The 57,671-nt window shown below is 36.2% G+C and carries 49 protein-coding genes and 1 riboswitch (2 of these 50 running past the window's edge); of the genes, 32 read left to right on the top strand and 17 right to left on the bottom strand.

Annotated elements, in window-relative coordinates:
• From IGJ27_RS06775 to IGJ27_RS06735, 9 genes are all read left to right on the top strand, one after another.
• Positions 1-242, top strand: the final stretch of a protein-coding gene (locus IGJ27_RS06775; protein ID WP_178305926.1) for a glycosyltransferase family 8 protein. It extends 661 nt beyond the left edge of the window; only the last 242 of its 903 coding nucleotides appear in the window; its start codon lies off the left edge, out of view; it ends in the stop codon at positions 240-242.
• Positions 243-287: 45 nt separating this feature from the next.
• Positions 288-638 (top strand): iron-sulfur cluster biosynthesis family protein, encoded by a 351-nt coding sequence (locus IGJ27_RS06770; protein WP_010719080.1) that lies wholly within the window; start codon positions 288-290, stop codon positions 636-638.
• Between the two features lie 27 nt (positions 639-665).
• Complete coding sequence (locus tag IGJ27_RS06765; protein WP_178305927.1) at positions 666-1,604, top strand: magnesium transporter CorA family protein; 939 nt, start codon at positions 666-668, stop codon at positions 1,602-1,604.
• A gap of 29 nt (positions 1,605-1,633) precedes the next feature.
• The gene (locus IGJ27_RS06760; RefSeq protein WP_010719082.1) at positions 1,634-2,527 is read left to right on the top strand and encodes an SDR family oxidoreductase; all 894 of its coding nucleotides are present in this window, start codon (positions 1,634-1,636) and stop codon (positions 2,525-2,527) included.
• Positions 2,528-2,545: 18 nt separating this feature from the next.
• Positions 2,546-3,115 (top strand): alkaline shock response membrane anchor protein AmaP, encoded by a 570-nt coding sequence (amaP, locus tag IGJ27_RS06755; protein ID WP_034698115.1) that lies wholly within the window; start codon positions 2,546-2,548, stop codon positions 3,113-3,115.
• Positions 3,116-3,127: 12 nt separating this feature from the next.
• Entirely contained in the window at positions 3,128-3,310 is a 183-nt protein-coding gene (locus tag IGJ27_RS06750) for a DUF2273 domain-containing protein (RefSeq protein WP_010719084.1), read from the top strand.
• A gap of 14 nt (positions 3,311-3,324) precedes the next feature.
• Positions 3,325-4,125 carry an Asp23/Gls24 family envelope stress response protein gene (locus IGJ27_RS06745; RefSeq protein ID WP_178305928.1) on the top strand — a complete coding sequence of 267 codons (801 nt, stop codon included), beginning with the start codon at positions 3,325-3,327 and terminating at the stop codon, positions 4,123-4,125.
• Positions 4,126-4,612: 487 nt separating this feature from the next.
• A complete protein-coding gene (locus IGJ27_RS06740) occupies positions 4,613-9,814 on the top strand; it encodes an LPXTG cell wall anchor domain-containing protein (RefSeq protein ID WP_178305929.1) in 5,202 nt (1,733 codons plus the stop codon).
• 623 nt (positions 9,815-10,437) lie between these two features.
• Positions 10,438-15,606: an LPXTG cell wall anchor domain-containing protein gene (locus IGJ27_RS06735; protein WP_373191454.1), complete on the top strand. Its 5,169-nt coding sequence runs from the start codon at positions 10,438-10,440 to the stop codon at positions 15,604-15,606.
• A 123-nt stretch (positions 15,607-15,729) separates the two neighbouring features.
• On the opposite strand, the gene IGJ27_RS06730 is transcribed toward IGJ27_RS06735, so the two are convergent.
• Positions 15,730-15,951 (bottom strand): helix-turn-helix domain-containing protein, encoded by a 222-nt coding sequence (locus tag IGJ27_RS06730; RefSeq protein WP_010719089.1) that lies wholly within the window; start codon positions 15,949-15,951, stop codon positions 15,730-15,732.
• Positions 15,952-15,959: 8 nt separating this feature from the next.
• Positions 15,960-16,433, bottom strand: coding sequence for a DUF2975 domain-containing protein (locus IGJ27_RS06725; RefSeq protein WP_178305930.1), 474 nt, complete (start codon positions 16,431-16,433; stop codon positions 15,960-15,962).
• 640 nt (positions 16,434-17,073) lie between these two features.
• Between IGJ27_RS06725 and IGJ27_RS06720 the strand changes: the two genes are divergently transcribed.
• The 10 genes from IGJ27_RS06720 to IGJ27_RS06675 all read left to right on the top strand — a co-directional run bounded on the left by IGJ27_RS06720 (position 17,074) and on the right by IGJ27_RS06675 (position 24,980).
• Positions 17,074-18,360 (top strand): sensor histidine kinase, encoded by a 1,287-nt coding sequence (locus IGJ27_RS06720; protein WP_178305931.1) that lies wholly within the window; start codon positions 17,074-17,076, stop codon positions 18,358-18,360.
• A 2-nt stretch (positions 18,361-18,362) separates the two neighbouring features.
• Positions 18,363-19,109, top strand: coding sequence for a LytR/AlgR family response regulator transcription factor (locus IGJ27_RS06715; RefSeq protein ID WP_010719092.1), 747 nt, complete (start codon positions 18,363-18,365; stop codon positions 19,107-19,109).
• A gap of 108 nt (positions 19,110-19,217) precedes the next feature.
• On the top strand, positions 19,218-19,814 hold the full coding sequence (locus IGJ27_RS06710; RefSeq protein WP_053766837.1) for an accessory gene regulator B family protein: 597 nt from the start codon (positions 19,218-19,220) through the stop codon (positions 19,812-19,814).
• Positions 19,798-19,956: a cyclic lactone autoinducer peptide gene (locus IGJ27_RS06705; RefSeq protein WP_010737642.1), complete on the top strand. Its 159-nt coding sequence runs from the start codon at positions 19,798-19,800 to the stop codon at positions 19,954-19,956. Before IGJ27_RS06710 ends, IGJ27_RS06705 begins: the two co-directional genes overlap by 17 nt.
• A gap of 690 nt (positions 19,957-20,646) precedes the next feature.
• Positions 20,647-21,210 carry an alkaline shock response membrane anchor protein AmaP gene (gene amaP / locus IGJ27_RS06700; protein ID WP_178305932.1) on the top strand — a complete coding sequence of 188 codons (564 nt, stop codon included), beginning with the start codon at positions 20,647-20,649 and terminating at the stop codon, positions 21,208-21,210.
• Between the two features lie 12 nt (positions 21,211-21,222).
• Positions 21,223-21,411 carry a DUF2273 domain-containing protein gene (locus IGJ27_RS06695; RefSeq protein ID WP_010719095.1) on the top strand — a complete coding sequence of 63 codons (189 nt, stop codon included), beginning with the start codon at positions 21,223-21,225 and terminating at the stop codon, positions 21,409-21,411.
• A gap of 12 nt (positions 21,412-21,423) precedes the next feature.
• Positions 21,424-21,969 (top strand): Asp23/Gls24 family envelope stress response protein, encoded by a 546-nt coding sequence (locus IGJ27_RS06690; RefSeq protein ID WP_010719096.1) that lies wholly within the window; start codon positions 21,424-21,426, stop codon positions 21,967-21,969.
• A gap of 36 nt (positions 21,970-22,005) precedes the next feature.
• Positions 22,006-22,248, top strand: a complete 243-nt coding sequence (locus tag IGJ27_RS06685; protein WP_010719097.1) for a GlsB/YeaQ/YmgE family stress response membrane protein — start codon at positions 22,006-22,008, stop codon at positions 22,246-22,248.
• A gap of 295 nt (positions 22,249-22,543) precedes the next feature.
• On the top strand, positions 22,544-24,304 hold the full coding sequence (locus IGJ27_RS06680; protein ID WP_178305933.1) for a 1-deoxy-D-xylulose-5-phosphate synthase: 1,761 nt from the start codon (positions 22,544-22,546) through the stop codon (positions 24,302-24,304).
• A gap of 202 nt (positions 24,305-24,506) precedes the next feature.
• Positions 24,507-24,980, top strand: coding sequence for a YbaK/EbsC family protein (locus IGJ27_RS06675; RefSeq protein ID WP_178305934.1), 474 nt, complete (start codon positions 24,507-24,509; stop codon positions 24,978-24,980).
• 283 nt (positions 24,981-25,263) lie between these two features.
• Here IGJ27_RS06675 and IGJ27_RS06670 read toward each other — a convergent pair whose 3' ends face one another.
• Positions 25,264-26,034 (bottom strand): ankyrin repeat domain-containing protein, encoded by a 771-nt coding sequence (locus IGJ27_RS06670; RefSeq protein WP_178305935.1) that lies wholly within the window; start codon positions 26,032-26,034, stop codon positions 25,264-25,266.
• 227 nt (positions 26,035-26,261) lie between these two features.
• On the opposite strand from IGJ27_RS06670, the gene IGJ27_RS06665 reads away from it, so the two are divergent.
• From IGJ27_RS06665 to pbp4, 4 genes are all read left to right on the top strand, one after another.
• A complete protein-coding gene (locus tag IGJ27_RS06665) occupies positions 26,262-26,876 on the top strand; it encodes a flavin reductase family protein (protein ID WP_178305936.1) in 615 nt (204 codons plus the stop codon).
• Positions 26,877-27,333: 457 nt separating this feature from the next.
• Positions 27,334-27,499, top strand: a riboswitch (M-box (ykoK) riboswitch).
• Between the two features lie 113 nt (positions 27,500-27,612).
• Complete coding sequence (locus IGJ27_RS06660; RefSeq protein WP_034698076.1) at positions 27,613-28,806, top strand: FtsW/RodA/SpoVE family cell cycle protein; 1,194 nt, start codon at positions 27,613-27,615, stop codon at positions 28,804-28,806.
• A gap of 79 nt (positions 28,807-28,885) precedes the next feature.
• Positions 28,886-29,767: an LCP family protein gene (locus IGJ27_RS06655; RefSeq protein WP_010737634.1), complete on the top strand. Its 882-nt coding sequence runs from the start codon at positions 28,886-28,888 to the stop codon at positions 29,765-29,767.
• Between the two features lie 121 nt (positions 29,768-29,888).
• Positions 29,889-31,925 (top strand): penicillin-binding protein PBP4(5), encoded by a 2,037-nt coding sequence (gene pbp4, locus IGJ27_RS06650; RefSeq protein WP_178305937.1) that lies wholly within the window; start codon positions 29,889-29,891, stop codon positions 31,923-31,925.
• Between the two features lie 113 nt (positions 31,926-32,038).
• Here pbp4 and IGJ27_RS06645 read toward each other — a convergent pair whose 3' ends face one another.
• From IGJ27_RS06645 to IGJ27_RS06610, 8 genes are all read right to left on the bottom strand, one after another.
• On the bottom strand, positions 32,039-33,241 hold the full coding sequence (locus tag IGJ27_RS06645) for an MFS transporter (RefSeq protein ID WP_161651692.1): 1,203 nt from the start codon (positions 33,239-33,241) through the stop codon (positions 32,039-32,041).
• A gap of 173 nt (positions 33,242-33,414) precedes the next feature.
• Positions 33,415-33,867 (bottom strand): MarR family transcriptional regulator, encoded by a 453-nt coding sequence (locus IGJ27_RS06640; RefSeq protein WP_063627145.1) that lies wholly within the window; start codon positions 33,865-33,867, stop codon positions 33,415-33,417.
• Between the two features lie 71 nt (positions 33,868-33,938).
• Entirely contained in the window at positions 33,939-35,090 is a 1,152-nt protein-coding gene (locus tag IGJ27_RS06635) for a cation:proton antiporter (protein WP_010719107.1), read from the bottom strand.
• 246 nt (positions 35,091-35,336) lie between these two features.
• On the bottom strand, positions 35,337-35,861 hold the full coding sequence (locus IGJ27_RS06630) for a DUF308 domain-containing protein (RefSeq protein WP_053766849.1): 525 nt from the start codon (positions 35,859-35,861) through the stop codon (positions 35,337-35,339).
• A gap of 70 nt (positions 35,862-35,931) precedes the next feature.
• Positions 35,932-36,279 carry a DUF2200 domain-containing protein gene (locus IGJ27_RS06625; RefSeq protein WP_218619966.1) on the bottom strand — a complete coding sequence of 116 codons (348 nt, stop codon included), beginning with the start codon at positions 36,277-36,279 and terminating at the stop codon, positions 35,932-35,934.
• 166 nt (positions 36,280-36,445) lie between these two features.
• Complete coding sequence (gene ahpF, locus IGJ27_RS06620) at positions 36,446-37,981, bottom strand: alkyl hydroperoxide reductase subunit F (RefSeq protein WP_178305938.1); 1,536 nt, start codon at positions 37,979-37,981, stop codon at positions 36,446-36,448.
• A gap of 11 nt (positions 37,982-37,992) precedes the next feature.
• On the bottom strand, positions 37,993-38,556 hold the full coding sequence (ahpC, locus tag IGJ27_RS06615) for an alkyl hydroperoxide reductase subunit C (protein ID WP_010737626.1): 564 nt from the start codon (positions 38,554-38,556) through the stop codon (positions 37,993-37,995).
• A gap of 212 nt (positions 38,557-38,768) precedes the next feature.
• The gene (locus IGJ27_RS06610; RefSeq protein WP_034698053.1) at positions 38,769-40,316 is read right to left on the bottom strand and encodes a helix-turn-helix domain-containing protein; all 1,548 of its coding nucleotides are present in this window, start codon (positions 40,314-40,316) and stop codon (positions 38,769-38,771) included.
• Between the two features lie 143 nt (positions 40,317-40,459).
• Here IGJ27_RS06610 and IGJ27_RS06605 point away from each other — a divergent pair, with 143 nt between their 5' ends.
• Positions 40,460-41,659 (top strand): LPXTG cell wall anchor domain-containing protein, encoded by a 1,200-nt coding sequence (locus IGJ27_RS06605; RefSeq protein WP_178305939.1) that lies wholly within the window; start codon positions 40,460-40,462, stop codon positions 41,657-41,659.
• Between the two features lie 124 nt (positions 41,660-41,783).
• Here the strand turns inward: IGJ27_RS06605 and bsh are convergent, their stop codons facing one another.
• The 6 genes from bsh to IGJ27_RS06575 form a co-directional block, all read right to left on the bottom strand.
• Entirely contained in the window at positions 41,784-42,761 is a 978-nt protein-coding gene (gene bsh / locus IGJ27_RS06600; protein ID WP_034866541.1) for a choloylglycine hydrolase, read from the bottom strand.
• 303 nt (positions 42,762-43,064) lie between these two features.
• A complete protein-coding gene (locus IGJ27_RS06595) occupies positions 43,065-44,090 on the bottom strand; it encodes an AI-2E family transporter (RefSeq protein ID WP_010737621.1) in 1,026 nt (341 codons plus the stop codon).
• Between the two features lie 131 nt (positions 44,091-44,221).
• Positions 44,222-44,653: a MarR family winged helix-turn-helix transcriptional regulator gene (locus tag IGJ27_RS06590; protein ID WP_088745335.1), complete on the bottom strand. Its 432-nt coding sequence runs from the start codon at positions 44,651-44,653 to the stop codon at positions 44,222-44,224.
• Between the two features lie 58 nt (positions 44,654-44,711).
• A complete protein-coding gene (locus tag IGJ27_RS06585; protein WP_010719118.1) occupies positions 44,712-45,122 on the bottom strand; it encodes an organic hydroperoxide resistance protein in 411 nt (136 codons plus the stop codon).
• Between the two features lie 208 nt (positions 45,123-45,330).
• Complete coding sequence (locus tag IGJ27_RS06580) at positions 45,331-46,179, bottom strand: YitT family protein (protein WP_010719119.1); 849 nt, start codon at positions 46,177-46,179, stop codon at positions 45,331-45,333.
• A 289-nt stretch (positions 46,180-46,468) separates the two neighbouring features.
• The gene (locus IGJ27_RS06575) at positions 46,469-46,858 is read right to left on the bottom strand and encodes a PaaI family thioesterase (RefSeq protein ID WP_178305940.1); all 390 of its coding nucleotides are present in this window, start codon (positions 46,856-46,858) and stop codon (positions 46,469-46,471) included.
• 127 nt (positions 46,859-46,985) lie between these two features.
• Between IGJ27_RS06575 and menB the strand changes: the two genes are divergently transcribed.
• From menB to IGJ27_RS06535, 8 genes are all read left to right on the top strand, one after another.
• Positions 46,986-47,801, top strand: coding sequence for a 1,4-dihydroxy-2-naphthoyl-CoA synthase (gene menB / locus IGJ27_RS06570; RefSeq protein WP_010719121.1), 816 nt, complete (start codon positions 46,986-46,988; stop codon positions 47,799-47,801).
• Positions 47,746-49,272 (top strand): o-succinylbenzoate--CoA ligase, encoded by a 1,527-nt coding sequence (gene menE / locus IGJ27_RS06565; protein WP_178305941.1) that lies wholly within the window; start codon positions 47,746-47,748, stop codon positions 49,270-49,272. The genes menB and menE overlap by 56 nt, the downstream gene beginning before the upstream one ends.
• Positions 49,253-50,614: an isochorismate synthase gene (locus IGJ27_RS06560; RefSeq protein ID WP_178305942.1), complete on the top strand. Its 1,362-nt coding sequence runs from the start codon at positions 49,253-49,255 to the stop codon at positions 50,612-50,614. The genes menE and IGJ27_RS06560 overlap by 20 nt, the downstream gene beginning before the upstream one ends.
• Complete coding sequence (menD, locus tag IGJ27_RS06555) at positions 50,611-52,359, top strand: 2-succinyl-5-enolpyruvyl-6-hydroxy-3-cyclohexene-1-carboxylic-acid synthase (protein WP_178305943.1); 1,749 nt, start codon at positions 50,611-50,613, stop codon at positions 52,357-52,359. The genes IGJ27_RS06560 and menD overlap by 4 nt, the downstream gene beginning before the upstream one ends.
• Positions 52,352-53,188, top strand: coding sequence for a 2-succinyl-6-hydroxy-2,4-cyclohexadiene-1-carboxylate synthase (menH, locus tag IGJ27_RS06550; RefSeq protein WP_178305944.1), 837 nt, complete (start codon positions 52,352-52,354; stop codon positions 53,186-53,188). Before menD ends, menH begins: the two co-directional genes overlap by 8 nt.
• Positions 53,178-54,287 (top strand): o-succinylbenzoate synthase, encoded by a 1,110-nt coding sequence (menC, locus tag IGJ27_RS06545; protein ID WP_256733995.1) that lies wholly within the window; start codon positions 53,178-53,180, stop codon positions 54,285-54,287. The genes menH and menC overlap by 11 nt, the downstream gene beginning before the upstream one ends.
• A gap of 331 nt (positions 54,288-54,618) precedes the next feature.
• Positions 54,619-56,388, top strand: a complete 1,770-nt coding sequence (locus IGJ27_RS06540) for a glycoside hydrolase family 13 protein (RefSeq protein WP_178305946.1) — start codon at positions 54,619-54,621, stop codon at positions 56,386-56,388.
• Between the two features lie 98 nt (positions 56,389-56,486).
• A protein-coding gene (locus IGJ27_RS06535; RefSeq protein ID WP_010737611.1) for an extracellular solute-binding protein crosses the window boundary here: on the top strand, positions 56,487-57,671 show its 5' portion. Its footprint extends 75 nt past the window's final position; 1,185 of the gene's 1,260 nt are visible here — the first part of the coding sequence; it begins with the start codon at positions 56,487-56,489; its stop codon lies off the right edge, out of view.

Genomic DNA, 57,671 nt, shown 5'->3' with positions numbered 1-57,671 from the left:
TCATGGCAAAAGCGAAAAAACATCCAACACCACAAGGAGAAAAGGAATACGAAGAAACACGTAAAGATCCATCGATCATCCACTTCTCTGGTCATGTTAAACCATGGAGTAAAGATTTTGAAGGGCCAACTAAAAAATACTACGATAAATATGCAAACATGACAGCTTTCCGTTGTGTCTCAAAATTTCCTAAATATCCACTTTATGCCAGAATCAATCGTAACACAGAAGTGAGCCGCTGAGGAAAAATGTCGTAACTTATATATAATCTGAAGGAGATGATGATGATGGAAATCACGATGACAAAACATGCAATGGAGGCATTGACAAAAAAAGTAGGAAAAGATTCAAAAATTGCTTTGGCATTGATTGATTCTTCAGATCCGTTTTTAAGAGATAAAGGGGCTTGTGCAAAAGGCAGTTTTTTCCAGATTATTCCTTTCTTTGTAGAATTTGGGAAATACGTCAATAAAATCGAACATCCCACTCTGGAAATCTACACATCTAAATTAGAGCAATCTTATTTAGGTAGACATTTGAATCTTGCATATGACCACCAATTAAACAGTTTCTCTTTAGAAAATGAGATTGTTGTCTTGGATCGTAACATTAAATTAAGCAACTGTTTCTTTAGCTAACATCCTTTGTAGAAAGGGAGATTGATCATGCTGGACTATTACTTTATTGGAAAAGAGAAAGTAATAACGACAGACAAAAACAACTATAATTGGCTCGTGATCGACAGTAGTGACACTGAGGAAATCGAACAGGTGATTGAAAAGTATCGTTTACCAAAAGATATCTTTGTCGGAACTTCTCTACCAGAAGAAGTTTCAAGAATTGAAGAGCTTGTGGGGACGAATTTGAACCATCCGATTTCCTTAGTGCTACTGAATTTGTCCAACCAGGAGCAGAAAATCGAGAATCGATTAATGCCTATTTCGTTTATTTATTCGGATGAGTTATTGATTAGTTGTATCGATAAAAAAACGAACTTTTTTGATCGAGTATTAGCAAAACATGGGAATAAGATCAATTCTTTTGAAACACTTATTGCATATTCTGTCTTGAACATCTATACCCATTACGTGAAAGAACTAACAGAAATGAAAAAGAGGATTGATTCCCTCGATCAAGAAGCGCGTAAAACGACGGAAAACGAAGAACTATATAAGCAAGCGGATTTAGAACGGGACATTGTTTATATTGACCATACGTTGAGAGATCAAAAAGGGACTTTAGATACCTTATGGCAATCAGAAGATTTTGTTGAGAAATTAGCTGATGCTCGTCTACTTTATGACATCCAATTGAGACAAAGACAAACAGAAAAAATGATTTTGATCTATCGTGACTTGTTAGAAAGTATTGGGGATCTTTTTAATGGAATGATGGACAATCATTTGAATCATTTAATGAAATATCTTGATTCGGCGGCATTAGTGATCTCTGTTCCAGCATTGATTGCAGGGATTTGGGGGATGAATACTGGCGGATTACCTGGTAAAAGCTCTGGCTTAGCCTTTTTATTAGTTATCTTTGGCTCGATCGTTGTTGCAGGAGCTGTAGGCTACCATCTTTACCGAAAAGATTATACAAAATAAAAAATTACCAAACTATGAGGAGGATACACATGACAGAACCAAAATTAATTGATCCACGTAAACTTTACCATACTGAGGAATTTCCTAAACAAGACCAGGATACACCAGCATTACAAAAAGAAATGCAACCAGTTCCTGACTGTGGAGAAGAATCTTATGAAGGATCAAATCAACTAGAAAATCGCCGTGTTCTGATTACTGGCGGAGACTCAGGGATCGGGCGCGCGGCAGCTATTGCTTTTGCAAGAGAAGGGGCAGATATCGGCTTGCACTTTTTCCCAGGAGAAGAAGAAGATGCCAAACAAGTAGCTTCCTATATTGAAAAAGCAGGACGAAAAGTTGTCTTACTACCATATGATCTTAGAGACGAAACAGCGCCTAAAGAAATCGTTGAAAAAGTTGTCAGTGAATTAGGTGGCTTAGATACATTAGTATTAAATGCGGGACAACAAATCTCTTGCCCGGCTATTGAAGAAATTCCATTAGAACAAGTGAAAGATACCTTCATGGTGAATATCTTAGCGATGTTTGCGATTGTTAAAGAGGCGGTTCCGCATATTCCAGCAGGAGGGGCAATTATCAACACTACTTCTGTTCAAGCGTTCAATCCAAGTGAACATCTTTTAGATTACGCTTCCACGAAAGCAGCTATTGCAAACTTTACAATTGGCTTAGCAAAACAATTAGCACCAAAAGGCATTCGTGTTAATGGAGTAGCTCCTGGTCCTATTTGGACACCACTACAGTTAGACGAAGGACAACCGGAAGATTCTATTCCTGAATTTGGCCAACAAAGCTTGCTTGAACGTGCCGGCCAACCAGTAGAATTAGCTCCAGTTTACGTTTTCTTAGCTTCAAATAAAGCGAGCTACGTTACTGCACAAATTTATGGTGTAACTGGTGGGGAAGCTATCAACTTATAAAAAATGGGAGGTGCCAGGATGAATAAAGGGACTAAAACAATTGGTGTCATTTTTTCTCTGCTACTTTTGTCTATTCTACTATTTGTCGTCTTGATCAGTGCGGTCTATCCCTTACCATTGATGCTTGAACGATTCCGTTTCTTTACAATAACGAATTACTATATGCAGCAATATATTTTTTGGGTAGCAGTCGGCTTAGCGATTCTACTAATTATTGCATTATTGATCGTCATTTTTTATCCGAAAACGATTGGAACCTTCTTATTGAAAAAAGGGGACGGCGAATTAACATTAGATAAAAAAGCGATTGAAGGTATGGTTCGTTCACATTTACATGAAGATGAATTCATTCACTCGCCTAAGGTTAATATCAAAGCCACAAAAAATAAGATCGCAGTTACAGTTAAAGGTGAATTAAAACGGACTTCTTCATTAATCGGGAAAACAAGAATATTAATGGATGAAATCGAAAAAGAAGTGAAACAATTACTCGGCACAGATGAACAAGTAAAAGTGTCGGTGAAGTATACAGGTTACCAAGCACCTACCAATAAATATCAAACAAACGAACACGCACGTGTGGAATAAGGAGGGGCACAAATGAATGAACTTTTTGCTGCTTATAAGCTTCCGATCATTTGCGGGGCAATTGGGTTGATTCTCGCCGTACTATTGATTACAGTGGGATTCTTTAAAACTTTGTTGCTGATCCTTATGGCGATCATTGGCGTGGCGGTCGGAATGTATTTAAAACAAACGAAAATTTTTGATCATAAATCTTAGGAGGAAATTCTATTATGGATAACAACAAAACAAACAACCAAAACAAACCAGTATCTGCACATCCAGATCCAACGACACCGAACAATGCAAATGGTGTTCATGATGCTAAAGATAAAACAGCACCCGTTTCAGCACATCCAGATCCGGTTGTACCCAACGTTGAAAACAAAGTGGCTCATGATAAAAAAGAAAACGAAGGACAATCAGGACAACAAGGGAAACATGAAAATTCTAGTAAACCACAAGAACATCATGGAGATCAGCCAAAACCTCCAATGCCAGGGCATACACCACCTAAGCCAGAAGCCCCAGCAAAAGATCAAAAAAACACAACGGAAAACGGCGAATCTATGAATGGTGATGTGACATATGAAGATAAGGTCATTCAAAAAATCATAGGCATCTCCTTAGAAAAAGTGGATGGATTATTAACAGCTGATGGTGGCTTCTTCTCTAACGTGGCAGAAAAATTAGTCAACACTGATAATGTAACAGCCGGTATTGACGCGGAAGTTGGGAAAAAACAAGTCGCTGTTGATCTTAAGATCGTTGTTGAATACGGCAAAGACATCGAAGAAATTTACCAACAAATCAAAAAAATCATTGCCAAAGAAGTTCATGAAATGACACATCTAGATGTCATTGAAGTCAATGTCGATGTTGTCGACATTAAGACAAAAGAAGAATATGAAGCAAACAGTGAAACAGTTCAAGATAAATTGACAAATGCGGCAAAAGCCACAGGAGAATTTGCATCTGAACAAACGGAAAAAGCCAAATCAGCAATTGAGCAACAAAAAGAAAATAACCAATAATCAACTGATTCAAGCACGAATTAGCTGTTCGTTCAGTCGCTAAGTAGTTGAAAGCGAAGTAACTCAAAATTAGTTTATTTATAGAGTCAATAGAAGAGACCGAGACAAGTTTTTGTCTCGATCTCTTCTATTTTTGGCTAAGGCTCCTTTTTTAATGATAAGTAAAATGTTTTACATAACAAAAACAGCTTCTGTCTTTTAGTGTTTGTCCATTGTGAAAAAGTGACATTACATATTCTTGTGATTCCCATTAAACTTAAGAAGTAGGGTTTTATTGAAGTTTTTCCATAAAAATAAACGTAAAAGGGGCGAATTGGGAGAAAAGAAAAAAAACTTAAGAAACATAACGTTTTAACTTTACTAAATTGGCAGAAACAAAGGAAGAAATCAAACATCAGTATGGCATAAAAAGGGGTCTTTCTTATGAGAAAACAGACATTACTTTTCTATTGCCATTTAAAGATATAGCCTTAAAAGGAGGAGTACATTGAAAACCAGAAAAAAGTTATTACATAGTACATTAATATTAGCGCTAGCATTTGGACAAACCAGCGGGACAGTTGTTGAAGCTGTTTCGATGTTAAGCTCAGTTGAAAGTAGTGCTGTCAAGCAAAGTTCAAAAAAGAATGAAAAAAACAAAAATACATCGACTAAAAAAAAGAAAGAAGCAAAAGAAGTTATAGAGGATCAAAAAGAAGCGATAAAGTCAAGTAGAAGTAGTTCAGGATCAACCTTATTAGCAGATGTGCCAACCTTTACCCAGGCAGTACCGATTCCTGATTCTATACCAATGCCATACTCATCAGAGGCGAGAGTGGTCGGAAACCATATCCTTAACTATCTTCGTGAACAAATCCCTGCTCTATTAGATGACTCTAAAAGTGATTTTAAGGTTGGGGAAACTATTACATATGAAGTACCAAGTGTAATAGCCAATCATAAAGATAGAACCCCTAGTACATTTTGGAATGGATGGGTAGACTTGGATATGGGTGATAAATTACACCTGGGGTTACTAACCACTACTGACACTATTTTTTTGTACAATAAGATTCACTACATAACTATAATATCAGAAAGTGGCAATTGGCAAATTCATATTACACCTCCTGATTCAGCAATAAAATTGGGCTTATTTGATAAGGACTTTGGAAAAACAAAGGAGAACTTGTATGTAACATTTACTCGTTTAAAAGTTGCCCCATCGCAAAAAGAAATTTTTAAAATCCCTAAATTTGCTTATTATTATTATTATGTATTAAATGGAGCAGATGTTCATAACTCTTATTATTTACCACTTGAATTGGCTGTTCCTTTTCAACAGGCGGAGACGATTATCGGTAAAATCAAAGCAACGGTAAAATCTGGTGATCATACATTGGAAGCAAACCAGGGAAGTATTCCCAAACCAGAAGAATATGTCACAACTGAAAATACCCGCGGGGCAGTCACTTATGACTGGGTAACTAAACCAGACACGAGTAAGGTCGGTAAACAGGATGTTAAAATTGCTGTGAAAGATGAAACAGGACGTTCTACTGAAGTGACGTTTCCGATCACGGTAAAACAACTATTGACGGTGAAGAAAGAAACGGGTGAAATCTACCAGCATAGTCGTGTACCAGATGTCAATGATTATTTTGAGGTGAAGACACAAGGAGCATACACGCTTCGATGGTTGGATAACCCTGATACATCGATATTAGGAACGCATAGGTGGCAAGCAATCGTAAGAACTACTGATGGTCGAGAAGCAACGCAATCAATAACCATGAGAGTGTTACCACATCCTGAGTTACAACTAAAATTAAAACCGATTGAGGATCGTACCGTAACCTTGGTGGAGTCGTCTGATACGTTAGCCAATACGTTTAAAAACTATATTGAAGAGGCAACACTGTTAGGGGAACCTGTAGCGATTGATGATCTAGAATTTGTTGCGAATGAATCTTCTAAAACTGATTTTCAATCAGTAGGCTTACATGAAGTGAAAATCACTGTTCAAGCGAAACACCCTGTTTCCAATGTTATGATCAAAGGAACAGGAACCACCACAGTCAACGTATTATGGGGCAATACCATCTTGATGCGTTCGGTTGATGGTCATTCCGCTGGTGCTTTTGCTTTAGATGTTGGCAATTCTAATGATGCCCCAGCCAAGCTGTCGATTCGCCAAGGGATTGAGTCCCCGTTAAATGTCAGTGTAGGCTCAGCTAAAGAACCTTTTGAACTTTACTATAACCTACAAATTTTACGTAATGGCAATGCCATTTATAACCAAGATGTCACGAATCGAGCAACGTTACAAGAAGTCATGGATGCGTTTGGAGATACGAATAATGAAGTAACAGTTCAAATGAATGATATCATCCAAATCACATATCCAAGCAAGACACCTAATGCTTCGGTTGTGATGATTAAGGAAAAAGAAAATGATTTTACGTATGGTACGGAGATTGCTCGTTACCGTGTGACTCCTTATGGGTTTGATCCGGCACCTGTTATGACGGCAGAAAGTGCGGAAAAAGCGTTCGTTTTAGGCGAAGACGTGAAGCAAACGAATTTGAATGAACTAGTAAAAAATGTGCGGATCAACGGTGGGGTAGCGGACAATGAATTTTATACAGTAGAACCTCTTGATGAGTTTGATACCAGCACGATCGGTAAACGAAATATGCGGGTCAAAGTCACAACAAAAGATAAACTGGCTTCTGAAATCATTGAGATTTCTTACCAAGTGAAGTGGGGAGACACTTTTGTTATTAAAGGTTTGAAAGAGGCGACAGTTGGTGCGTTTAGTTTATTGAAGAATCAAAATCAATGGCAAATCCAAGCTTCTCAAGGAGTGGACGGCACAAACTTAAATGATCCGGTGGATAATTATTTTGGTCGGGATACCTACTATTCTATTGAAGTTTTACAAGGAGCTACCAGCAAGTTCCATTATGAAGTGGCAGGTAATCAGTCGATTCGTGAATCCATCCAGGGCTTCAATAATGGGCAACCGTTGACGGTCAGTAATGGCGACGTGATCAAAGTGTACCATGCCGATCCTCTTGGGAAAAATCTTTTAATGAAAGATGAATTAGTCAAGGACTATACGATTGGTTCCAATTATGCCTATTATGAAGTCACTGACCATGGCTTGGAACCAATTTTAGCGGTAGCGGCTGATTCGATGGCTCAAGAATTTATCTTAGGTGAAGATAGTAGTAACGTTGAAGGTGCGAAGTTGATCAATAGCATTACGATCAATGGAACGGCAGTGGGAAGTAATCAATATACAGTTAAACAAATGAGTGATTTTGATACTTCGGTGGCAGGATCACAAACGATCAAAGTACGTATTGATACGAAAGATGGACTCGTTTCAAAAGAAATCGAGGTTCCTTATGAAGTTAAATGGAACGATACGATTTTGATGAAAGCTCAAAATGGTCAATCAGCCGGAGCCTTTTCATTACATTCGGGGGCTTCCAGTACGAATCGTGTATTAGTCTTAAACCAAGGATTAAAAACCGATCTCAATGCGCCGATTAGTACCGATTCTTCGCTTTATTATTCCATTGAAGTATTGCGAGACGGGCGTTCTGTCTATCTACAAGAGGTGCCGGGACGTGCTTCTCTCCAACAGGTAATGGACAATTTTGGGACGAAACAAACGTTAAATGTCCAAGCGGGTGATGTCGTTAAAATGTATCATCCTCAACGTTCAGAAGGTAGTTCGGTGTTAATGGTAGATGAAATGGAAGAAGATTATACCTACGGGTCGCAATATGCCTACTATCGAGTAACATCCTATGGTTTTGAGCCGATGTCAGTGATTGAAGCTGTTGGCTCCAACAAAGCATTCTCATTAAAGGAGAATACTAAAACGACGGACTTGAGTCAATTGTTAGCACAAGTATCGATCAATGGCGAAATTGTTACGAATGAAGACTATACAGTGGAGAAACTTTCTGAATTAGATACCGCAACTGTGGGCAAAAAGGAAGTCAGATTAAAACTGACGACAGCGGATGAGACCGCAGATATCGAACTGGATGTTCCTTACGAAGTGGTTTGGGGAAGTACCTTCTTGCTTAAAGGATTAGATGACCAGAATGTGGGCGCTTATAGTATTGTGGAACAAGACGGAGAGTGGACGATCCAAGCTGGCAAAGGAGAGGATTCCACCGTTTTAACCAATCACGTGAATAACGTTTTTGGTCGCGATACTTACTATCGGATCGAAGTAGTAGCAAGTTCAGAAAATCAACCGAAGGAAGGTTCTGGTGTAACCGTTGAAAATATTATGGGCTTAGATCCGACTATTCGATTATCGGAACAAATAAAATACCAGTATGATGTGACTGGAAACATGACTGTGGGTCAGGCTATCAATGGGTTTAATAATGGACAGCCGTTGTCAATTGAAGAAGGGGACATCGTAAAAGTTTATCATGCAGAGGCGAAGAATAATTTATTGATGCGAGATGACTTGACGAAAAATTATACAGCGGGTTCAAATTATGCCTATTATCAAGTAGCCAATCAAGAATTTGAACCGATCACTGAGATGAAAGCTGAAATAATTTCACAAGAATTGACATTAGGCGAAGATGCCAGTGATATTGATGGAATGGATTTGATCAAAAATGTTACTTTCAATGGTCAAAAATTAGATACGACATTATATGATGTCGAACAAGTTTCTGAATTTGATACGAATACTGCTGGAGCGAAGATGTTAACGGTGAAATTATCTACCGCAGATGGTGTCACTTCTACGGATGTGGAAGTGCCTTATGAAGTCAAATGGGGGAGTACGATTCAGCTCAAAAATAAAAAAAGTGAAACCGTTGGTACTTTCGGCTTAACAAAAGACAAAAAACAATTGAAACTCCAGGCGTTACAAGGAAAAGAAGGAACGAACTTAGCTAGTCGAGTCACTGAAGCCAACGATGCAGATGTGTATTATGGGATCGAAGTCTTTACAAATAACACTAGTAAATATAAATACGAAGTGCGAGGCACACAAACGATTGCCCAAGCAATCGAACGATTCAATAGTGGGGAGCCATTAAAAGTTTCTGCAGGGGATCAAATCAAAGTGTATCATACGGATCCAAGTGGGAATGTCTTGATGGCAGAAGAAACGGAGCAAAATTATACCTATGGTTCCAATTATGCGTATTATAATGTGACCGAATACGGCTTTGAACCAACTGGAGACTTTACCGTGACACCGGCAGAAGCAAAAATAATCATCAATACCAAACAAGTGGATCTTAAAGATCTCTTGAAAGAAGTGAAAGTCAACGGGAAAGAAGTACCGAAAAACGCCTATACAGTGAAATTAGATCCTGAAACCGAAATCGATACTTCAAGTTTAGGAAATCGTGTCGCTAAATTAGTGGTCAAAGTTGACCGCTCTTACGGTGGATTTTCTACTGAAACTGAAGCGACTTATGAAGTAGTGAAAGAAGGAACACCAGGAGCGTTAGGAGAAAGTTCAGGCGAAGGAAATACAGAAGCAGAAACCAACGGGGAAGGTGAAGGAACAGAAGAAGCAAATGGTGGTAATTTACCAAAAACCAATGCAACCAAAAATGCGATGTTCCCTCTATTAGGTACCTTACTAATTAGTTTGGTAGGAATGTTTCTGTTTTGGAAAAAGAAAAAAACAAAAGAAGAACCAAAAAAGTAGTATAATCCCATTGAAATAAAAAAAGCACTCATTAGAAGTTTTACGAAAACTAATGAGTGCTTTTTTTGGCACTTCGTCACTGGGCTTACTATTTGTACGAATAAAGCTCTTTACAAGTCTGAGGATAACATCTATCGTCTATCAACATCCGAAAAAATTCTTTTTTAAACTTTGGAAAATAGCTTTTCAACGATTTTACTGTATGTATAACTAAAATTATAGTTATTATAACAAAATTAAAAATGATGTCTGCTTAACTAAACGTACATATCGGTTTCAAGTTACTACGATAATCCTCCTGTTGAAATTTATTCATTAATCACATATAGAGGGAGGGTGAATTCTATCTAAAGTGAATTTTATTGTAATATCAGTTTTCCTCAGCATTTTTACTATCTGAAATGAAACGGAAAAATCAATGATGATTCATCAATCCCATAAATATCAGTTTTTTTCATTTCCTTTTACATTTATAGTACAATTTAAAAAATAACAATTTGAAGTAAGTCTATTTTTCCTGGTTTGTTGGTAAAATATGACATTGTACGATAAAATAATTCCTTATATGCTTCTTGATGAAAGAAAAATTTTTTTCTTAATAGAGTAATCAAGGGAGGATTATGTTGAAAGATAAAAAACGATTATTGAAAAGTGCGTTGATTTTTGCATTGATACTCGGTCAAACGAATAGTGGGACTATCGTGGGAGCAGGTTCGATGTTGCCTACAAATGAAAGCAGAGCTATAAGTCAAAAATCAAAAAGAACTGAAAAAATAAATCAGGGAAAAGAAAAAAAAACAAGTGAAAAAGCAGAGAATGATAATATAGTAGATCCAGAAGATGATCAAAAAAATACAACAATTTCTTCTAGAGACTCTGTGCTAACCAGTTATCAACGTGGAGAACTTAGGAAGACATCTTCTGCGTATGTAGGGAAATATTTGAATAGTATGATAATAACTACAATAAATGAGAGTAACTTAAATTATAAAGTAGATGAACAAGTATATTTAAAATATAGACTTGTTTCAGAATTTGATTATACCAAACAGGGAGGTACCTTTATAGGTGATACGCCACCTTATGACCCTGATCTCCCTCGTGATGGAGCTCTGATAAAGGAGGACACAATACATTTATTACCTCAAGGGGCACCACATAATGGAACTATTCCAGAAGGTGAACATTTTAGTGTAGATTCAAAAAGCGGAAATTGGCGAATGAAATTGGTTCAATCAGATGCTACGGGTTATCATGTTACATTCACTCGTCTGAAAATTGCGCCAAACCAACCCGAGATTTTCCCTATGGAAATCTTTTATTATCCTACTTACTTTTATGGGATAGTTAAAGAATATGATGCAATTGATTTTTCAGTAGATTTTCCTGATGCAGAATCAAGTATTGGGAAATTGAAAGCTTCAATAAAAGATGGCGCACATACGCTTAAACAAGGTGATGAGGTACCTAAAGCTGTAGAATATATTGAGTCAGTAGAGAATACTCGAGGAAAAGTAAAATATGAATGGAAAACATCTCCTGATACGAGTCAGCCAGGAGTGCAAGAAGCGAAAATAGTAGTCAGTGATGACTCTGGACGAACGCTTGAAGTAACTGTGCCGATTACGATTATGCCTTTGCCGCTAGAGATGTTACCAAAAGCAGGAGAACATAAAGTCATACAATATGGTGCTGTTCCAAAAGCAGCCGATTATTTTAATGTGGTGAATCATTATGAAGAGTCTACATACAAAGTTGAATGGGTCAAAGCCCCTGATATGAATCAAGAGGGTATTCAAACTTGTCTGGCGAAAGCGACCTCCTCAGATGGGCGTACTGCAGACAGTGCAGTACAAATTGAAGTTATCTCCAATCCAGGTTTAGAAGTTAAATTAAAACCATTAGAAGAACGAATATTAGGAGTATCCTACCCTTCTTTAAGTTCAAATTTTAAAAATTATATAGAAGAAGTGACACTGTTAGGTGAGAAAGTAGACGTTAATGAGTTAGAATTGGTCGTGGACGAAACAACCGATACAAATTTTCAGACTATTGGTCAAAAAGAAGTAAACATTACAGTTAAGAAAAAAGCTTCTGAGGCGAGTGTCTGGATTAAAGGAACAGGAACCACTACAGTCAACGTATTATGGGGCAATACCATCTTAATGCGTTCAATTGATGGCCATTCTGCAGGTGCTTTCACTCTTGATGTCAGTAACTCAAATAATGACTCCGCTGCTCTTTCGATTCGCCAAGGATTAGAATCACCGTTAAACGTGGCGGTAGGAAAATTACAAGATCCATTTAAACTGTATTATCGGTTGGATATTTTACGTAATGAGAGAACGATCTATACGCAAGAAGTAACAAATCGGGCAACTTTACAAGAAATTATGAATGCTTTCGGAGATAAAGAGAATAAAATAGACGTTAAAATAGATGATATCATCCAAATCACACACCCAGGGAAAACAGCTAATAGCTCGGTCGTGATGATTGATGAAGAAGAAAAAGATTTTACATACGGAACAGAGAATGCTCGTTATCGTGTAACAGCGTATGGTTTAGACCCAGCACCCGTAATAACAGCTGAAAGCGCAAGAGTATTTTTTTTAGGCGAAGATATCAACCAATTGAATCCACAAGAGTTCATCAAAAATATACGTCTTAATGATCAATTAACTTCGAATGAACAGTATAAAATCAACCTTATCGATGGGGGGGATACTCGAACAGTTGGTAAGCAAACGATGAGAGTCAATATTACCACAAAAGATGGTTTAGTCTCTGAAGAAGTTGAAGTCACTTATCAAGTGAAATGGGGTGATACTTTCGTTCTAAAGGGGTTGAAAGAATCGACTGTTGGTGCATTCAGTTTACTAAAAAGTAATGATCAATGGCAGATTAAAGCTAGCCAGGGCGTAGAAGGTACAGAATTAGACGAGCCAGTCAATAACTACTTTGGTAGAGATACCTTTTACTCCATTGAAATTTTACAGGGGACAACTAACAAGTTCCGTTATGAAGTGATAGGCAATCAGTCGATTCGTGAATCCATCTACGGTTTCAACGAGGGAAAACCGCTGGATGTCAATGAAGGTGACGTGATCAAAGTGTACCATGCCGATTCTGTTGGGAAAAATCTATTAATGAAAGACGAATTAGTCAAGGATTACACGATGGGTTCCGATTATGCGTATTATGAAGTCACTGAATATGGCTTGGAACCAATTTTAGCGGTTGCGGCTGATTCGATGCCTCAAGAATTTACCTTGGGTGAAGACAGCAGTAACGTTGATGGATCGAAGTTGATCAATAGTATTACGGTCAATGGAACGATAGTGGCTAGTAATTTATATACAGTCAAACAAATGAGTGATTTCGATACTTCGGTAGCTGGTTCACAAACGATCAAGGTACGTATTGATACGAAAGATGGGCTGGTGTCAAAAGAGCTTGACGTTCCCTATGAAGTCAAATGGGGGAAAACTATTTTGATAAAAGCTCAGAATGGACAATCAGCCGGGGCCTTTTCATTATATGCGGGAACTTCCAGTACGAATCGTGTATTAGTCTTTAACCAAGGATTAAAAACCGATCTTAATGCACCAATTAGTACCGATTCTTCACTTTACTATTCCATTGAAATAGTGCGTGAAGGGCGATCTGTTTACTCGCAAGAGATACCGGGTTATGCGACGTTAGAAGAGGTAATGGCTAATTTTGGCTCGAAACAAAAATTGAATGTCCAAGCAGGTGATATCATAAAACTATATCATCCCCAACGTTCAGACGGTAGCTCTGTCTTACTGGTAAATGAAACAGAAAAGGACTATACCTATGGTTCTCCATATGCTAATTACCGCATAACTTCTTATGGGTTTGAGCCCATGCCGGTAATTGAAACTGTAGGACCAAATAAAGTTTTTTCTTTAATGGAAAACACTCAAAATATAGACTTGAGTCAGCTATTAGCGAATATAACGATCAATGGTGAACGGGTGGAAAGCAAAAATTATAAGATTACGCAACTTTCTAAAATGGACACCTCTACTGTTGGTAAAAGAGAAGTCAAATTAAATCTTAAGCCAGAAGATGGCTCAGCAGATATTGAACTGGATGTTCCTTATGAAGTGGCTTGGGGAAGTACTTTCTTACTTAAAGGGTTAGATGACCAGAATGTGGGCGCTTATAGTATTGTGGAACAAGGCGGAGAGTGGACGATACAAGCTGGCAAAGGGGATGATTCCACCGTTTTATCGGATCATGTGAATAGTGCCTTTGGTCGCGATACTTACTATCGAATCGAAATAGTAGGAAATCCAGAAAATCAGTCCGAAGAAAAAACAGGTGTCACTGTCGAAAATATTATGGGCTTAGATCCGACTACTCGATTATCGGAACAAATAAAATACCAGTATGATGTGACGGGCAATATGACAGTGTGGCAGGCGATCAATGGGTTTAATAATGGCCAACCATTACCGATTGAGGAAGGGGACATCGTTAAAGTTTATCATGCAGAGGCGAAGAATAATTTATTGATGCGAGATGACTTGTCGAAAAATTATACAGCGGGTTCCAACTACGCCTATTATCAAGTGGCCAGTCAAGAATTTGTTCCCATCACTGAGATGGAGGCTGAAACAGTTTCGCATGAATTTACCTTGGGCGAAGATACCAGTGACATTGATGGAATGGATTTGATTAAAAATGTCACTTTCAATGGTCAAAAATTAGAGACGACATTATATGATGTCGAACAAGTTTCTGACTTTGATACAAATACCACTGGACAGAAAATGTTAAAAGTGAAATTGTCTACCGCAGATGAGGTGACTTCTACAGAAGTGGAAGTGCCTTACGAAGTGAAGTGGGGAAGTACGATCCAACTAAAAAATCAAGATGGCGATACTGTAGGTGCCTACAGTTTGATAAAAGAAAACAAACAAATCAAACTCCAATCATTACAGGGAGAAGACGGAAGTGACTTATCGAACCGTATCACAGAATATGATGACATGGAAATTTACTATGGGATTGAAGTTTTTACAAATAACAGCAGTAAATATAAATACGAAGTTCGTGGTACGCAAACAATTGAACAATCGATTAATCGATTCAATAGTGGGGAACCATTAAAAGTTTCGGTGGGAGATCAAATTAAAGTGTATCACGCCGATCCAAGTGGGAATGTCTTGATGGCAGAAGAAGAAGAGCGAAATTACACTTATGGTTCCAATTATGCGTATTACAATGTGACTGAATATGGGTTTGAACCAACAGGAGATTTTACCGTGACACCAGCAGAAGCGCAAATAGTTATCGATACGAAACGTGTGGACCTTAAAAATCTTTTGAAAGAAGTTAAAGTCAATGGCAAAGAGCTGCCAAAAACTGCTTATACGGTTGCATTAGATCCTGAAACAGAAATCGATACTTCCTCTTTGGGGTATCGTGTTGCTAAACTAGTCGTGAAAGCTGACCGTTCCTATGGTGGTTTTTCTACTGAAACTGAAGCGGCTTATGAAGTGGTGGAAAAAGGGACGGATGGTGCTTTAGAAGATGGTACAGAAGATAGCATGACTGAAGATAAAGAGATCACAGGAACAGATTCAGAAAAAAAGAACTCAAATGGAGACAATACAAGTGGCGCAAAAAATGGTAATTTACCAAAAACCAATGAAACAAAAAATACGGTTTTTACTGTATCAGGTGTCTTGATTGTTAGTTTAGCGGGAATCATCCTGTTTTGGAGAAAAAGAAAAGCAAATAAAAATTCTAAAAAATAAGATAATCAGTTATTAAAAAGCCCACGTTAGCTAGACTACAGCTGACGTGGGCTTTTTTGTCGGTCTTCAGATTGATTAGAAAGTAGTTAGCTTTCATTGGTGTCACTCAACTAAAGAAATGAGCTACTCTCTCATTTGGCTTGTATCTTGATATTCGAGGATATCACCTGGTTGGCAGTTTAAAACTTCGCAAATCTTATCGAGCGTAGAAAACCGAATCGCTTTTGCTTTACCATTTTTTAAAATAGAGATATTAGCCATCGTAAGACCTACTTTTTCACTCAGTTCGGTCACGCTCATTTTTCGCTTGGCTAACATGACATCTAAATTGATAATAATAGACATTCGACACCTCACACTGTTAGATCATAGTCATTTTTTAAATAAATGGCTTGTTTAAGTAAATCAATCAAAATGCTTGAAAGGATGTAGATAAAAAAAGGGATAAAGAGTAAGACGAAAGCGATGAGTACGATTCCTGGACTATCGCTCATATCAGCTATTTGGTAAAATTTTGGCAAAATACCAAATGCAAGGATCGTGATACATAAAAGGCAAGATCGGATTTTACTGCTAAGCTTTAGACTCTTTTTAGTAAAAGTTTCCTTTGAAGGGAAGGTTTTGACTAAGCGGAGCAGGAAGAAATTGAGCAACAAAGTCACTAGAAGGATCAGGTAAAGAACTAGAATAAATAGTGTAGTTTGCCAGTTGCTAAATGGATTTGTAGGATTTGTACTCAATTGAATAGTTAATAGCGTTCCCAAGAGAAGGGGAACAAAACAAAAAACAGAAACGATTAATTGGATAAAGAACAGTTTGGATTTCATAAAATGCCTCCTAAATTTTTATTAGTATAGCATGAGGTTTGTTCATTATCAATAATTATTTATCGATAAACGATAAATAGAAGGATGGACAAACGCCTTTTTCAATAAAGAAAAGGCGTTCTAACGAATCATATTATATTTTAAAGCTGTAAAACTATTACTAAAAATGGACTATTTCTCATTTAAACAATGTATTCCCTAACCACTAATACATCCTTGTAACCCTGAAGTTACGCCAGTGGGATTAAATTTCATCAAAACAAATCAAAATCTCGCATAAAATATTTATCGCAATAGATTAATTATAACATATCATTTGCAAAAAAGATATTTAATTTAGATTACATTTGCGATAGTTTTAAATAACAGAACTTTTAAGTAGAAAAACGTATCATTATCATGTTTATACCCTCCCAAATCTAAAGTAAATATGCTAAAATCACAAATAACAACGAAGATCATGATTGGTTGAGAAAATTTATTCCTATTTTTCGTTATTAAAATTAGGTGTACAAATAACTAATTGTTTTATTTTGTTTGGTTGTGGGGAGTGGAGAAACAAAATACGCTAATATAAATTGTTATATAAGTATGGATAAAAAATTCAGATAAAATTATTAGGTTGTTAGGGGAAGTTTAAATGAAATTAAATGAAGAAAGTTTATTTATCCTAATTTTGATTGGTCAGCTTTACACTGTTTTTATGGCTCTTGGTTATCTAAGGAATCTTTTATCAAATAAAAAATTTCAATTGTTTTCGTTTATTAGTGTAATCGCTTATATTACTTTATATCAATGGATCAATATCATTGCGACCGTTATCTTATGGGCTGGATTATGTCTAAGTATCTATTTTATTGATCGAAACATTGATATAGCGATATTTTATCCTTCGATTATTTTATTTTTCTACATATTCATTGATGGAACAGCCAAATATCTATATAAAATTTTAGGTTGGGATATCAGCGATTTTTTAACAGCTGTTTTAGGAACAGGTTGTTTATGGATCGTTACTGTTTTTCTAAAAAAAATGGTCATACCAAAGATTATTAGGGATAAAACGACTTTAAAAATAGCGGCCATCGTTGTTTTTTTTACGATTATTATTTATTTTATTAACATTTGTAGTGATCGTTTTTCTGTTTTAGCAAGATTCCTAGTTATCAGTAATGAATTATTTACGGTTCTTTATGGTGTAATGTCTACCATAATTTATTGTGTACTACTTTTTATCAAGAAAAAAGAATTCGAAACACGAGAGCAGCAAAAAGAAATGCGTCACCTGATTGAATACAGTGAACAGATCGAAAATAACTATCTTGCATTACGAAAATTTAAACACGATTATAAGAATATTTTGTTTTCAATAGAGGATTATATTCAAACAAAGGATATTGAAGGGCTGCAAAAGTATTTTTATCAAAGTATCAAAGCAACAGAAACGATTTTTGAAGAAAACAATCTCCCAATTGCTTCGATTTCAAATCTTAAAATTAGAGAGATAAAAAGCATTATTTTGAGTAAATTATACGTGGCTAGCCAAAAGGGTGTCGAAGTAAACGTAATGATTCCAACACCCATTACGGATATCGCTATCTCAACAGTCACACTTGTTCGTATGCTAGGGATTATACTGGATAATGCAATTGAAGAATCAGCCTTTTTAGAAAAGGGAAAAATTGAATTGACTATTATGGAGGAAGACAAAAATTGTTTTTTTGTCTTAATGAATCAATGTCGTTCGAGTATTCCTAAATTACATGAATTGAAAAAAGTAAATTTTACTACTAAAAAAGGAAATCAAGGACTAGGACTAACGAATCTGGACGAGCTTGTTCATTTGAATGAGAATGTTTTTTTAGAAACAAAAATTGAAAACAATCGCTTTATACAAATCATAACGATTAGTGGAATGAGGGGCTAGTAATGTTAAAAATATTTGTTTGTGATGATGAAATTGCTCATCGTAATAAGCTTACTCGAATGATTACAAATTATTTATTGATGAAAGACTATGATGTTCAATTCCAATTTGCTACGGATGATCCAATGATGATCTTGTCGTTTATTTCAAAACATAAAACAGAAGGAATCTATTTTTTGGATATTGATCTAAAAACGGATTTAAATGGGATCGAGTTAGCAAAAAAAATCAGAGATTACGACCCAACAGCAAAAATCATTTTTGTGACAACTTATACAGATTTAGTCTATTTAACTTTTTTATACAAAGTAGAAGCATTAGATTACATTGTTAAAGATAATATGGATACCTTTCAAAAGAGAGTGACGGAATGTATTGACGTCGCAATTGAACGCTATTTGAATACAAATCTGGAAACTAGACCCCAAATTTGGATTAAGAATGGTCCAGTTGATGTAAAGTTATATGTCGATGAAATATTTTATTTTGAATCTAGTCCAACACCCCATAAATTGATCGTCTATTTAGATAACCGCAGAATTGAGTATATAGGGAAGATCAAAGAAGTAGAAAGTATGTATGAGGTATTTTGTCGTTGCCATCAATCTTACGTAGTTAATCTGATGAATGTGAAAGAGATCAATAAAAAAGAACGAGTGATCACTATGTCCAATGGAGCAAAATGTTTAGTTTCTACTCGTCATTTAAAGAAAGTAGTAAATCAGTTCAAGAAATTAACCAGTTGTTGATTACATCTCCAGGTATTCCGCACTTTTGATCAAATAACGTTCACTTTTGATAAAACCAACTATCTTATAAAAAAACAAATATAATATAGATGAAAAGGAGCGGATCAAATGTCGGAAGAATCTATATCTTTAGAAGAAAAAGTTTCAAAAACAATTAGTAAGCGGATAGGAAGACAATTACAATTGTCAGAAATTGACTTGGCAAAAATGGAATATGGATTAGCTGTTCTTCTGGTAATTAGTTCAAAGATATTTTTTATCTACTGTTTAGCTGGGTGTCTTCATATTATTCTGCCGGTTTTGACTACTCATTTGGCATTTACACTAATGAGAAGAACAACAAAAAGTTTTCATGCAAGAGATAGTAATGTATGTACGGTCTTAAGTCTATTTTTCTTTGTCTTATTACCATATCTAGTTACTACTTTTGCTGTAGATGTCACAAGAGCCAGCTTTGTGATCTGCAGTCTCATGATTTGCTTGATCTTGTGGTTCAAAGGGATAGTGATCGCACAAAAACCGGCGAAAAGTTCTTTGCTAAATGGAAAGAGCCAGATGATAGTGGTCAGTTTGTTCCTTACTATTTTTGGTGGGATTCAATCAAATAACCGTATTCGTACCTTACTGTTGTTAGGCATGATGATCTCAACCCTTTTAATGTTTGTTCAAAAAAGAAAGGATGAAGAAAATGTTAAAAAAAATTAGCTCAAGAAAATTAAAATATATGCGAATTTTAGCAACTGTTGCTATTGCTGTTGCTACAGAAGCTATAGGTAAAGGAACAATGTGTACAGGAATTATTTATGAACCAAAAGTACCTGATGCATTGAAACAAATCGAAAAATAAACTTGGAAATCGAAATACTAGTGGAATAAAAAGAATTCATTATACGAAATAAGTCTTAGGATCAAAAATAGTAGTTGCTATTTTGACCCTAAGACTTATTTTTTTCGATAATTTTGTAAGAGCAAAACAAATATAAAAAAGAAAAAAGATTCCCATAATGTCGTTGTCCAACTAAATTCTTTTGAAATTCCAAAAAATAAATTCCCTGCATTAGAAACGATTAAATAAATTAAGGTAGTTATTAGAGCATAAATTATTTTCTTTACCATAATCTCACAACACCCCTTTTTTCAAAAACATGGCTAAAGCGTTCCATTTCTTCAAATGATCTTTACTTAAGTATAATTCATTTAAAAGATATTTGGAAAGAAATTTTATCTGTTTTTTACAGATAAGAAAGAAGAAAGAGAGTAGGAAACGATAAATATTAGAAAATTTTCATAGCAACTGATAGTTTTTTGTAATAATAACTGAGCATTATCTTTGCATTTTTTAATGTAGACTACTATCCTTTAAATATACCCAATAGAAAAAAGGCAACACAGTCTATTGGAGGGAAACGTTATTTATGAATGATTGTCATAGAAAGTGAAAAAAGGCTATTAGTATTAGCATGGCATGGTAGCGCTTTCTATAAAATCTTGTAAATAACATGTGTGATCACGGTCAATTAGAAGTAGGAGGTGGAGAATGAATAAAGGGTGGAAGATCGTCGGTATTCTTGCAAGTTTATTCTTGCTGACGGTGCTTTTAGGGATTGCGTTGATCAACGCACCGTATATGATGCCAGAACAGTTGGAACGTTTTCGATTTTTTGTCATAACGAACTACTACGTGCAACAATATCTATTTTGGACAGCTGTCGTTTTTGCTATACTTGTGCTTATTTTGTTATTAGTTGTTCTTTTCTATCCAAAATCCAAAGGAACGTTTGTTTTAAAACAAAAAGATGGAAAACTGACTTTAGACAAGAAAGCAATCGAAGGGCTTGTGCGATCACAATTACATGAAGAAGAATTTGTTGGTTCACCAAAAGTTCGAGTACGCTCAACAAAAAATAAAATCAATGTCCATGTAAAAGGGGATTTAAAACGAACATCCTCTTTAATTGGTAAAACAGGAGAATTGATGCGTGACATTGAACAACAAGTGGCACGAGTACTTGGTACTGAACAAAACATCGCTGTAGCTGTTACTTATAGTGGATTTGAAGATTACGACAGTAATGTACACAAGCACGCTCGAGTAGAATAGGAGGGGCCCATCATGAAAGAGATATTTTCAGCGTACAAGCTCCCTATTATCTTCGGGGGACTTGGCTTACTGTTAGCTGTTTTATGGATAACAGTTGGATTTTTTAAAACACTTCTAATATTAATCATGACTGCTATAGGTGCAGGCATTGGTTTTTATTTGAAAGAAACAAAAATATTTGATCAATTTTTTAAATCTTAGGAGGAACTGGACATGGAAAACAAAGAAATCAAAAACACAAATACAATGACATCTGAGAATAACCATATTTCACGTGGAGAATTAACTTACGAAGATAAAGTAATTCAAAAAATCATCGGTTATGCTTTGAAAGATGTTGATGGTTTATTAACATTAGATGGCGGTTTCTTCTCAAACATTGCTGAAAAATTAGTGAACACGGATAATGTCACAGCAGGAATCAATGCAGAAGTTGGTAAAAAACAAGTAGCTGTTGACTTAGATGTAGTGGTAGAATACGGAAAAGATATTGAAAATATCTATGATCAAATTAAAGACTTGATCAGCCGTGAAGTGAATGATATGACACATTTAGATGTAATCGAAGTGAATGTGAATGTAGTTGATATCAAAACACAAGAAGAATATGCAAAAGATCAAGAAACTGTCCAAGACAAAGTGACAGATGCTGCTAAATCAACTGGTCAATTTGCTTCAAAACAAACAGATAAAGCAAAAGCAGCTATGAATAAAGGAACACAAAAAGTGAAAGAAAACACTGAACCACGTGTTCAGTAATTGATTGTTAGTAAAAGAAATTAGGAGGAAATTAAAATGGGATTTATTTGGTCATTAATCGTCGGTGGTATTATCGGAGCAATTGCAGGGGCTATTACAAATAAAGGTTCTTCAATGGGAATCATTGCTAACGTAGTCGCAGGTCTAGTTGGATCAGCGATCGGACAAGCTTTACTTGGCACTTGGGGACCAAGTATCGGGGGCATGGCAATCGTTCCATCATTGATTGGTGCAATCATTCTTGTATTGGTCGTATCATTCTTTGCTCGTAAACTGTAAGAATTTGATCGGATCATTTGATCGGATCATTTGATCGATCATAAATAAAATCAGAAGCTGAGACAATAATTGTCTCAGCTTTTTTTATCTACTTTAAAAAAATTCGGTCTAGTTAGTAAAGTTTATTCGTGTAAGCTGTTTAGAATAAAAATATCATTGTTATTGTGAAGTTTTACTCAAAATCCTCTTGACTTAGAGTTGACTCCAAGTAGTACAATATCTTTTGTGGTAACAATTACTAAGGCCGAAATGAATTATTCTTTTCGGACATGTTATTGCAAAAGGAGAGAGAATAGTGAGTATAAAGACAAACATCTTAGACCAAATCAATGGTCCAACAGAGGTAAAAAAACTAACGATAGACGAAATGTCTGAATTAGCTACAGAAATGAGAGAAAAGATTTTACAAAAAAATAGTGCGATCGGAGGACATGTCGGCCCAAATTTGGGTGTCGTGGAATTAACAATTGCTTTCCACCATGTGTTTGACTCTCCCAAGGATAAAATTGTTTGGGACGTTTCCCATCAATCTTATGGACATAAGTTATTAACTGGTCGTAAAAATGGATTTGAGGAGGGAAGCTACCACGAAATTAGCGGCTATTCAAATCAACATGAAAGTGAACATGATTATTTTACTGTGGGGCATACTTCAACTTCGATCAGTTTAGCGGTCGGTCTTGCAAAAGCCCGTGATTTGAAACAGGAGAAAGGAAATATCATTGCTTTTATCGGGGATGGTTCCTTAAGTGGAGGCTTAGCTTTTGAAGGTTTGAATAATGGTGGAACAATCAATTCTAATTTGATCGTTTTAGTGAATGACAATGAAATGTCCATTGATGAGAATCAGGGAAGTTTATATCGTCATTTAGCAGAGCTTCGTGAAAGCAATGGGACAAGTAATGATAATTTATTTAAAGCGATGGGGTATGATTATCGCTACATTGCGGATGGTAATGATTTAGAAACAGTAATTGAGGTTTTCAGAGAAATTAAAGACATTGACCATCCAATCGTTTTACATGTTCACACCGAAAAAGGTCATGGCTATGAGCCAGCCGTCGAAAACAAAATGAAATATCATTGGCATGTACCGTTTGATTTAGAAACAGGCGAAGCGAAAAATGCTCCTACTAGTGAAAGTTTTAATCAAATAATGATGAACTATCTTGATGAAAAAACGAAAACAAGTGCAACGCCTATCGTGGCTGTGAATGCTGCGATTCCAGGAATGTTTGGCTTAAAGGAATTTCAAAAAAAACATCCAGAACACTACTTTGATGTGGGGATTGCAGAACAACATTCGATCACATTTGCTTCTGCTTTAGCATCTCAAGGGATTCGACCTGTGGTATTCCATTCAAGTGTGTTTTTACAACGAGCATATGATCAATTATCTCATGATTTAGCGATCAACGAAAATCCAGTAGTCATTCTAATTGGAGGAGCAAGCATTTCAGGAAGTGATCGTACCCACCAAGGGACTTTTGATATTCCTTATCTTTCAAGTATTCCTAATATTAAATATTTAGCGCCAGCTACGAAGGAAGACTTACTTTCGATGTTGGATTGGAGTTTATCGCAAACCGATTCACCGGTTGCTATTAGAATCCCTGCTCATGGTGTGACATCTGGTGAAGCAATCGCAAAAGACTACGCTATTCCAAGTTACCAACGCTTGGTTGCTGGAGATAAAGTTGCAATCTTAGCACTAGGTGGCTTCCTTGAATTAGGTAAACAAGCTTTAGAAGAATTTGCGAATCAGGGGATTTCAGGCACTTTGATTAACCCTGGAACGATCACCGAACTTGATCATGAAACTTTAGAAGAATTAAAAGAAAATCACCAATTGATTATCACTTTAGAAGATGGTAGTCTTTCGGGCGGATTTGGTGAAAAAATCAGTCGTTATTATGGAGATTCAGCAATCCAAGTCCTAAACTTTGGTTCTCAAAAAGAGTTTACTGATAGTGTACCTGTTCAAACTTTGTATGAACGTTATCATTTAACACCAAAACAAATCGTAGCAGATAGTCTTAGCAGTTTAAATCAATAGAAAAAAACAGAGTAAATTCGTGATATCAAACGAATTTACTCTGTTTTTTTAAGAAACCCGACTTAAATAAACTATATTTATATTATGTAAACAAAGTTAGGGATAAACCGAACGAGTAATGAAATAAACATTGCTTTTATCGATAAAAATCCCATAAAATAGAAAAGTAAAGAAATAATCTATTGTTAAGGAGGTTTTTTATTTGATTGATTTGCAAGAAATATTTACACAAAACCAGATTGCGTTTGAACTTTATCGCCATCGCCCAATTTTTACCAATGAGGATGCGTTAGTTGTAAAAGAGGAACAAGGGTTTAGTGGTACTGAGACGAAGAGCTTATATTTAAAAGATAAACAAAACAATCGCTATATTTTTTTAACCTTCACGACTAAAAGGAGTGACTTTAAAAAATTAAGCAAACAGATTGGTAAAAGAGTGTCAGTTGTTTCGGCTGAAGAAATGGAAGCGGAAACGGGACAAAAGCCAGGTGCTGTTTCACCTTTTGGTTATGAATCATCTGTTCCTGTCATTATTGATGAAGAAATATTCGCTCAAGAAAAATTAGTATTTGCACCTGGTAGACCTGATCAAACCATGGTAGTCAAAGTGGCAGATTTAGATAAGATCATTCAAGTATTAGAAATAAAAACGTATGTATTACCAGCAGTGGAGTGACCTGTAACCATAATGAAACAGGTTCATCTTAAGTGAAATCTTTTGTTTAACGAAGGTTTCGTGATAGAAAAACTGCGTATGAGTAAAGGCGCAGATGTGACGTTCCATACCAAAAAGCTTAGCTGATCAGAAAGTAAATCGAACATGGTTCAGACAAAAACGATGAGACGATCGTGAAAGTAAAACAAAAAAGCAAATGTCTAAGCTATAAACAAAAGTGTCATTTTGTTATAAAACATCGATCATCAGCTTTTTTATTTGGAAATTATTGTTTACTCTGTAATCAAGTTAATTGAGATAATAGTTGATCATATCCTAATTCTCTGGCATAATCTTCGGCAGTTTTTCCTTGATTATCACGCAATTCTTTATTTGCACCATGAGCCAATAATTCTCGGACGATGTCTTGGTAGATCTTTGAGCCATCTCGCAAAGCCACAGCTTCAATCAAGGCAGTATAGCCATAATGATTTTGATGGTCAATATCAACACGACCATCAGTTAGCAAAAGTTTGACGTTGGCTAAATGTCCTTTTTCGGCAGCTGGTATCAATGCATTACCACCAAAACGGTTAACGATCGACTGATCAGGTTCACTATTTTCAAGCATATAAGTAAGAATCTCAGTTTTTCCTTGTGCGCCAGCATATAAGTAAGGGCTATCTTGAATATGATCTTGTAAGTTGATATTCGCACCGTGATCAACGAGGATTTTTGCAATATCGATCATATTATGGTGGACAGCAATCAATAATGGGGATTCTCCTTTTTCATTTTGTTCATCAATCATCGCAGTTGACTGGTCTAACAACGTTTGAACTAGATTTAAATCCTCGGCACTAACAGCTTGTAACAAGCGACCTGGAGCAATTGACATTGGTGTTTCCTCCTTTGATGGATGGTTGGGATTAGTTGGTAAAGGCGCAGAAGTTGTAGAATCCAAAACAATCGAATTCGTGCTAGTAGTAGCACCATTTGACTGAGGGGACTGATTGGCGCATCCTGCAAATACCAATAACGTAGGGAATAACCATAGGATTGAATAAGGTTTCATGAAAACGCCTCCTCCATATTATTTTAGTTGAAATAGCCATAAACAGCAAAATAAATACTTGCTAAACAATGCACAGCTCTTTAATAGAGGCAAAAACGTAATTAGCAACGCTTCCAAGACGGATTCTTGACAAAAAAAGAACAATGATAGATAGTAAAAAATAGTGTCTGACTAAATCTAGACAGGAGAACAGCTTTTGATTCTGTCAAATGAAAGTAGGGGAGTAGATGTTTACACGTTTGTCATCTCAATTAACAGAAAGAGAAAATTATAAATTACTGATTGGTTCAATTATTCCCAGACCAGTAGCTGTTGTTTCAACATTAACTGAGAAAGGGAACTTAAACATTGCGCCATTCAGCTATTTTAATATCGTTAGTTCAAATCCACCCATCGTTTCGTTAGCTGTCCAAAGAAAAAATGAGCAGATGAAAGATACTGCTAAAAATATCTTACTAAGGAAAGAAGCAATTATCCAAGTTTTAGATGAGCAAAATGTGGTGGAGGTCAATAAAACAGCAGCAACTCTTCCGCAAGAAGAAAGTGAACTAACCTTGACTAACTTGACTACGAAAACAAATAGGAATGGTTCAATTCCACCAATCAATGAGTCTAAAATTGTTTTTGAAACAGATTTATATGACCATCTCGAAATTAAGAATGAGCAAGAAGTTACTGCCGATCTTTTTTTATTAAAAATCCATACGTATCAATTAAATGAAGAGGTATATGATCCAGTATCTGGGAAGATCGATCCCAAGAAACTCCAACCAGTTAGTCGATTAGCAGGGAATGATTATGCAACCTTAGGGAAAATCTTTACCATTCCTAGGCCAAAGTGAACCACATGACGATAAAAATGTTATTTTTAGAGGATGTATAATCCTAAAAATATTATTATAATATTGGCGTAAGTTCATTTCTTTCATGAATGGAGTAAGAAATAAATTTAGCTAAAACATTTTTTAGTTATAAAAAACAATAAAGTTTTTTTAGGTAAACCGAATGATTTAAAGTTTTATTTAAAATAGGCAAGTAATAAGGCAGATATGAGGATTTCTGGTGCATGGATAAACTGGTATGTAAATGTTAAGATAACTTGATAATTTATTCCGAAAAGTGAAAACGAGAAAAATAAAACAGAAAAATCAATTAAGTTAGCAAAGGATTTTCATACTAAACGACTTCCTAAAAAGGGGAAATATATTAAAGATTGATTAATTTTGTTTTTTTATCAAATAAATGATTGCTAAAATAGTTAAAGAAGCTTACTATTAACTCTGTAAAAAATAAAAATAGTAATAACCTTGTTAGGTGAGGCTCCTATACAAACATATGCTATTGCTCAGAAACGTCGAAAGACGCCAATGAGTCAAACAGGAATTGTCGGATTAAGGCTTTTTCAAATAGCTAAGAGTGTTTCTTTACGTTGTATAGTGCTAAAACTCGGACGATGAGATGATGCTAGGTCAGAATTCTTGTTCGAAAAGGTTTCTGACCTTTTCTTATATTCTATAACTGATTCTATATTTAACTGCTCGTGTTCGCCTAACTTGTGTAAGAGGAGGGGGATATGCGATGTGGAAAAACAGAAAGATCGACTGGTTGATTTTAGGCCCTTATTTGGCTTTGTCAATTGTCGGTCTTTTAGAGATATATAGTGCTAGTTCCTATCGTTTATTGGTAGCAGGAAGTGATCCTAAAAGCTTATTTATTCGGCAATTTTTGTTTATTATTCTTAGTTGGGGCGTAATTGTATTGACCTATTCCATCAGATTACAAGTTCTACTGAAACCAAGAATAATAAAAGCTGGATTGATTGTATCGGGCTTATTATTAGCGATGATGAAACTCGGGATTTTTGCTGTAACAGTTAATGGTGCCCAGCGGTGGGTTTCAATCGCTGGAATCCAGTTTCAACCGTCAGAAATCGCAACCATTTTTTTGATTTTATATTTAAGTCGTTTTTTTAGAAATGACCGCAGTGTTCCTGAGAAGCTTCATATACCAGTGTTGATCGTGGGCGGAATCGCCGTGCTTGTTTTGTTTCAACCTAAAATTGCGGGAGCACTGATGATTTTAGCTATTGCTGGAGCTATCTTTTGGGCTGCAGCTATTCCCATTAAAAAAGGGCTGATAATTATCGGAGCAGCGATTGCTAGCTTGATCTTAGTAGCTGGCTTAGTTTTACTACTTGAAAAGCATCATTTGTTACCTTCATTTTTTGAACACGCTTATGACCGAATCGCAATGGTTCATAATCCATTTTTAGATGAACATGGTGCAGGATACCAGATGAGTAACTCTTACTATGCACTATACAACGGTGGCCTATTTGGTCGAGGAATGGGGAATAGTATTACTAAAAAAGGTTATCTCCCTGAATCCGAAACAGATTTTATTTTCTCAGTCATTGCTGAGGAGTTTGGGTTGATAGGCGCATTACTTGTTTTGTTTTTGCTTTTCTTATTATGTATGCGAATCTTCCAAAAGAGTACGAAACAAAAGAACCAACAGGCAACTTTGATCTTAATTGGTGTAGGGACATGGATACTCGTTCAGACAAGTATCAATATTGGAAGCATCCTTGGTTTAATTCCAATGACAGGTGTACCATTGCCATTTGTCAGCTACGGAGGAACAAGCTATTTAATCTTGTCTTTTGCTATTGGATTAGCTTTGAATATCTCGTCTCGACAAGTGAAAGAGAAAAATAAGCAGGTTGAGAGGTTACAACTCAAGAAACCTGAACTGTTAAACAAGAACAATTAAGAATCTCTCAATTGGACTATCATAATAAAAAAATGGCTATATTTCAAGTAAGAGGTTCGGTTAGAAAGAGGAATCGAAAATGAAAACATTTCAAAAAGTGATTTTAGGTCTATTGACGGCAGTCGTCATTGTCATCGGCTATTTTTCTTTTGAGTTTGTTCATGGTTATTCTTCAACGAGTCGAGCAGACGATGTACCAAAAGTAGAAGCCAAAAGTGTTCCTAAGATTATCAATGTGGCATTGATTGGCTCTGATGCCCGGTCGAAAGAAGAGAATGGACGTTCAGATTCTTTGATGATTGCTCAGTATAATCAAAAAACTAAAAAAGCAAAATTGGTTTCGATTATGCGTGATTCTTATGTAGATATACCTGGGCATGGTCAAGATAAAATCAACGCAGCTTATTCATATGGCGGGATTGACCTTTTGAACCAAACATTGAAAGAAAATTTCAAATTTGAAACACCTTATTATGCAAGTATCACCTTCCAAGATTTCATTGATTGTGTCAATGAGCTATTCCCTAACGGTGTTGATATCAATGCTGAGAAAGATTTAGACTTGGATGGTGTATACATCAAAAAAGGTGAACAAACGATGGATGGGAATACCTTATTGCAATATGCGCGTTTTAGAGAAGATGCTGAAGGAGATTTTGGACGGATCAGAAGACAACAACAAGTGATCAAAGCAATTTCTAAGCAATTAAAAGATGTGACTTCCATCCTTAAATTACCAAAAGCAATCGGTCAACTCTTGGGAAGTATTAAAACGAATTTACCTGAAAGTGTATTAATTGATTGTGGCATTGATTTCTTAAAAGATGATAAACCAATTGATACGTTATCTGTACCAGTTGAAGGTAGTTGGAATTTTAATGATTACACACCTTCTGGTAGTGTACTAGAACTTGATTTAGAAAAAAATCAATTAGCAATCAATCAGTTTTTAGACCAATAGATTTACATTTTATTTAAAGTGTAAGAAGTTAGAAACAAGCGATTGTCGTTGTGTTCTAGCTTCTTTTCTTATGGTAAAATGGATAGAAGTTAAATCAAGAAAATGTGAGCGGAGGGACAAAATGAAACGAAGTGACAATCATCGTAGGAACAAGACTGGTGTTTATCTAACAAGTGCCCTTGTTTTGGTTCTTGCGGCTGGTGGCGGGTATTTTTACTATCAAAAAACGCAAGAAGAGCAAGTGGTTTCAGCAGGAGAAAAAACGATCCAACAGTTTGCGGAACGTTTAAGTACTGGCGATTATAAAAAGGCGATGTCATACACGCAAATTGATTCACAGACTAAGAAGACAATTTCTGAAAAAGAAGCTCTTGAAAAATACCAAAATATTTACGGAGCTGTGGCCATAAAAGGCTTGGAAATCTCTAATTTAAAAGTGACGAAAAAAGATAGTGAAACCTATTCTTTTTCTTATAAAGCTAAAATGAATACAAGCTTAGGCGAATTAAAAGACCTATCATATAAAGGAACTTTGACAAATAAAAATGATCAGATCAAAATCAACTGGCAGCCGAACTTGATTTTTCCTCAAATGGAAGATACAGACAAAGTAAGTCTGACTAGTGAGGAAGCTAAAAGAGGTGATATCCTTGATCGAAATGGAAAGAAATTAGCAACGACGGGCAAATTGAAACAGTTAGGGATCGTTCCTAGAAAGCTGGGAGAAAAAGAAGAGAAAACAGCAAACATCAAAGCAATTGCTGCAGCTTTCGATCTTTCAGAAGATGAAATCAATCAAGCTATCTCTCAAAGTTGGGTACAACCGGATTATTTTGTTCCTCTAAAAATCATTGATGGACAAACCCCCGAATTACCAAGTGGAGCAGCGATCCAAGAAGTTGATGGTCGCACCTATCCGTTAGGCGAAGCAGCAGCGCAATTGATTGGTTATGTTGGTGATATCTCAGCAGAAGATATCAAAAAGAATGCTGAATTAAGTAGTAATGGTAAAATTGGTCGTTCTGGTCTGGAAATGACTTATGACAAAGAACTACGTGGCACCAATGGGGGGAAATTGAGTATTACGGATGCTGATGGGGCAGAAAAAGAAGTATTGATCGATCAAGAAGTGAAAAATGGTCAGGATATCAAATTGACTCTTGATGCCGATGCTCAAAAAATCGCATTTGATAGTTTAGGTGGAAAAGCGGGTTCAACAGTAGCGACTTCGCCAAAAACGGGTGAGTTGTTAGTATTAGCGAGCTCTCCAAGTTATGATCCAAACAAAATGACAAATGGAATCTCCCAAGAAGATTATCAAGCCTATACTGAAAATAAAGATCAACCATTTATTAGTCGTTTTGCTACCGGTTACGCTCCCGGATCTACATTTAAAATGATTACTGCCGCAATCGGATTAGATAATCAAACGCTGAATCCAGACGAAGTATTGACGATCAATGGATTGAAATGGCAAAAAGACCAATCATGGGGATCGTATCAAGTTACTCGTGTCAGCGATGTGCCTCAAGTCAATCTGAGAAATGCAATGATTTATTCAGATAATATCTATATGGCTCAAGAAACCTTGAAAATGGGTGAGAAGAAATTCCGCGAAGGATTAAATAAATTCATTTTTGGGGAAGACTTAGATTTGCCGATCAGCATGAATCCCGCACAAATCTCAAATAAGGATAGTTTCAAGTCAGAAATCTTATTAGCAGATACTGGTTATGGGCAGGGAGAACTATTGATCAATCCGATCCAACAAGCAACGATGTATTCTGTTTTTGCTAATAATGGAAATCTCGTTTATCCAAAATTAGAGATGGATAAAGAAACGAAAGTTAAACAAAATGTCATTGCTTCAACAGCTGTACAGACGATTCTGCCAGATTTGAAAGATGTTGTTCAAGATACGAATGGTACCGCTCATTCTTTAGCTGCTTTAGGCATACCAATAGCAGCAAAAACTGGTACAGCGGAAATCAAAGAAAAACAAGATGAAAAAGGACAAGAAAATAGCTTCCTATTTGCTGTGAATCCTGATACAAATGGTTATCTCATGATCAGCATGTTAGAAGATAAAGCAGAAGGTGATTCTGCAACGAAACGTGCACCTGAGTTGCTCCAATACTTGAATCAAAACTATCAATAGACGAATGAATAAAACTAATCAATGACTGTAGTCACTACTTACATTTAGGCTAGGAAACCTAAATTATTTAGAATACTACAGTCACTCGATTAGTTTTTTTATATAGGGATGCTTTAGAATGATCTTTTTACTTTTGGTTTAACGATAAAAGTAGCTAAACCTAATAAAATGAATCCAATAATGAATGGCATCGTATGATGGAAAGTAGCATATAGTTGCCCACCAATCATCGGACCGATCACTCTAGCTAATGCTTGGATGCTTTGTGAAGCCCCTTGGATTTTTCCTTGGTCCTCTTTACTAGCATACGTTGAAATCAAACCATTATAGGAAGGACTAAAAATCGCATCACCTAGCCCGAAAAAGACCATGCCGATGATAAAGCAGGGGATCGAGCTATAAAAAGCGGAAAGGATGATGACAGAATAACCAATCATTTCACTGATAATACCCATAGTGATGATCTGGTTTTCTCGCCAAAATTTTAATAAAATCGGCATAATCAACAGTTGAGCAAAAATGTCCATAATGCCAATTAACGAGAAAGTAAAGCCGATGATAATTGGCGATAGATGGAAAGTATCAATTGAAAATTGTGCAAAAATCGCTTGGAATGAGCCGTTGGGTAGCCAAATCAAAAAACCTGTGATCAATAACCATTTGACTGATCGAAAAGTGAAAACCAATTGGAGTTGCTTGAAGGGATTGATTTGCTGAAGAGAAAGATTTCGTGTACGTTCACGTTTAGTCAAACTTTCAGGCATGAAAAAATAACCGTAAACCGCATTACTCAAAGACAAAAAGGAGGCAACGTATAAGGGAGTTGCTGGTCCGTACTGTGCCAAGAACCCACCAATCAAAGGACCTGCTGCAGTTCCAATCCCAACCGTCGCGCTAATCCATCCAAAATATTTTGTTCGACTTTCAATTGGCGTCAAATCAGCAAAATAGGCTAGAATAGCTGAGATTTCACCGCCGGTCAGCCCCTCAATTATTCTACCAAGAAAAAGTATCCATAAAGCTCCACCAAAGCCAAATAAATAGTACCCAATCGCAGAGCCAAACAAACTACTGATCAAAATAATTTTCCGACCAAATCGATCACTGAGTGCGCCTAACATAGGGGCGGCTAAAAACATGGAAAAAGCATAGATCGCACTGAGTAGTGTCACCGTGGTTGCTTGTTGCTGTGTGTTTTTTGTGTATTGCTCTACCATAAATGGGATGACCGGATTAACGATTGTTAACCCTAATCCAATCAAAAAGACCGAAGTGAAACCAAAAACGAGTGCATGTTTGTTGATTGTTGTATTCATATCAAAACTCCTTAGCTATAAAATGTTTCCTAGGAAACATTTTATATAGTATATGTTTATTGTTTCCTTGTCAACAATAAACGGAGAGATACTACGATAGAAGAATGAAATCTAACGAAGCAGAGAGCAAAAAAAACCGTGATCTTAAGATCACGGTTGATTACACATGCACTTTATTTTTCTAATTTTGTTCTTTTTAAATTTTCTCTAAAGCGACCGATAAAACGAAAAACAGTATCAAACTCTTCCTTAGTCATTTGTTGAAAAACGACCTCATTTTCTTTAAGAAATTCTTCATGGAGCTTTTGATGCATTTTGTTAATACGCTGACCTTCAGCTGTCAGGCGAAAGTAACGCTCTTTTTTATTTTCAGGTTTCTGATAGCTTTCAAGTAAGCCGTTAGTGATCATTTTTTTAGTTAGCTTACTAATCGCTCCACGAGTCATGTAACTAGCATTTGCTAATTTGGTTACATTTGGATTTGGAATTGATGCTACTTTTTCGATTAAGTCGATCTCATTTAAAGAATAGCCTTCGAGTACTTGTTCTAATTTTGGTTTATTACGCCAAGTGATCTCGTTAGTCAGATCGACCATCTCACTAATCAATTTAAGTCTTGAGTCCATTTTTCACCGTCCTTTTTCTCTAGTATAACGAATGGACATTATCATCACAACATTCATTGATAGATAGTAAGTTAATTGGCGTATACTTTTTTAGTGAAATATTTAAGAATCAGAGGTGAGATCAGAGTACTTAACAAAACAACGATCACTAAAGGAGAGTAGTAGTGATTTTCAATCAAGTTGCTTTGTTGTCCGATCTGTAAAATAATCAGTGCCATTTCACCACGAGAAATCATACCAGCTCCTACCATGAGTGCACTGTTGGAAGAAAAACCAGAGAATTTTGCTCCAATATATCCGCCAATAAGTTTAGTCAGAATCGCTACGAGTGTCAAAATCAAAATAAATAGTATCTGTTCACTAAAGTTAGAAAAATCTACTTCTAAACCAACACTCACAAAAAAGACGGGGATGAATACTGCATATCCTAAAGCTTCAACATTATTGTAAACTTCATGTTTTACTTTTGTTTGACTCACTGCAATCCCAGCAAAAAATGCCCCAATTACTGAACTTAACCCAATCAGGTCTGCTAAATAAGACATTCCTAGGCAAATGACTAATGACATAATGATAATGGCTGAATTCGCATAGATTTTTTCTGCTAGAGACATTAAAAATGGAGCGATCCATTTCACTAATAAAAAGATAAATAAGAAATAGAATAGTTGTTCCAACAAGAGTAAAGGAAGAGGTAGGTTGCTCGTAGACTTACCTGTTAAAAAAGATAAACTGAAGCTTAGCACTAGAACAACCAGAATATCATCAACGACAGAGGCACCTAGAATCGTTGATCCTTCCTTCGTATTCACAACATTCAGTTCTTTTAGTACTTCGACAGAGATACTAACAGAAGTCGCAGCTAAAATAATCCCAAAAAAGATTGCTTCATTATTTGCTACTTGAAACGCCTCGCCAGTAAGCCAACCGAAAAAGACAGGGAAGAGGATTCCTAAAAGTGCTACAAACATTCCTGGTTTAAAATATTTTTTCAATAAGGATAAATCACTTTCCAAACCTGCTAAGAACATCAGCAAAATGACACCAATTTCAGAAAAATCATGAACTAAAATATTAGGATGAACCCAGCCAAGTCCTGCTTGTCCTAGTAATACACCAACTAACAATTGTCCAATAACAGCCGGAATTCCAAATCTTCTCGAAATATGCGAACCAATTGTAGTTGCAACAAGGATTAAACATAAAATACCAATAAACTCCATAAGATAGTCAAACCTTTCTTTATTCAATAGTCTCAAATATATAATAACATTAATTATTTTATTTGTGGTGAAAAGAGATTATCTAGAAAACTGCAAAAAGAGACTCGAAAATGAAAAATTTTTAAGAGCAAATAAAAAGAGGCAGCATTCAGAAAGTTTTACTCTTAGAAATGAAAAGCTTTTAGAAAATTAGCTTTTTCTATCTTCTAGTTAAGCAAACTAATACACATGCAACCTCTTTTTTCCTTATGAATATCTCTTGTTCACTTTGAAATAGGTAATGATTTCTGAGATACCCATGAAAATTAATAGCCCACCAAATAATTGGAAGAGTATCATGACGCTTTTGAATGGATTGAATAATAAAATCAAACCACCAATCAATAAGAGAATACTATAAGCACTCCAACCTTTCGAACGGGTGTTAAGTCCGACGAATAATTGAAAGAGACTTTTTAGGATAATAACTAAACCTAAGATAACTGGTAAGAGCGAGACGATTGCTGCTGCAAAGACCCACACGATTAGTGCGAGAATAAAAAATGCAATCCCGCTAATTAAACCAAATCCCCATGCACCCGTTTGTTTTCGGTTTTTATTTGCTTCTAAAAGATTCAAAATCCCCAATAAAACAAAATACGCTGTAATGAGGTAGCCAATAAAATGGAATACAGCTGTCGGATTGATCACAATTGCAAGTCCGGCAATGATGTAAATGGCTGACCTTAGCAATGCGTAACGCTGAAAATTCGTTCGTATCATTTCAAACATAACATAACCTCCTTTTATTCTATTGTAACGGTAAACGGTTATTCTACCAAACAAAAACCTGTTTTTTTATTTAGCTTCTTAATATTTTATCCATTTTCTTGCCTTTTGCAAGTTCATCAATTAGCTTATCTAAATAACGTATTTCCTGCATCAGTGGGTCTTTGATCGTTTCCACTCGCACACCACAAATCACCCCAGTTATCAACTGTCTGTTTGGATTCAGTTTGGGTGCTTGTTCAAAGAAGACTTGGAACGTTACTTCGTTTTCCAGTTGTTTTTGTAATTCTTCTTTGGTATAACCAGTTAACCAACGGATGATTTCATCCACTTCGGACAGAGAGCGTCCTTTTTTCTCAGCTTTTTTTACATAGAGAGGGTAGACACTTGAGAAACTCATGGTGAAAATTCGTTGATTCATGATAGCACCTCCTGCGATAAGTTTTCTTTTATTATATTCGTTTGTTCAATAAATGTGTACTTATCGCTATTATCAAAACAGAAAATAAGCATAAACAAAAGGCTAAGGCAAGTTGATGAAAAAAACGCCTTAACCTTTACATAGTCTAAAGTGCATTTACTATTCTTTAGTTTCTCATTAAATAGTCAAATGCACCAAGGGCTGCTGTAGCACCCGAACCCATAGCAATAATGATCTGTTTATAAGCACTGTCTGTACAATCACCTGCAGCGTAAAGACCTGCTTCACTAGTAGCACCATGGGCATCAGTCTTGATTTCTCCTCGATCATTTAACTCAAGTGTTCCAGCTAACCAGTCCGTATTAGGAACCAAACCAATCAGAATAAACACACCTGAAACAGCTATTGTGTGTTCTTCTTGGGTGGAACGGTCGATATAACTCAACGAATCAACCTTTGTCTGACCACTGATTTCTTTCGTCTGGGCATTTAGAATGACAGTGACATTTGTTAAAGTAGCTAGTTTATTTTGTAATACTTGGTCTGCTTTAAGTGTCGGAAGAAACTCTAAAATATATACATGTTTCGCCAACCCAGCTAAATCAATGGCAGCTTCAATCCCTGAATTTCCGCCACCAATCACTGCGATTTCTTTTCCGGCAAAGAGGGGACCATCGCAATGAGGACAATAGGCAATTCCTTTGTTTTTAAATTCTTTTTCACCAGGAACATTGATTGAACGCCAATGAGCTCCTGTTGCAACAATCGTTGTTTTTGATTTCAGCTGATTGCCGCTTTTTAAATTGATTTCAAAGAGATCTGCTCCTTTGTTTAGTGACACAACTTGTTGATTTGTCATAACATCAACAGGATAAGACCGTAAATGTTCTTCGACTTGTTTCATCAATCGTGGACCTTCTGTGTAAGGTGTACCGATTAGATTTTCGATGCCTAACGTTTCTACGACTTGACCGCCAAGTGTATCAGTTACGAGTCCAGTACGGAGGCCTTTTCTAACTGCGTAAATCGCTGCGCTGCTTGCTGCTGGTCCACCACCAATAACCAGAACGTCAAATAATTCTTTTGTATTGATTTCCTTTTGTTCCATTAGATTCGGGCCAGCTATTTTTCCTAAAATTTGTTCAATCGTCATTCGTCCACTAGCAAATTCTTTTTCGTTTAAAAAGACGGTTGGCACGGCCATGATTTGTTTTTCAGTGATTTCATGCTGATACATCCCACCTTCGATCATCGTATGGGTGATCAACGGATTTAAAACCGCTAAAATGTTTAACGCTTGAACAACATCAGGGCAGTTGTGACAAGTTAAACTGACATAGCTCTCAAAATGTAGAGGTTGATTAATTTTTAAAATGGATTGAATCAAAGTATCAGCTATTTTAGGTGGTCGTCCACTTACTTGTAATAAAGCAAGGAGGAAAGATGCAAATTCGTGGCCTAAAGGAATACCTGCGAAAGTGATCCCGCTAGTCTTTTGTAAAGAATTGATTTCAAAGCTAGGGGTACGTGGCAACGTCTTTTGTTCAACCGTAATTTTATCAGTCATATCTGCCACTTCGTTCACAAACTCGAATAGTTGTTGGGAATTGGCTGTGTCATCTGTACTAACCGAAAAAACAACTGGTGCTTCCATTAAATCAAGATATTGAGCTAAATTTTGTTTCGTTTCCTTATCTAACATCGGCTCATCCTCTAAATCTTTCCAACAAGATCGAAACTAGGTTTTAGTGTTTCGCCACTTTCTTTCCATTTCGCTGGACAAACTTCACCAGGATGCGTACGTACGTATTGTGCGGCTTTGATTTTGTCAATCAAGGCACTTGCGTCACGTCCAATACCATCAGCATTGATTTCCATTGCTTGTACGATACCATCTGGATCTATGATAAAAGTTCCTCTTTGTGCAAGTCCACTTTCTTCATTCAATACATCAAATAAACGAGAAATGTGGTGAGAAGGGTCGCCAATCATGGCATATTCTATTTTTCCGATAGCTTCAGATGAGTCATGCCATGCTTTATGTGTAAAGTGGGTATCCGTTGAACAAGAAAATACTTGGACGCCTAGTGATTTTAATTCATCGTATTGTTCCTGTAAATCCTCTAATTCTGTTGGACATACGAAAGTGAAATCTGCTGGATAAAAGCAAATAATACTCCAATTACCAGTAAGATTAGCATCGCTGATATCGATAAATTCTCCGTTTTTATAAGCTTGTGCGGTAAATTCTCCAACTTTTTTTCCAATCAATGACATATGAAAACCTCCAATTTATTTTGCTTTATTTATAATTAATATAATTTAATAACGGTTGCAAAGTCAAAGGTTTTTTGGTTATTTTAAGAATGTCTCGTAAAAATAGGAGGTTATTTATAGGTGCAATAGAAAAAGCCGTACATGGGAATAGTGGCTGCTTCCTTTGTCTAGTAGGATTCGTCGACTATTTTTCCATGAACGGCTGCATTGGATCATTTATTAGAAAATGGTGTGCAAGATGTATAATCATTTTCTTGTTTTAATTCAAAGATATATCCAGCAATTTGAGTAATTACTTTTTTCCATTCTTGCGGTGTTACATAATTGTCCAATAAATAGATTTTTTTGATGTGTGACGGCAGATGCTCTAAGGGACAATCACTGACGATGATATCACATTCTTCCATATAATTTTTTTGGATGATGATCGATTCGGAAGAAAAGATCTGCTCGATTTTGACCATCAAATCTTTACTCACATAAAAATCCTTGGTGTAATTGATACCTATAACGATCGAGTGTTGAGGTTTAAAGCGATCATACAAATGAAGTAAGTCTTCAACGATCCATTGCATATTTTCTTTGATCAATAGATCTGGCAGCTCTTTACTGATTTTTTGTCTAAAAGTGACGTAGAATTGTTTGATTTCATTTTGTAAGTTTTCAAAATTTTCTTTCCCTTCATATAAAGTATAGGTAGGTAAAGGAGTATTGGGTTGATCAGGATTCAAAAAAGTACTGAAAAGTTTATTTCGAGCAAAGTTCAAGGCATAAAGTTTTTGTTGGTTTACTGGTACTTTTAAATGAAAGTGTCGGCTAAAAGACTCCACTAGCTTTTTAGAGTAAACGATGTAAGGAACATTAGCTTCTAGTAACATTTGGTAATGTTGAAAGCTAAGCTCGTCACTTTCTAGTTTTGAAATCGCTAATCTTGCTAACAGGTTGATTAAAACCCGCTGTTCATGACAAATAGATAAATGATCGTTAAGCAAATCAAATTCTGGAGTAACCAAGTATTCAATATAGTCATATTCTTTAAACTCTCTTTGGACATTCTTCAACGATGTAACTGGAAAGTTCTCTACACAGATTTTTAATAGTAAAAATAATTTCTCTTTCATCCCTCCACTTAGGGCATCAAGTAATTCTTGTTTAAAATAAGTTGTTAGTTCATACGTAATAGATTGTGGAGTTTCCATGCCATAGGGGACAGAAGTATTTGAAAAAATATTCCAATAAACATCTAAAAAACAATACTGGATCTGTACTTCCGTTCCTGCTACGATTTTTTTTCCTTTAGCTGTAAATTTAAATGCAATCCCATACAATTTAAGGAACTGATTGACAGCTTTCATTTTGGAATAAAGATAAGAGGAGCTGTAATTTGTTGTTTGACTAATGCTAACAATTGAATGACCAGTTGGTTCTAACAGGGCTGTTAAAATTTTAAAATTTGTCGATTCTAAACAGTATTTACCAAATAATTCATAATAACATTTTGCACTATCTGTATTCTTTAAATCTAACTGGACAAATTTCTTTTGCCTGATCAAAGAAACATCTTCTAAATCAAGTGTCATAAAATCCTGTTCTAATTCTTGGAGATAAAGCAAAAAATTAGAATCAGACATCTCAAAATAATCAGCGAGGTAGTGAGTGGTAATGAAGAATGGGTGTTCTGCAAGAAAAAGAAAAATATTGAGCTTGGTAACACTTTTTTTATTTAAAAGATACTTTTTGATTGCTTCTTGTGTTTGCATGTTATTCCTCCATTTGATTTTCCATCCAGCATTTTACTAAAAAATTAGCTATTTTGAACAAAAAAACAGTAATAATATTTTAGCCGTTTGTATTATCTTATGTATTGCAAGCCAAAAGTGTTTGAAACGGGGGAGATGTAAAAATGAATCACTTAAAACTTATAATGGCTACTGTTGCTTTGACAGGCCTATCGGTAACTGCCGAAGCAACGCAACAAGTAAAGATTGAAGAGCACCACCCAATCGTTACTAAAACGAAAGAGCCTGGGTGGGCAAACGTGAATTGTATCACACTACAGGATGAATTTTCCACAACAAATTCAGGAATCATGAAATTTCCGGTGGGAAAAACGGTACCAGTCAAAGCCAGTGTCAGCTATTCAGGCGATAGACAACCAATCTCACAATCCAATGTAGTATTTGAGAATGTTGATCCAGCATTGACGATTGGGTACGATCCAACTACGCTTCAGATTAATGGACATAAGGCTAGTTTTACCTTTACTGTAACATTAAATCAACATTTAACAAAGCCAGCATTATTTACGATCAAAGTAGCTGATGGCAGTCCGACAGATAATCAGCATCTTACGCCTTATAGTCAACGTCAGACAGTTGAAGAAATGCTTAATGTTGATGAGGATAATTTTACCGAATTACCAGAAATTGAACCAACTGATCCAACACCGGAGGAAAAACCAGATCCAGTTGAACCGACTGATCCAACGCCAGAAGAAAAACCAGATCCAGTCGAACCGACTGATCCAACACCGGAGGAAAAACCAGATCCAGTCGAACCGACTGATCCAACACCGGAAGAAAAGCCAGATCCAGTTGAACCGACTGATCCAACGCCAGAAGAAAAGCCAGATCCAGTCGAACCGACTGATCCAACGCCAGAAGAAAAGCCAGATCCAGTCGAACCGACTGATCCAACGCCAGAAGAAAAGCCAGATCCAGTTGAACCGACTGATCCAACGCCAGATGAAATGAAAAAACCTCAAGTGGAAATCGAGATACCTAAGAAAGAAGAATTTCCAACTGTGGGGGAATCTTTAATTGATGTTAATACGAAAAATCAAGTAATTTTGCCAGATATGATCAAAGAAAAATCGCATCAGATGTCTTTATCAGGTAGTTTAACACCTAAAAATGAAAACAATTATGAAATAAACAATGATAATTTCTCAGATAATGAAAAATCTCTTGGTAATGGTATAAGTGGTCAATTACCAAAAACAGCAGATAAAGCAACACCAAGTTTTATGTATCTTGGGTTTACACTTATCATTTTCTCTATTTTCGGAGTGAGAAAGTTACGAAATAGTGAAAAACAAAGTTAAAGCAAACAAATAACATTATTATTAAAAGAAGAGAATGAGGAGCACATCCTCATTCTCTTCTTTATAAAATAGAAAATTACTAGAAAAATAAGTGATGAACCATAAGTATTAAATCACTTATTTTTTATTTGTTTAAATAATGTATTTGTTCTTGATCAACCACTGGATAAGTAATCAATTCAGTGCCTTCGAGATTTTCTTTATGCATTTCAACTGCGGTGATTTGGTGATTGTTGTAAGTAGTATAGTAATAGATCCCTTTGTCCATGTTACAACAAGACGAATAAATCGTATATTCAAACTTCCCATTTCCTACATCACACAATCCTTTTTGTTGTTCCACGGATGTTAATATATGGAAAAATTGGTTCACGCTCTCCATCTCTGAATCTCCTGAGACTGATTGCCATTTTGTAAAGGCAGCTTTTACGAAACGAGAAGCAGATGATAAGTCGCCTGGTAAGCCTAATCCACCCATTCCACGACTATACACATCCAACTCTAGATTTTTCGCAAAATGATTGGAAGATACAGTAGGAGAAACATGACGGTAGTTATTTAAATTAAACAATTGATAATCAAAAGGTGGATTATTTGTTAACACACCGACTGGATTATTGTAAATTTTCAAACCATCAATGGTTGATTCGATCACGAGAGCTTCATTTTGGTCAGCAAGCATCCAGTGAAGAGGAGAAAGTGGAAGTTCTTCACTAAAATTGATATTTACTAAGTTGATCTCAGCAAGTAATTTTTTTGCCTCATCGATTGTTGCGCATTTTCCTAATAACCAAGGGATAAATTCGAATGGTGAGATATTGGTTTTACCAGAGTCTTCTTCAAAGTAATGAGCATTTTCAGGGAAATTCAAACCTGCCATGCTAAGTCCTTTTTCATTTGTTGCTTCAAAATATAACGGATAATTATCAACAACTGCAGCCATACCAATTAACGCATAGTGAGAGGGTAGAGGATCCGTTCGACGAAATTTAAAAGGATAGTTTCTAGGCGTAATTGTCACTACTTGTCCATAAGAAAGCTCTAAATCTAAGTTTCGTCCAAAATAATGATCTTTAGTTGCATAAACAATGGATGTACACATGATACATCTCCTCCTTTTATTAATATAAATTAATGATAATACCAATTTTAATTTTTTACCAGAAAAACTGATTTGTGATTAAAAAAACTCCTGTTATAAAAAAGATCTTTTCTAAGATGGATTTACTTTGTAAGGATTAACAAGATAAGTGTGCGGTGTTCTAGAAAATTTTAGCGGAAAATAAGCCGAAGAATGCCCTAACTAGAAGGGATTCTTCGACTTATTTCTCAGAGCTAGAGACGTCACAAAATTTTTATGACAATTAAACTGAAGTAAATCTTACAGGTTCTGATTCAAAGAAAGTCACTCTTTGAGGGGATGGTTGGGAATTTCTTTCACTTTTAATATATCTAATAAGAATGTAAAAATTGGAATACCAACAATCAAACCCCATACTCCTAAAAAGCGTTCGCTGATCAATAATACAATAAAGGTATAGAAAATCGGTAATTCTGTTTTACTAGACATCAATTTTGGATTCAAAACATAAGATTCAAGTAAATGGACGATTAAAATCGTTAATAAGATGTAAACCACATCTTTTATGCCACCTTGAGAATACGCAATAAAGGATAAGGGCACACAAGAGATAATGACACCAGCAACTGGGATCAAACTTAAAATAAAGATCATAATTGCTAAACTAAGCAACTGATGGAAACCAAAAGCAGCTAAAGCAATCGTTGTGAGGATCGTGTTTAATAAAGCAATAATGAACTGTGCCTCTAATACTAATCCAAAGGTATTGACAAATTTATCAGCAAAGTAATAAATGTCTTGGAAGAACCAAGAAAATTCGCCTTTTAAGAATAAGCGGGAAAATAGGATTGTTTTTTTCTTTTCGATCATAAAAAAGAAACTTAAGATAAAAGACATAGTAAAGGCGACAGCCATCTTACCAAAGTCTTGCAAATAGCCTAAAGCAATTGATGCACCATTTTGTAATTGTTCAAAGAAATCATTTCTTTCAATGTAATTATGGATATAAAGTAAAACCGGATCAGCGTCTTTGGGTTGATGTTCATAGAAATTGATGACTGATTTGACCATGTCAAATGTTTGGTGTACCAAGACGGGGATATAAATTGTAAATGCTAAATAGATTAGGTAAACCACAAGAGCATAAACAATAATGGTTAATACTCCGGTTGGAACCTTAATGAATCGTTGGATAATTTGCACTAAGTGAATCATTAAATACGTAAAAATAAAAGTTAGTAAAATTGTTGTAATCATGCTTCTTACAAGAAAAAGGACTACAATAATGATTAATAGAACAGTCATACGACGAATTTTTTCATTCGCCAAAAAGCGTTGGTAAACAGACAAATCAACAACCTCCAAGTAATTTAAGTCATAGCGTACATATTTGATTATAAAGCGGAAATAGGGAATTAGGAAGAAAAAAATAAAAACTGCAGACATTGATGAGCAATGTCTGCAGTTTGACTGTTTAGTTCCTAGTGTTTTTCCCGAAAATTAGTTAGCATTTTCTTGCTGAGTTTTTGCAAAAGAACAAGCTCATCCGGTTCAAGTGGAAGACTCGCGAATATTTTAGCAGGAATATCTTTTGCTTTTTCTTCTAAAGCTTTTCCATTAGAAGTCAGTGATAGAATCGTAATACGCTCGTCTTTATCTGCTCTTCTTCTTTGAAGTAGGCCTTTGTCAGCCATTTTTTTTATGACGGGCGTCAAGGTTCCAGAATCTAAACAAAGTAAGCTACCAAGTTCTTTCATTGTGACTTGTTGGTTTTCCCATAAAACAAGCATTACCAGGTATTGCGTGTAAGTTAAATCTAAAGGCTTCAGCAAAGGGTTGTACGAGCGAATGATTTCTTTAGAGGTGGCATATAAAGGAAAGCACAACTGGTTTTCTAAATATAAATCTTCCATTTTCTCCACCTCGATTCTCGTAGTTCCTTGTTAGCATAGCTGATTTTGTAATAAATGTCTAGCTGTTAACAGCAGTCAATGTCACTTCAATATTACCTGCAGTTGCTTTAGAATATGGGCAAACCTTATGAGCTGCTTCCAATAATTCTTGTGTTTCCTCTAAAGAGAGACCTTCAACATGACCTTCAATTTCAACGCCTAAAACAAAACTCATTTCATTTTCAGCATACAAAGATACTTGAGCACTGATGGTAGAAGCACCAGAGATATTTTTTTGATTTTTGATCAATTCTAACGCACTATTGAAACAAGCACTGAAACCTGCTGCAAATAATTGCTCAGGATTCGTCGCATCGGCTACACGACGTCCAGGAGCCGCAATTGCAAGTTCAAATGAATGATCTGGACTATGAACTTCACCTGAACGACCACCAGTATTGATCATTTTTGTAGAATACATTTTTTTCATAAAAAACACTCCTTTAAATTTGATTTTGTACAATTAAATTGTATACAACTTAATTGAGAAAGGCAACTAATTCGTTTCAGCATGGGCATAAAAAAACGAGCGACTACACGTTATGGCATCACTCGTTTTAGATAAATTATTTAAGCAGAATCAATTTTTAGAAGAAATTCAAAAATAGAAGAGGAAGTATTTATGAATAAGCTTCTTATTACTCAATTGGATGGTAAGTGAAGCCACTACCAGTTACTTCAGCTACACTGCTGACAATCACAAAAGCAGTAGGGTCGATTTCTTCAATCAATGGTTTGACTCTTGAAAACTCTTGGTCTGTTACGACGATCAATAAAACTTCTTTAGATTTGCGGTTGTAGCCACCTTTTGCTTCTAATAAAGTTAAGCCACGACCAATTTCCGCACTTAAACGTTGGCGGATTTCTTCGATAGAGGTTTCGCTCATCACCATTATCGATTTTTTACGATTCATTCCTGTTTCAATATAAGACATTACAATCGAGGTAATTACGATCGAAAGAATGGCATATAAAAACTCTTCAAACCCAAAAATAAATAAATTAAGTGATACAACAAACGCATCTGTTACCAATAAACCAATCGAAGTATTCAAATGAAAGTACTTTTTGAAGATCAGTGGTGGAATAGTTGTTCCGCCACTTGAAGAATTATTTTTGTATAAAATAGCGACACCCAGAGCAAAGATCGCACTACCAAAGATCACTGAAAGTAAACGATCCGACGTAACCATCATTTCAGGGACGACCGCAATAATCAGCGGAAAGACAAGACTTCCAAAAAGCACTTTGAAAAAAGGTTTTTTTCCAAGAAATACAAGTGCTAATACCAACATGATGATATTTAATACTAAAATGACCATTGCACGATCAAAACCTAAAGCCGATTCTAAGAGAATACCTAAACCACTCACACCGCCTGCTGCGATATGGTGGGGGCCTAAAAACATATTGATACCTACGCCTAAAATGGTTAAGGCAAACATTATTTTTATGTATGTCCAAATCATCGTTTTCATTTGCTTCATCCATTCACATCCATTCATTATTGTATTTTAATTTTTTGGTGCTTTTTTCATTATAACGTAATATCAACCTAAAGTTAACTACTATTTTAAAAAAATGTTAGGTTAGTCTAACATTTCGGGTCGAGAAATAGAGGAGCTATGAGTCCACTATGTTGCTATAGATAGTGAATATTAATATTTTTTATCGATTGAAATAAAAATGAAAGATGTCTTTTACTTTTCCTTATTTCGATAAAGAGCAAATAAAGATGGAAATTTAATGAATGAAAGGTTGGACATAAATGCAACGTCATGTCGATTCGTTACGAACAGTTAGTGTGCAAGAACCATTGGCAATAAGATGAGCAGGGGTTAGTTTGTTTTCTTTTTCTAAATAAATTTCAGCTGCCCAAAATTGGATAGAGCGTCCAATTTTAGTCGGACGTGCGATCACTCGTAATTGTCCATTTTGAGTGCTGTTAAGGTGGTTGACGTGTAAATCTACACCTACCGCATATTGTGGCGAGCTTAAATGTTGGTTAGCACCAATACTACAAGCGGTTTCAATCAAGATACCGTTGATTCCGCCATGAAGGAAGCCAAAAGGTTGGAGATGGATGTCAGAAATCGGTAGTAACAATTCAACCTGTTCTTTTGAGATAGACATTGTCTCAATCTGTAAATATTCGATTAAATTCATTTTTAGGTTTCATTCCTTTTTTTGTTTTTTGAATAGTATAACAGAAATTCTTAAAAAATATAAAATTACAAACGTTTTCTTTGGCTTTTGTGTATAATAAGAATGTTCAACTTAGAGGAGGAATAAAATGAGAGAATGGCAAACAATTAAAGACTATGAAGAAATACTTTTTGAAAAACATGGTAAAATAGCAAAAATAACAATTAATCGACCTCAAGTACACAATGCATTCACTCCAAAGACAGTGTTTGAAATGATTGAAGCTTTTACTATTTGTCGAGAGCGGCAAGACATTGGTGTGATTATTTTAACCGGAGCAGGAGATCAAGCATTTTGTTCTGGTGGAGATCAAAAAGTTCGAGGAAATGGCGGGTATGTAGGTGACGATCAAATCCCTCGCTTGAATGTGCTAGATCTCCAACGCTTGATTCGGGTCATTCCCAAGCCTGTGATTGCTATGGTCAAAGGATGGTCGATCGGTGGAGGCAATGTCTTACAACTTGTTTGTGACATCACAATTGCCGCTGAAAATGCGAAATTTGGACAAACAGGTCCGAATGTAGGAAGTTTTGACGGCGGTTATGGATCAGGCTATCTAGCTCGAGTGATCGGTCATAAAAAAGCAAAAGAAGTCTGGTTTATGACGAAACAATATTCCGCAACAGAAGCTTTAGCAATGAATTGGATCAACACAGTGGTACCTTTAGCCGAAATTGAAGACGTAACGATAGAGTGGGCAGAAGAAATGTTGAAGAAAAGTCCTTTAGCATTAAGAATGATCAAGGCTGCAATGAACGCAGATACAGACGGACTCGCGGGGATCCAACAATTAGCAGGGGATGCCACTTTACTGTACTACACAATGGCTGAAGCTCAAGAAGGACGAGATGCATTCAAAGAAAAGAGAGAGCCTGACTTTGACCAATTTCCTAAATTTCCCTAACAAAAAACCAAAAAGTTGGTTGCAACGACAAGCATTAAAACAGCCAGATCAGCCAGCCTTTTATACGAAAGATGCTTGTCTAACGTTTAGTGAATTGAATCACTATGTACAGCAACTTGCTTATTATTTCAAACGTTTTATAAGCAATCAACAAAAAACTATTAAAAGAGTAGCCATTTTGAGCGACAATCAGACAATGATGTATCAGTCGATCTTAGCTCTATGGGAATTAGGAATGGAGATCCAATTTCTAAATACAAGGTTAACCAGTGAAGAACTAGCTTATCAGTTAAAAGATGCCAATACACGACTATTGATCACTGAACATCCTGAACATTTTTCCTTTGAAAATGTAACCATCATTTCTTTCCCGAAAAAAAAGGAACTAATCGGGAGAATTAATGAACCACCAATTGATTTCGGCTATCAATTGGAGCAAATAGCCTCGATCATGTATACATCTGGGACTACTGGAAAGCCAAAAGGAGTACTTCAAACTTTTTCAAACCATCAAGCAAGTAGCCTAGCTACACAAAAAAGTATGGCTATCGAGTCTGGCGAGAATTGGCTTTGTTGCGTCCCGTTGTACCATATCAGTGGTTTATCGATTCTTTTACGTTCCCTTGTTTTAGGAATTAGCGTTCATTTATGTGAAAAATTTCACCCATCAGAAGTCAACCAACTGATTTTAAGCGAAAAAACCGCTTATTTGTCGTTAGTCACGAAAATGTTAAAAGATCTGTTGCCGTTTGTACCAGAAGACGGTTATCCTTCTTCTTTGAAGCAAGTTTTATTAGGTGGCGGTCCGATTGAATCTACCTTACTTGAAGACTGTTGCCAGTTGAAGCTACCCGTTATGTTGTCTTATGGCATGACAGAAACATGTTCCCAAGTTGTCGCAGGTAAAATCAATTTGCATTCAAAGTTTAAAGACACGGTTGGTCGTCCGCTAATGGGTGTGCAAATTAAAATCAATGGGACAGATCAAGCGAATGAATCTGGAGAAATTCTTTTGAAAGGTCCGTCGATCGTTAAAGGATATCTCAACGGACGAGATCGACATTCGTGGACGAAAGAGGGCTGGTTTTGTACTGGTGATTGGGGCTATTTAACAGATACTGGTGAACTAAAAATTCTTAGTCGAATGAGTGAGCGAATCATCTCTGGCGGAGAAAATATTTACCCTGCTGAGATTGAAGCAATTTTTTTAAAAAGTCAGAAAATTACAGAGGCTATTGTTATTGGTAGAGCCGATCCTAACTGGGGGCAACGCCCAGTAGCTTATTTGAAATTAATAGATAAGGTCAGCGTTAATGAAATTTGCAATCTCATGGAGCCACTTGCTTCCTATAAACATCCTGACGAAATTTTTGTCATCCATGATCTACCAAAAACAGCCTCAGGAAAACCATTAAAACGACTTTTTTTAACAGAAGAAAGAGTGAACTATATTGACTACCAACTTATTTAATCTAAATCTACAGGAAGTACCTGAAGCTGACTATGTATGTTATAGCTTTAAGATTCCTTATGAACCGTTAGCAAATCTCTTTGCAAAAGCGAGTGACTTTAAAGGCACACGTTTCTTTTGGCAAACGCCAGACAAAAATGTCGGTTTCTTGGGGTTTGGGCGTAATCTTTTAAAGAAGCGTGGAAACTGGTCCACCGAAGACCTGATAAATGCTAAACAAGAGTTTTTTAAAAAACTTTCGTTTCTGGTTCCTGAAAAAGAGACTCCGATTCTTTTTGGAGGATTACCTTTCGATGCTGAAAACAAAAAACAAGCGCCTATTTGGGGAGAATTGGCAGTGGGCTGTTTTATTCTACCCGAACTATTAATCAAGCAAAATCATCAACAACTAACCGTTGTAATAACCGCAAGGAATCATTTTAAAACTTTAAAAAAACTCGATGAGTTTATTAAAGAAAAAATGAGACTCATTAATGAAATGAAAGAGCGATGTGTCCCAGATTTTTCGCCAAGTCAAATATTAAAAGAAACTGAAGTAGCTGTTCCTCATTTCTTAAAAGCTGTTGAAGAGACGATCGAAGTCACAGCAAATAAAAAATCAGCACTTAAAAAAGTGGTTTTAGCAAGACAGATTCAATTAGTTGGCAAAGAATTTTCTGTTGAAAAAATCTTACTTCATCTGATTAGTCAACAACCAAACACCTATCACTTTGTTTTAGAAGCAAAAGGTCAAGCGTTTATTGGCGCAACACCTGAACGTTTGCTTCAGGCGACTGATACCCATTTTTTGACCGCTAGCATTGCTGGCTCTATCGCTAGAAGTTCAAACGAAAGAGAAGACGTTACATTGGGAGAGAAACTTTTAAAAGACTCTAAAAATATTGGAGAACACCAATTAGTCGTCGAACGTTTAACAGAACAGATGCACTCATTTATTAAGGGGAAACTAACAGTATCAGAAAAAATTCTTTTAAAAAACCGAGACATTCAACATCTTTGTTTGACGTTGAAAGGGAGCCGTCAGGACGGTTTCTCATTTTTAGAAGTCATACGACAACTACATCCTTCACCAGCTTTAGGCGGTGTTCCTAAACAGGCAGCCATTGATTGGATAGCGGAAAAAGAACCTATTGGGCGAGGGTTATACGGTGGTCCAATTGGCTGGTGTAGTTTAACTGAGGATGTTGGTGAATTTGCAGTTGGTATTCGTTCTGGAGTAGTGAGTGATACTGAGGTCCAGTTGTATGCTGGCTGTGGAATTGTGCCAGATTCAACGCCTGAAGCGGAATACTTAGAAACTGCTCTAAAATTTCAACCGATGATTCGAGGTGTAAAAGAATGACGAACACAAAAGAGCTGACTGCTTATTTATTAGCATTTATCCATGGATTGAAAGAAAGTGGATTAAAAGAAATGGTCATTAGCCCAGGATCACGCTCGACACCACTGGCCTTATTGGCTTATCGTGACCCGGAAATCAATTGCTATATCAATGTGGACGAGCGTTCGGCTGCTTTTTTTGCGCTTGGTTTAGCAAAAGCACAAAAGGAACCTGTTGGTCTGATTTGCACATCAGGAACTGCTGCAGCAAATTATTATCCAGCCATTTGTGAAGCTGAGGCGTCAAATGTTCCACTCGTTGTGTTGACCGCTGACCGTCCACCAGAGGCGCAAGGCGTAGGAGCACCACAAACGATGGATCAGCAACATTTGTATGGAAGCCATGTCAAAAAGTATATCGGAATGGCTTTGCCAGAAGAAGGAGAATCTTTTGAAAGATATGCGTTTTTTCAGGGTTGGGAGAGTGCGGCTGCTGCAATAAAAATTCCTAAAGGACCTGTACATGTGAATCTACCTTTTCGAGAACCTTTACTGCCGGATTTATCACAATCATTTACACGTTATTATTCAAGAAAAGGGGAAACGATCAATAAAGTAACTTCCTTTTCGTTACCAGAACTTGATTCTTGGTTGACCAAAAAAGGGTTGATTATTGTTGGAAGAGAATTGACCACACAACAGGCAACGAAAATGATTGAACTAGCTGAAATCGTAGGATGGCCTATTCTTGGTGATCCACTTACAAATTTAGGAAATTGCGGGAAAGAAAGCGACAATTATATTTCTCATGTTGATTTGATCTTTGCCGATCAACGCTTAGAAACACCCGAAATCGTTTGGCAGTTTGGTAACTTGCCATTGGCCAAAAACCTCATGCTTTATTTAAAGCAGTCAAAAGACCTGACTTATGTCATCATTGATGAAAGCGAATCTTGGAAAGACTGGTTACATCAAAGTAATTATGTTTTACCAATTGATCCAATGACGTTTTGTAGCATGGTTAAGAACATGAGCGATGAAGCATTTCATACTCATGCAGATAGAAACTGGTTATCCTATTGGCAAGAAAGAGCAAAGCTTGCCCGACAAACGATAGAAACAACCTTACCCTTAGATGCCTATAACGAAAGCAATGCCAGTAAGCGTCTTTTTCAATTGTTAAAGTTTGACGAAACACTCTTCTTGTCCAATAGTAATGCTATTCGTTTTATTGATCGCTACGCTGGTTTTTCAAAACAACGATTTTCAGTCTATGGGAATCGGGGAGTAAATGGTATTGACGGGATTGTTTCAACAGCTGCAGGTATTTGTGCGGCTAAGAAACAGCAGATGTTTTTGTTGATTGGTGACTTAGCTTTGTTTCATGATATGAATGGGTTACAAATAATCAAAGAACTTGAGCTGCCGGTGACTGTGATCGTTTTGAATAATAACGGGGGAGGTATCTTTTCTTTCCTTCCTCAAAGGGAATTAGATAACTCCTTTTTTGATCCTTTGTTTTCAACACCCTTACATCTAGACTTGGAGAAAGTGGCAGATCTCTACTGCGGTGCTTATAAAAAGCCCAAATCGCTGACTGAATTTGAACAAATAGTTTGTGAAAGTCGAGAAAGAATAGACAGTAAAGACAATAGAGAAGAGAAAGAAAATTCAACTTGGACGTTGATTGAAGTCGTTGGCGAACAAAAAGCACCAGCAGAGCTTTGGCAACACATGATTGAGGGATACGGTAATCGAAATGAGTGAGGGAAAAATAAAAATCAATGGTGTTAATTATGCTTATCGTTGGTTACAGCGAGCATCTCCAATGAGACCTACTATCATTTGTTTACACGGATTTACCGGAACTTCCATGAGCTTTTCTTTGCCTTTTCAAGATTTAAATGTTTTAGCAATCGATTTGATCGGGCATGGTAAGACGGATGTTTATGTTCATCCTTATCGCTATAAGCTTCCATTACTTGTTCAAGATTTAGCACAATTGGTTCTGCAATTAAAGATCGATGCCTTTTATTTGTTGGGGTATTCCATGGGGGCCCGTACCGCGTTAACTTGGCTGATTGAACAACCAAAAGGAATTTTAGGCATCATTATGGAAAGTGGTACACCAGGCGTCAGTTCGCTTAGCGAAAGACTCATACGTCAAAAAAAAGATCTTCTATTAGCGCAAAAGATCATGACTGAACCATTGTCTGGTTTTGTGGATTATTGGGAATCGCTTCCATTATTTGAAAGTCAAAAAGAACTACCTGATTCGACAAGAAGAAAGATTCGCCAAGGAAGACTTATGCAACAACCAATTGGTTTGGCGCTTAGTTTGATGTACATGGGAACTGGGCAACAGACTAATTACTGGCCATCGCTTAGAAATATCCAAAGACCGATCCTTTATTTAGCAGGAGAATATGATGATAAGTTTCAAAAAATCGGAAAAAAATTGGTTGAAGAAAATAGTCTGTTTTCCATGGCGTTGGTTCCCAAAAGTGGACACTGTATTCATCTAGAACAGCCAACGAAATTTGTTTCCCTAGTAAATCAATGGATAATGGAGAAAGAAAAAAGTGATACAAATTAGAAAAATCGAGCAATTACAACTTAAATTACCTTTGACTACCCCTTTTGAAACGAGTTATGGAATTCTAACTGAAAAAGCGTTTGATTTATTGATAATCGAGGATGAATTAGGCAATCAAGGAGTAGGAGAGTTGGTTTCTTTCCAACAAGCGGACTATATTGAAGAAACGATCGACATGAGTCGCTTGATCATCAAAAATGAATTGATTCCTTTACTTACTATGTCTCCAATCAAAGAGCCTTTCGAAGTTCAGCGACGATTGACGAAAGTGCAAGGGAATTTTATGGCAAAAGCAGCCATGGAAACTGCTATTTGGGATTTATATGCCAGAAGAAAGAATGTCAGTCTCCGAGAAATTTTCAAAAGTACGAAAACAGAATTAGCAGTTGGGATTAGTTTAGGTATCCACACAGATTCTGCAAAATTGTTAAAACAAGCTCGAATGTATGTTTCTCAAGGCTATACGCGGTTGAAGTTAAAGATCAAACCAGGTTACGATATCGAACCATTAACCTTATTACGAAAGGAATTTCCTCACTTGCTTTTGATGGCAGATGCCAATTCTGCTTATACATTAAAGGATCTACCGATATTGTTAGAATTGGATCGATTAAACCTAGCGATGATTGAACAGCCTTTTAATCAACGGGATTTTATCGAGCATGCGTATTTACAGAAACAATTAAAAACACCAATTTGTTTAGATGAGAATATTCGTACACTAAATGATGTTAAAACCGCTCATACCTTGGGAAGTTGTCGTGGGATTAATCTAAAAATCCCCAGAGTGGGTGGGATCGCTGAGGCATTATCCATCGTAACATTTTGTCGTGAACATAACTTGACGGTGTGGCTAGGTGGAATGTTTGAATCAGGAGTAGGACGTTGCTTAAATATACAATTTGCCAGCCAAAATGACTTTACTTTCCCTGGCGATATATCGGCATCAGATCGCTATTACTACGATGATATCATCAAAAATAAAGCTTGCCTCACTGATGGGAAACTTGCAGTTCCCTTAGGAAAAGGCAATGGGGCAGTCCTTGATCAAGAAAAAATAGAACGTTATTGCTACAAAAAGGAACTCCTTTTTTCTTAATAATAAACGTTTGACAAATAATATAATCACTGTGGTCGTCGTAGAGAGATACACCAAGTAATCATAAAGAATCCAAAAGCAGCTCTTTCTCTTTTGGATTCTTTCTTTTTGTTGAACTTTTTTTATATGAATCAGCAAGTAGCGAGTATAAAATTACACTTTCTACAATACCGATAATTCAGCTAATGTCGCCATTGACCTAACTTCTCCTTTTGATGAGATAATCATGGGAAACAGAATTCTGTTACCGATAACATAAATGAAAGCGTTGTCTTTTGTTGTTCACTCTTTTATAGTGAACACGTAATCTTAAATATGAAGGAGGAAATACATGAACACCGCAGCAATTTATCATCGACCGGAAAGTGAATATGCTTTTTTATATACAGCTGATACTTTCAGAATTCGTTTACGTACCTGTAAAGACGATGTAAAAAAAGTTTATCTTATTAGTGGCGATCCTTATACAATTGATTCACAAAAATGGTATCTGGAAGAAATACCAATGAAAAAAAGTCTGAGTACTTTAGTTCATGATTACTGGGAAGTGGAACAAACAAGCTCGACTAGAAGGTTACAATATGGGTTTCATATCGTAGGGATTGATGGCACAGAATGTTTTTACGGGGATCAAGGGATTTTTGCATATGAACCAGCAAACTTAGCAGAAGCAAATTACTATTTCCGGATACCCTATTTTCATGAAATTGATCGTTTCAAAGTGCCGCAATGGGCAAAAGAAACGATTTGGTACCAAATATTTCCTGAACGATTTGCGAATGGCGACTCAACTAACGATCCAGCTCATACGCTACCATGGGGAAGTAAAGCACCTGACCGAGATGATTTCTTTGGTGGTGATTTACAGGGTGTGATTGATCACCTCGATTACTTAGTCGATTTGGGAATCAATGGTATTTATTTTTGCCCGATTTTCCAAGCTATGTCTAATCATAAATACGATACGATCGACTATTTGAAGGTCGATCCAGCCTTTGGTGACGAACGTCTGTTAAAAGAATTAATCGAAAAAGCGCATAAAAAGGGTATCCGCATTATGTTAGATGCTGTTTTCAATCATATTGGTAGTGACTCGCCCCAATGGCAAGATGTGATCAAAAATGGCGAAAAATCAATTTATAAAGATTGGTTCCATATTCATTCTTTTCCTGTGGATGCCTATCGAATGACGAATTTACCCGAAACAGCAGCAAATTTATCTTATGATACGTTTGCTTTTACACCTTTCATGCCTAAACTCAACACAGCAAATCCTGAGGTTCAATCGTACTTACTAGATATTGCTGCTTATTGGGTGAAAGAATTTGATATTGATGGGTGGCGTTTAGATGTCGCTAATGAAGTCGATCATCATTTCTGGAAATTGTTCCATGAAAAAGTCACTGCAATCAAACCAGATATTTATATTTTAGGCGAAATCTGGCATTCATCCCAAGCTTGGTTACAAGGAGATGAGTTCCATGCTGTAATGAACTATGCGTTTACAGACTCAATCAAAGACTATTTTGTCAAACGAAAAATCACTGCTTCACAAATGGCAAGTGGCATGAACCATCAGCAGATGCTGTACCAAGATCAAGTAAACGAAGGAACATTTAATTTATTAGATTCCCACGATACTGCGAGAATCCTAACCTTGTGTAATGGAAATAAAGAGTTGATGAAAGCTGTACTTACTTTCATGTTTTTACAAAAAGGCGCACCTTGTATTTATTACGGAACGGAAATCGGATTGACTGGAGAAGATGATCCTGATTGTCGTAAATGTATGATCTGGGAGAAAGAGCAACAAGATACGGAATTATACGGTTTTATTAAAGAATTGATTTATCTTCGGAAACGATTATCTGAAATTTTAATCACAGGTACGATTTGCTGGGAGCTAATTGATGATAGTCAAGACGTGATTCATTTTTCTCGTGAATTGAACGGCCAAAAGATCCATGCTATTTTTAATCAATCTTCTACAAGTTATTTGGTTGATCAGAAAAATGAAATTATCTTAAGCCAAAATAGTGAATTATTAAATGATGGGAAAGCTGAAATTCAACAATTCGGATTCATTTTGATGTGTGAATAACTTGTTACCGGTAACATGCAGAAAGCGTTTGCAAGTTGTCGTTTTATAACAGTATACTCTTTATACAAACAACATTTATGGAAGTGGAGGAACAAAAAGTGAAGAAAAACTATGTTAAAAAATTAGGGTTGGGTTTATTGTCACTTGGTATTTTAGGTGGATTAGCAGCTTGTGGTAATGGAAAAGCTGATACAGCTAGCGGTGGAAATGATGAAAAAACATTAACTGTATCGGTAGATTCTGGTTATAAAGATTACATCAATGAAATCAAGGGTGATTTTGAAAAAGAGAATGATGTCAAAATCAAGCTAGTTGAAAAAGATATGTTCGATCAATTAGAAGCGCTTTCTTTGGATGGACCTGCCGGTAAAGGACCAGATGTGATGATGGCAGCCTATGATCGAATTGGTGCGTTAGGACAACAAGGCCATTTAGCGGAAGTCAAATTAGGAAATGAAGCCGACTATGATGAAACAGATAAAGCACAAGTGACCTATGACGGAAAAATTTACGGCGAACCAGCGGTGATCGAAACATTAGTCTTGTACTACAACAAGGATCTAGTAGATGCAGCACCAACCACTTTCAAAGAATTAGAAAATCTAGCCAAAGACAAACGCTTTGCCTTTGAATCAGAAGCAGGAAAAAATACTGGATTCTTAGCAAAATGGACTGATTTCTATTATTCTTATGGTTTACTAGCAGGCTATGGTGGGTATGTTTTTGGTGACAACGGAACTAATCCATCAGATATTGGTCTAAATAATGCAGGATCAATCGAAGGAATCACTTATGCTACAAACTGGTTCCAAAATGTTTGGCCAAAAGGGATGCAAGATATCAAGAGTGCAGGCGATTTCGTTAGCCAACAATTCATGTCTAACAAAGCAGCAGCAATCATTGATGGTCCTTGGCAAGCACAAACTTATAAAGACAACAAAATCAATTATGGGGTAGCAAAAATTCCAACATTGAACAACGGCGAATCTTATCAACCGTTTGGTGGAGGAAAAGGTTGGGTAGCAAGTAACTATTCTAAAAACAAAGAATTATCACAAAAATGGTTAGACTATGTGACAAACACAAAAAATCAAGAAAAATTCTTTGAAATGGTCAATGAGATTCCAGCCAATCAAGCAGCACGTGAAACAGCTAAATCAAAAAATGATGAATTGACAACTGCGGTGATTGATCAGTATGAAACTGCGCAAGCAATGCCAAATATTCCAGAAATGGCTGAAGTTTGGACTGGTGCTGAAAACTTAATGTTTGATGCAGCTTCA

It is taken from the genome of Enterococcus sp. DIV1726a, from assembly GCF_051710985.1.
Classification (GTDB): Bacteria; Bacillota; Bacilli; order Lactobacillales; family Enterococcaceae; genus Enterococcus_B; species Enterococcus_B hirae.
The sequence above is the reverse complement of the archived record's forward strand: the minus strand, read 5'-3'. Positions and strand labels throughout refer to the sequence as shown.

What these genes read in the sequence shown, in the direction of transcription:
- IGJ27_RS06770 (WP_010719080.1), top strand. Translation starts at nt 288, where the DNA reads ATGGAAATCACGATGACAAAACATGCAATGGAGGCATTGACAAAAAAA.
- IGJ27_RS06765 (WP_178305927.1), top strand. Translation starts at nt 666, where the DNA reads ATGCTGGACTATTACTTTATTGGAAAAGAGAAAGTAATAACGACAGAC.
- IGJ27_RS06760 (WP_010719082.1), top strand. Translation starts at nt 1,634, where the DNA reads ATGACAGAACCAAAATTAATTGATCCACGTAAACTTTACCATACTGAG.
- amaP (WP_034698115.1), top strand. Translation starts at nt 2,546, where the DNA reads ATGAATAAAGGGACTAAAACAATTGGTGTCATTTTTTCTCTGCTACTT.
- IGJ27_RS06750 (WP_010719084.1), top strand. Translation starts at nt 3,128, where the DNA reads ATGAATGAACTTTTTGCTGCTTATAAGCTTCCGATCATTTGCGGGGCA.
- IGJ27_RS06745 (WP_178305928.1), top strand. Translation starts at nt 3,325, where the DNA reads ATGGATAACAACAAAACAAACAACCAAAACAAACCAGTATCTGCACAT.
- IGJ27_RS06730 (WP_010719089.1), bottom strand. Translation starts at nt 15,951, where the DNA reads ATGTCTATTATTATCAATTTAGATGTCATGTTAGCCAAGCGAAAAATG.
- IGJ27_RS06725 (WP_178305930.1), bottom strand. Translation starts at nt 16,433, where the DNA reads ATGAAATCCAAACTGTTCTTTATCCAATTAATCGTTTCTGTTTTTTGT.
- IGJ27_RS06720 (WP_178305931.1), top strand. Translation starts at nt 17,074, where the DNA reads ATGAAATTAAATGAAGAAAGTTTATTTATCCTAATTTTGATTGGTCAG.
- IGJ27_RS06715 (WP_010719092.1), top strand. Translation starts at nt 18,363, where the DNA reads ATGTTAAAAATATTTGTTTGTGATGATGAAATTGCTCATCGTAATAAG.
- IGJ27_RS06710 (WP_053766837.1), top strand. Translation starts at nt 19,218, where the DNA reads ATGTCGGAAGAATCTATATCTTTAGAAGAAAAAGTTTCAAAAACAATT.
- IGJ27_RS06705 (WP_010737642.1), top strand. Translation starts at nt 19,798, where the DNA reads ATGTTAAAAAAAATTAGCTCAAGAAAATTAAAATATATGCGAATTTTA.
- amaP (WP_178305932.1), top strand. Translation starts at nt 20,647, where the DNA reads ATGAATAAAGGGTGGAAGATCGTCGGTATTCTTGCAAGTTTATTCTTG.
- IGJ27_RS06695 (WP_010719095.1), top strand. Translation starts at nt 21,223, where the DNA reads ATGAAAGAGATATTTTCAGCGTACAAGCTCCCTATTATCTTCGGGGGA.
- IGJ27_RS06690 (WP_010719096.1), top strand. Translation starts at nt 21,424, where the DNA reads ATGGAAAACAAAGAAATCAAAAACACAAATACAATGACATCTGAGAAT.
- IGJ27_RS06685 (WP_010719097.1), top strand. Translation starts at nt 22,006, where the DNA reads ATGGGATTTATTTGGTCATTAATCGTCGGTGGTATTATCGGAGCAATT.
- IGJ27_RS06670 (WP_178305935.1), bottom strand. Translation starts at nt 26,034, where the DNA reads ATGAAACCTTATTCAATCCTATGGTTATTCCCTACGTTATTGGTATTT.
- IGJ27_RS06665 (WP_178305936.1), top strand. Translation starts at nt 26,262, where the DNA reads ATGTTTACACGTTTGTCATCTCAATTAACAGAAAGAGAAAATTATAAA.
- IGJ27_RS06660 (WP_034698076.1), top strand. Translation starts at nt 27,613, where the DNA reads ATGTGGAAAAACAGAAAGATCGACTGGTTGATTTTAGGCCCTTATTTG.
- IGJ27_RS06655 (WP_010737634.1), top strand. Translation starts at nt 28,886, where the DNA reads ATGAAAACATTTCAAAAAGTGATTTTAGGTCTATTGACGGCAGTCGTC.
- pbp4 (WP_178305937.1), top strand. Translation starts at nt 29,889, where the DNA reads ATGAAACGAAGTGACAATCATCGTAGGAACAAGACTGGTGTTTATCTA.
- IGJ27_RS06645 (WP_161651692.1), bottom strand. Translation starts at nt 33,241, where the DNA reads ATGAATACAACAATCAACAAACATGCACTCGTTTTTGGTTTCACTTCG.
- IGJ27_RS06640 (WP_063627145.1), bottom strand. Translation starts at nt 33,867, where the DNA reads ATGGACTCAAGACTTAAATTGATTAGTGAGATGGTCGATCTGACTAAC.
- IGJ27_RS06635 (WP_010719107.1), bottom strand. Translation starts at nt 35,090, where the DNA reads ATGGAGTTTATTGGTATTTTATGTTTAATCCTTGTTGCAACTACAATT.
- IGJ27_RS06630 (WP_053766849.1), bottom strand. Translation starts at nt 35,861, where the DNA reads ATGTTTGAAATGATACGAACGAATTTTCAGCGTTACGCATTGCTAAGG.
- IGJ27_RS06625 (WP_218619966.1), bottom strand. Translation starts at nt 36,279, where the DNA reads ATGAATCAACGAATTTTCACCATGAGTTTCTCAAGTGTCTACCCTCTC.
- ahpF (WP_178305938.1), bottom strand. Translation starts at nt 37,981, where the DNA reads ATGTTAGATAAGGAAACGAAACAAAATTTAGCTCAATATCTTGATTTA.
- ahpC (WP_010737626.1), bottom strand. Translation starts at nt 38,556, where the DNA reads ATGTCATTGATTGGAAAAAAAGTTGGAGAATTTACCGCACAAGCTTAT.
- IGJ27_RS06610 (WP_034698053.1), bottom strand. Translation starts at nt 40,316, where the DNA reads ATGCAAACACAAGAAGCAATCAAAAAGTATCTTTTAAATAAAAAAAGT.
- IGJ27_RS06605 (WP_178305939.1), top strand. Translation starts at nt 40,460, where the DNA reads ATGAATCACTTAAAACTTATAATGGCTACTGTTGCTTTGACAGGCCTA.
- bsh (WP_034866541.1), bottom strand. Translation starts at nt 42,761, where the DNA reads ATGTGTACATCCATTGTTTATGCAACTAAAGATCATTATTTTGGACGA.
- IGJ27_RS06590 (WP_088745335.1), bottom strand. Translation starts at nt 44,653, where the DNA reads ATGGAAGATTTATATTTAGAAAACCAGTTGTGCTTTCCTTTATATGCC.
- IGJ27_RS06585 (WP_010719118.1), bottom strand. Translation starts at nt 45,122, where the DNA reads ATGAAAAAAATGTATTCTACAAAAATGATCAATACTGGTGGTCGTTCA.
- IGJ27_RS06580 (WP_010719119.1), bottom strand. Translation starts at nt 46,179, where the DNA reads ATGAAGCAAATGAAAACGATGATTTGGACATACATAAAAATAATGTTT.
- IGJ27_RS06575 (WP_178305940.1), bottom strand. Translation starts at nt 46,858, where the DNA reads ATGAATTTAATCGAATATTTACAGATTGAGACAATGTCTATCTCAAAA.
- menB (WP_010719121.1), top strand. Translation starts at nt 46,986, where the DNA reads ATGAGAGAATGGCAAACAATTAAAGACTATGAAGAAATACTTTTTGAA.
- menE (WP_178305941.1), top strand. Translation starts at nt 47,746, where the DNA reads ATGCATTCAAAGAAAAGAGAGAGCCTGACTTTGACCAATTTCCTAAAT.
- menD (WP_178305943.1), top strand. Translation starts at nt 50,611, where the DNA reads ATGACGAACACAAAAGAGCTGACTGCTTATTTATTAGCATTTATCCAT.
- menH (WP_178305944.1), top strand. Translation starts at nt 52,352, where the DNA reads ATGAGTGAGGGAAAAATAAAAATCAATGGTGTTAATTATGCTTATCGT.
- IGJ27_RS06540 (WP_178305946.1), top strand. Translation starts at nt 54,619, where the DNA reads ATGAACACCGCAGCAATTTATCATCGACCGGAAAGTGAATATGCTTTT.